Source organism: Actinocorallia libanotica, from assembly GCF_039525175.1.
Classification (GTDB): Bacteria; Actinomycetota; Actinomycetes; order Streptosporangiales; family Streptosporangiaceae; genus Actinocorallia; species Actinocorallia libanotica.
Window position 1 is genome coordinate 1 of the sequence record NZ_BAAAHH010000012.1, and the last position, 56,704, is coordinate 56,704.

Consider the following 56,704-nt stretch of genomic DNA (forward strand, 5'->3'; position numbering starts at 1 on the left):
CGCCGCGCCCTGGGCGCGGCCGCCGCGCGCCGCGTGCGCGCCCTCTACTCCTGGGAGCGCGTCGCCCAGGGGACCGAAGCCGTCCACGCCAAGGTGGCCGACCGCGCCGCCGTGCCGATGGGGGAGGCCAGCTCATGATCGACGACCACCTGACCCGCCTGGAGACCGCACTGGCCCGGGTGCGCGGGCAGAGCCCGCTGCTGCTGCGCTGGGGCCGCCTCCTGGCCGCCACCCTGCAGGACGGCGGCCGCCTGCTGGCCTGCGGCAACGGCGGCAGCGCCGCCCAGGCCCAGCACCTGACCGCCGAACTCGTCGGCCGCTACCAGGGCGAGCGCCGCCCGTTCTCGGCGCTGTCCCTGCACGCCGACACCTCCGCGGTCACCGCGATCGTCAACGACTACGGCGCCGAGGAGCTGTACGCCCGCCAGGTGCGCGCCCACGGCCGCCCCGGCGACGTCCTGCTGGCCCTGTCCACCAGCGGCACCAGCCGCAACATCGTGTGCGCCGCCCACACCGCCGCCCGCGCCGGGATGCGCACCTGGGCGCTGACCGGACCCGCGCCCAACCCGCTGGCCGCCGCCTGCGAGGAGGCGCTCGTGGTGGACGCGCCCTCGACCGCCACCGTCCAGGAGGCGCACCTGGCGATCGTGCACCTGCTGTGCGAGGTCGTCGACGAGCAGGTGCGCCGCCCGGCGCACCGGACGGTGGTGCGGGCATGAGGGCCGGACCGCTGGTCGTGGTGGGCGACACGCTGCTGGACGTCGACCTGCAGGGCACCTCCCAGCGCCTGGCGCCGGACGCGCCGGTGCCGGTGGTCGACCTCGCCGCCGAACGCCCCCGCCCCGGCGGCGCGGGACTGGCCGCGGTGCAGGCCGCGCGGCTGCGCACCAGCCGCGAGACGGTGCTGGTCACCCCGCTGGCCGACACCGACGACCCGGACGCGCTGAAGCTGCTGGAACTGCTGGAGGCGCAGGGCGTGCGGGTGGTGCGCCTGCCGCTGAGCGGCCGCACCGTCCGCAAGACCCGCCTCATCGCCCACGGCAGGCCCCTGGTGCGGGTGGACCGCGGCGACGGCCGCCTGCACGGCCGCACCGGCCTGCCCGACGCCGCCGCCGCAGCCGTCCGCGGCGCCGGCGCGGTCCTGGTCTCCGACTACGGGCGCGGCACCGCCGCCCACCCGGTCCTGCGGGCGCTGCTGGAGGAGCTGCCCGGCGAGGTGCCGCTGGTGTGGGACCCGCACCCGCGCGGCGCCGAACCCGTGCCCAGGGCGCGCCTGGTGACCCCCAACCGCGAGGAGGCGCGCACCCTGGCCGCCACCGCGCGCACCGCCCGCTCCGGCGGCTACGCCCAGGCCGCCACCGACGCCGCCGCGCTGCGCGCCCGCTGGCGCGCCACGGGCGTGAGCGTGACGATGGGCGAGCACGGCGCCCTGCTGTGCACCGGCGACCAGCCGCCCGTCCTGGTGCCCGCCCCGCCCGTCCCGGGCAGGCCCGACACCTGCGGGGCGGGTGACTGCCTGTCCGCCGCCGCGACCGGCGCGCTCGCCGAGGGCGCCCTGCTGACCGAGGCGCTGGAGCAGGGCGTCCACCACGCCTCGGTGTTCGTCGCCGGCGGCCCGGCCCCCCGCGGGAGCGACACCGCCGAGGCCGAGCCGTGGGACCTGGTGCGCCGCACCCGCCTGCAGGGCGGCACCGTCGTGGCGACCGGAGGCTGCTTCGACCTGCTGCACCCCGGCCACGTCAGCCTGCTGCACCAGGCCGCGCGGCTGGGCGACCTTCTGGTGGTGTGCCTGAACTCCGACGCCTCGGTACGCGCCCTCAAGGGCCCGGGACGGCCCGTCATGGGCCAGGCGGACCGGGCCAGGGTGCTGTCGGCGCTGGGCTGCGTCGACGCCGTCATGGTCTTCGACGAGGAGACGCCGACGGCCCTGCTGGAGCGGCTCCGCCCGGACCTGTGGGTCAAGGGCGGCGACTACGGCCCGCTGGAGCTGCCCGAGGCGTCGCTGGTCCGCGGGCACGGCGGCCAGGTGCTGCTGCTGCCCTACCTGGAGGGCCGCTCCACCACCCGCCTGGTCCAGCGCGCCCACAGCGAGGGAGGCGAAGAGCGATGAGCACCACCACCCGTGCGGTCGTCACCGGCGGAGCGGGCTTCCTGGGCTCGCACCTGTGCGAGCGGCTGCTGGAGCGCGACGTGTCGGTCATCTGCATGGACAACTTCCTCACCGGCACCCCGCACAACCTCATCCACCTGCTGGGACGGCCCGGCTTCCAGGTCGTGGAATGCGACCTGACCGACTTCGTGCACGTCTCCGGACCCGTCGACCTCGTCCTGCACTTCGCCTCGGCCGCCTCACCGGTGGACTACCTGAAGCTGCCGCTGGAGACGCTGAAGGTCGGCGCGATCGGCACCATGCACGCCCTGGGCCTGGCCAGGGAGAAGAACGCGCGGTTCGTCCTGGCCTCCACCAGCGAGGTCTACGGCGACCCGCTGCGCCACCCCCAGCGCGAGGACTACTGGGGCAACGTCAACCCCGTCGGGCCGCGCAGCGTCTACGACGAGGCCAAACGCTACGCCGAGGCGCTGACCACCGCCTACCGCCACAGCCGCGACGTCGACACCGCCATCGTGCGCATCTTCAACACCTACGGGCCCCGGATGCGCCCGCACGACGGCCGCGCCATCCCCACCTTCATCCGCCAGGCGCTGGCGGGCGAGCCGCTGACGGTCGCCGGGGACGGCACCCAGACCCGCTCGATCTGCTACGTCGACGACACCGTCGAGGGCGTGCTCGCCCTGGCCTTCAGCGAGCACGAGGGCCCGGTCAACATCGGCAACGGCAGCGAGACCACCATCTTGGACCTGGCCCGCACCATCCGCGGCCTGGCCGGCTCGCCGTCGTCGATCCAGTTCGTCCCGCGCCCCGTCGACGACCCCAGCGTGCGCTGCCCGGACGTGGGCCTGGCCCGCCGCCTGCTGGGGTGGGCGCCGCGCACGGCGCCCGAGGAGGGCCTGGCCCGCACCATCGCATGGTTCGCCGACCGCCTGGCCCGCGTGTGAGTGAGGGAGCACGAATGCGAGTCCTGGGAATCAACGCGGTCTTCCACGACCCCGCGGCGACGCTCGTCATCGACGGACGGCCCGTCGCCGCGGCCGAGGAGGAACGCTTCAGCCGCCGCAAGCACGGCAAGCGGCCGGTGCCTTTCTCGGCCTGGGAGCAGCCGGGCCAGGCCGCACGATGGTGCCTGGAACACGCCGGCCTGAGCGCGGCCGACCTGGACGCCGTCGCCTTCTCCTACGACCCCGCGCTGGTGCGCCCGGCCCGCGAGATGGGGATCGACGACCCCTACGACGACCTGCGCACCCGGTACGCGCGCATGGCGCCGCAGCTGCTGTCCGAGGAACTGCCCGGCCTGGACCCGGCCAAGGCCGTGTTCGTCCCCCACCACGTCGCGCACGCCGCCTCGGCCGGACTGGCCGCCCCGGCCCGCTCGTGCGCGGTGCTGGTCAACGACGGGCGCGGCGAGGACGGCTCGCACCTGGCCGGCCACTACCGCGACGGCGAGCTGCGGGTGCTGGCCACCCAGCCGCTGCCGCACTCCCTGGGCCTGTTCTATGAGGACCTCACCCAGCACCTGGGCTTCCTGCGCTCCAGCGACGAGTACAAGGTGATGGCGCTGGCCTCCTACGGCAAGCCCCGCCACCTGGACGCCCTGCGCGAGGCGGTGCGCCTCCATCCCGACGGGGGCTTTCGCACCGACCCGATCGACTGGGCGTCGCTGTGCCCGCCGCGCGCACCGGACGCGCCCTGCACCGACGCGCACGCCGACCTCGCGGCCAGCGCCCAGCGCCGCCTGGAGGAGGTCCTGCTCGAACAGGCGAGCCTGCTGCACGAGCAGACCGGTGAGCGGCTGCTGGCCATGGCCGGAGGCACCGCGCTGAACTGCGTGGCCAACACCGTGCTGGCCCGCCGCGGCCCGTTCGAGCAGGTGTGGGTGCAGCCCGCCGCGGGCGACGCCGGCACCTCCCTGGGCGCGGCCCTGCACCTGGGCGCGCGGACCGGTCGGGAGCGGTGGACGATGCGCGGCGCCGACCTGGGCCGCGGCTTCGACGACACCGAGATCGAGCAGGCGCTGCGCCGCGCCCGCGTGCCCTACGAGCGGCCGCGGGACGTCGCCGAGGCGGCCGCCGAGGCCCTGGCCGCCAACGGGATCGTTGCCTGGGTGCAGGGCCGCGCCGAGTTCGGGCCGCGGGCGCTGGGGCACCGCTCGCTGCTGGCCCACCCCGGGCACCGCGCCAACCTCGAGCGCCTCAACGACGTCAAGGGCCGCGAGCAGTTCCGGCCGGTGGCGCCGATGGTGGCCGCGGGCCGCGCCGCGGAGATCTTCCAGCGCGGCCCCCTGCCCAGCCCCTACATGCTGTTCGTCCACGACGTCGCGCCCGCCTGGCAGGACCGCATCCCCGCCGCGGTCCACGTGGACGGCACCGCACGCGTGCAGACGGTCGACGCGCACGACGATCCGCTGACGGCGCGCCTGCTGGCGGCCTTCGAGGAGCGCACCGGCCTGCCCGTCCTGGTCAACACCAGTCTCAACACCGCAGGAAGGCCCATCGTGGACGATATCCGCGACGCATTGGAATGCTTCGGCTCCACTCCCGTCGATCTGCTGGCCCTCGGATCCTTCGTGGTGCGGCGATGAACGGCTACAGCATCGTCATCCCGACCCTGGTGCGCCCGTCCCTGCGCGCCTGCCTGGGCTCCCTGGTCCGCGCGTGGGGGCCGCGCCCGGAGGAGATCGTGCTGGTCGACGACCGGCCCCGCGGCGGCCCGGTGGTGCGCGTGCCCGGTGAGCTGGCCTGCCTGGTGCGGGTGGCGGCCAGCCGCGGCCGCGGCCCGGCGGCGGCCCGCAACCTGGGCTGGCGCCGCACCAGCACCCCGTGGGTGGTGTTCCTGGACGACGACGTGGTGGTGGAGGAGGACTGGTACGCGGCGCTGGCCGCCGACCTGAAACGGGCGGACGAGCGGGTGGCGGGGGTGCAGGGCCTCATCACCGTGCCGCCGCCCGAGGGCCGCGCCCCCACCGACGGCGAACGCGTGACCGCGGGCCTGGCCCGCGCCCGCTGGATCACCGCGGACATGGCCTACCGCCGCACCGCGCTGGTGGAGTCCGGCGGTTTCGACGAGCGCTTCCCGCGCGCGTTCCGCGAGGACGCCGACCTGGCGCTGCGCCTGCAGGCCGACGGGTGGGAGCTGGCGCTCGGCGAGCGCGGCACCCTGCACCCGGCGCGTCCGGCACGGGCGTCGGCGAGCCTGCGCGCCCAGGCCGGCAACGCCGACGACGCGCTGATGCGCGCCCTGCACGGCCGCGACTGGCACCACCGGGCCGGGGAGCACGTGGGGCGCCGGCCCCGCCACCTGGCCATCACCGGGGCCGGCGTGCTGGCGGCGGACGCGGCCCTGGCCGGGCGCCGCCGCCTGGCGGGCTGGGCGGGCCTGGCGGCGCTGGCGGGGGTGGGCGACTTCGCGGCGGCCCGCATCCTGCCGGGCCCGCGCGATGTGCGGGAGATGGCGCTGATGCTGGGCACCAGCCTGCTCATCCCGCCCGCGGCCTCCTGGCACTGGTTCGGCGGCCTGGCCCGCTCGCGCGCCGCCCGTCCCTGGCCCGGCCAGGCCAGGGCGCTGCTGCTGGACCGCGACGGCACCCTGGTCCACGACGTCCCCTACAACGGCGACCCCGACCTGGTGGAGCCGCTGCCGGGGGTGCGCGAGGCGCTGGACCTGGCCCGCGAGCGGGGACTGCGGCTGGGGGTGGTCAGCAACCAGTCGGGGCTGGCGGCCGGGCGCTTCTCGGCGTCGGACATGGCGGCGGTCAACCGGCGGGTGCAGGAGCTGCTGGGGCCCTTCGAGGTGTGGAAGACCTGTCCGCACGGCCCCCAGGAGGGCTGCGCGTGCCGCAAGCCCGCGCCGGGGCTGGTCGTGCAGGCCGCGGCCGAGCTGGGCGTGAGCCCGGCCGAGTGCGTGGTCGTCGGCGACATCGGCTCGGACGTCCAGGCCGCGCGGGAGGCCGGGGCCCGCTCGGTGCTGGTGCCCACCGCCCAGACCCGCCGCCAGGAGCTGCGGGGCGCGCGGTGCGCGCCGGACCTGATGACGGCGGTGCGCTACGCGCTCGGCGAGGCCTCGGGGGGCAGGCTGTGGCGGTGAGCGGCGGCGCGCTGGTGGTGCGCCTGGACGGGGCCGGCGACGTCCTGCTGGCCGGCCCCTGCGTCCGGGCGGTGCGCACCGGCCACGAGCGGGTGGCGGTACTGGCGGGCCCGCAGGGCGAGCAGGCCGCGCGGCTGCTGCCGGGGGTGTCGCAGGTGCTGGTGTGGCGGTGCCCGTGGGTGGTGCGCGAACCGCCGCCGGTGGAGGCGGGCGAGGTCCACCGGATGGTGGAGGAGATCGCCGCGCGGTCCTTCGCCGAGGCGCTGATCCTGACGTCCTTCCACCAGTCGCCGCTGCCGATGGCGCTGCTGCTGCGCATGGCTGGCATCGGGCGCATCAGCGCGATCAGCACCGACTATCCCGGCAGCCTCCTGGACGTGCGCCACCGCCTGGAAGAGGACGTGCACGAGGCCGAACGCGGCCTGTCCCTGGCGCGCGCCGCCGGGTTCGCCCTCCCGCCGGGCGACGACGGGGCTCTGGCGGTGCGCGCCCCGCTGCCGCCCACCGCCCACCTGACCGGCCAGGAGCCCTACATCGCGGTGCATCCGGGCGCCACGGCGGACGCGCGGCGCTGGCCGCGGGAGCGGTGGGTCGACGCCGTCAAGGAGCTGGTGCGCCGCGGCCATCGCGTGGTGGTGACGGGCGCGCCGGACGAGAAGGAGCTGACCGCCCATGTGGCCGGCGCGCACGGGACGGACCTGGGCGGGCGCACCGGCCTGCACGAGCTGGCCGGGGTCCTGGCGCGCGCCCGCGTCGTGCTGGCGGCCAACACCGGGCCCGCCCACCTGGCCGCGGCCGTGGGCACGCCGATCGTGTCGCTGTTCGCGCCCGTCGTCCCGGCGGCGCGCTGGCGGCCCTGGCGGGTGCCGCACGCCCTGCTGGGCGACCAGGACGCGCCGTGCCGCGCCAGCCGGGCCGTGGACTGCCCGGTGCCCGGGCATCCGTGCCTGAACGGGGTGAGCGACCAGGACGCGGCCGACGCCGCCGAGACGCTGGTGGAGGAGACGGGGAGATGAACGTTCTCATCTGGCATGTGCACGGCTCGTGGACCACGGCCTTCCTGCAGGGCTGCCACACCTACCTGCTGCCGGTCACCCCCGACCGCGGTCCCGACGGCCGGGGCCGCGCCCGCACCTGGCAGTGGCCCGAGAGCGCGGTGGAGGTGCCGCTGGGGCGCCTGGCCGACCACGAGGTGGACGTGGCCGTGCTGCAGCGCCCGCACGAGGAGGAGCTGCTGCGCCGCTTCCTGGGCCGCGACGTCCCGCTGGTGTACCTGGAGCACGACGCGCCGTGGGGCGAGGTGCCGCTGTCCCGCCATCCCGCGGCCGACCGCAAGGACGTGCTGCTGGTGCACGTCACGCACTTCAACGACCTGTTCTGGGACAGCGGCTCCACCGAGCGGCGCGTCATCGAGCACGCCGTCCTGGACCCCGGGCCGCTGTGGAGCGGGGAGCTGCCGCGCGCGGGGGTGGTGGTCAACGAGCCGCTGCGGCGCGGCCGCTACACCGGTACCGACCTGCTGGCCGAGCTCAGCGGCGGGGTGCCGGTGGACGTGTTCGGGATGAAGGTCACCGACCTGCCCCAGACGCTGGGCCTGCCCGAGGCCCACACCTTCGAGGACCTGCCCCAGACGCAGATGCACGAGCTGCTGGCCCGGCGGCGCCTGTACCTGCACCCCTTCCGGTGGACGTCGCTGGGCCTGTCGCTGGTCGAGGCGATGTACCTGGGGATGCCGGTGGTGGCGCTGGCGGCCACCGAGGTCGTGGAGGCGGTTCCGCCCGGCGCCGGGATCATCTCCACCCGGCCCGACACCCTCGCCCAGGCGGTGCGCCGCCTGGTGTGCGATCCCGACGAGGCGGCGGCGCTGGGCAAGGCGGCGCGGGAGGCGGCGCTGGACCGCTACGGGCTGGGGCGCTTCCTGGCCGAGTGGGACCTGGTGCTGCGCGAGGCCGTGGCACGATGAGCGCCGTCCTGATCCTGCGCGCCCTGGGCCTGGGGGACTTCCTGACGGGCGTGCCGGCCTACCGGGCGCTGGCGGCCGCCCACCCGGGCCGGGAGATCGTGCTGGCGGCGCCGGGGGCGCTGGCGCCGCTGGCGGCGCTGCCCGGCGCGATCGACCGGATCCTGCCCACCGGGGAGCTGCAGCCGATCCCCTGGCAGGGGCCGCCGCCGCGCCTGGCGGTGGACCTGCACGGCAACGGCCCGGCCAGCCACCGCCTCATCGCCGGCACCGGCGCGCGCGGCCAGTGGATGTACGGGTCCCCGGCGGCGCCGGACGTGGCGGGCCCGTGGTGGCGGGAGGAGGAGCACGAGACGGCCCGCTGGTGCCGGCTGCTGCGCTGGCACTGCCTGCCCGCCGACCCTTCGGATCTGCTGCTGGCCCCGCCCGCGGTGCCCTCTCCTGCGCCGGGGGCGACCGTGGTCCATCCGGGTGCGGCCCACGCCGCGCGCCGCTGGCCTCCCGAGCGGTTCGCCGCGGTCATCGGGGCGCTGGAGGACGCCGGGCACCGGGTGGTGGTCACCGGCGGCGCCGGTGAGCGCGCGCTGGCCGAGCGGGTCGCGCGGCTGGCGGGCCTGCCCCGGAGCCGGGTGCTGGCCGGGCGCCTGGACCTGTCGATGCTGGCGGCGCTGGTGGCCGGCGCCCGCCTGGTCGTCAGCGGCGACACCGGGGTGGCGCATCTGGCCTTCGCCTACGCCCGCCCGTCGGTGACGCTGTACGGTCCGGTCTCCCCGCGCCTGTGGGGGCCGCCCGCCCGCGAACGCCACCAGGTGATCTGGCATGGGCGGGACGGCCGTCCGGGGGATGCCCACGGCAGGCGTCCCGACGCGCGGCTGCTGGCCATCGGGGTGCCGGAGGTGGTGGAGGCCGCCCTGATCGGCGCCCCGGTGGGGTGAGCCCCCCGGTTCAGCCGGTGGGGGCTGCGGTCAGCCCGGCGGTGAGGAACGCCACGACGGTGGCGGTGTCGGGCAGGGCCGCCTCGGCGGCGGGGCTGGGCGACAGGGCGCGGCCGTAGATCTCCAGCAGCAGAGTGAAGGCCAGCCACCAGCGCTGGGAGATCTCGCGGGGGGACAGGTGCGGCAGGGCGCGGCCGAGCATGACCTCGAACGGCGCGGAGCTGAACCACGGCGAGGGCGCGGGGATGTGGCCGGTGGGCAGGACCGAGCGGGCCAGCAGGTGGCAGAGCATGCGGCCCTTCTCGGTGCGGGCGAGCTCCTCGAAGGGCTGGACGATCGCGGCGACCAGCTCGCCGACCTCGAAGCGCTGCTCGCGGGGGGTGGAGGCGCTGTGGGCCAGGCCCTCCAGCCGTTCGGCCCACAGCGGCAGCAGCTCGCGTTCCAGCAGTGCGGCCACCAGGCCGTCGCGGGAGCCGAAGTGGTAGTGGACCGCGCCGGGGTTGAGCCCGGCCTCGGCGTTGATGGCCCGCACCGAGACCTGGTCGGGGTTCTTGAGCAGGAAGAGGCGCTCGGCGGCCGACAGCAGGCGGTCGCGGGTGGAGGTTTCATCGCCGGCCATGCCGATGATTCTAGTGGCTTCAACCACCGTCCAATCAGTGATTGAATCGGTGTCGGAATCCGAGCGGAAACCCCTCACCCCCCACCGGAGGAACCCGTGTCCGTCCCCGACGTCTTCGCCCCCGCCCGGCTGGGCCCCCTGACCCTGCGCAACCGCGTCATCAAGTCCGCCACCTTCGAGCACATGGCCCCGGGCGCGCTGGTCGGCGACGAGCTGATCGAGTTCCACCGCGCGCACGCCGCCGGCGGCGTGGGCATGACCACGGTGGCCTACTGCGCGGTGGCGCCCGAGGGCCGCACCGAGTTCGACCAGATCCTCATGCGGCCCGAGGCGCTGCCGGGCCTGCGCCGCCTGACCGAGGCCGTGCACGCCGAGGGCGCGGCGGTCTCCGCGCAGATCGGCCACGCCGGGCCGGTCGCCAACGGCAGGTCCAACGGGGTGCACGGGCTGGCCGCCTCGGCGTTCTTCAACCCCATGTCGATGCAGAAGATCCGCCCAGCCACCCATGCCGACATCGAGCGCATCACCCGGGCGCACGCCGACGCCGCGCTCCTGGCGGTCGAGGCGGGCTTCGACGCCGTGGAGATCCACATGGGCCACAACTACTTCGCCAGCTCCTTCCTCAGTCCCCGCCTCAACCGCCGCAAGGACGAGTACGGCGGCTCCCTGGCCAACCGGGCCAAGGTCGCGCTCGGCGCCGCCCGCGCCGTGCGCGAGGCCGTCGGCGACCGGATCGCGATCCTGGCCAAGCTCAACATGGACGACGGCGTCGGCGGCGGCCTGCGCCCCAAGGAGAGCGTGCAGGTGGCCTCCTGGCTGGAGCGCGACGGAAGCCTGGATGCCCTGGAGCTGACGGCGGGCAGCTCCCTGCTCAACCCCATGTACCTCTTCCGCGGCGACGCCCCCGTCAAGGAGTTCGCCGAGGTGTTCTCCCAGCCGCTGCGGGCGGGCATCAAGCTGGGCGGCAAGAAGTTCCTGCACGCCTACCCCTACCAGGAGGCGTTCCTGCTGGAGACCGCCCGCCTCTTCCGCAAGGAGTTGAGCCTGCCGCTGGTCCTGCTGGGCGGCATCACCGGCCGCGCCACCATGGACAAGGCGATGGCCGAGGGCTTCGAGTTCGTGGCGATGGCCCGCGCCCTGCTGCGCGAGCCCGACCTGCTGAACCGGCTGCAGAAGGACCCGGCCACCCCGTCCCTGTGCACCCACTGCAACCAGTGCATGCCGACCATCTTCACCAAGACCCGCTGCGTCCTGGCCTGAGCGCCGTTCGCGCAGGTGCGGCTGGTGGCGGCGCCGGGCGCGCTCACCGGTTCTCCAGCAGCCGTGCCTGGTCCTCCAGGTGCGCGGGCAGGGGGCGGCGTTCGCGCAGGGCGGCGGGCAGGCGGCGCAGCAGTCCGGCCAGGGCGGTGCGGGCCTCGGGGTCGTGCAGGGCGGCGGCGGCCAGGCGGGCGGTGCCGCGTGCGGCGGTGCGCAGGGGGCGGCGCAGCCAGGCGGTCAGCAGGGCGTTGCGCTGCTCCAGGGCGAGCCGGCCCCGGGAGGGCCGGCTCGTGGAGGGGTGGTGCAGGGCCCGCACGGACGGCACGTGGCACAGCTCCCAGCCGTGGGTCCTCAGGTCCAGGGCCAGCAGGGTCTCCTCCCCGGCGAAGAACAGCAGCGGGTGAAAGCCCCTGGCCTGCAAGAACGCCTCGCGCCGCACGATGGAGGCGCACGCCAGGAACCCCAGGACGGGCGTGCCGGGCAGTTCGGGGCGGGCGGGCAGGGGGGAGCCGGCCAGCACGGCGTTGAGGGGGTCGGGGTCGCGGCCGGGGCCCACGAGGGTGGCGGCGGAGATCAGGGCCAGGCGGGGGTGGGCGTCCAGGAGGTCCGCGGCGCGGCGCAGGGCGCCGGGCTCCCACCAGGAGTCGTCGTCGCTGAAGGCCACGTAGGGGGTGCGGGCGGCGCGCACGCCCAGGTTGCGGGCGGCCGAGCCGTGGTTGCGGCCCAGGCGGATGAGGTCCACGCCGGGGAAGCGGCGGGCGACGAGGTCGGCGGTGCCGTCGCGGGAGCCGTTGTCCACGACCGTCACGCGGGGCCGTTCGGGCAGGGCCAGGAGGTGTTCCAGGGTCCTGGCCAGTTCCCGGCGCCGGTCGCGGGTGGCGATCACGATCGTCGTCGGGTCCGCTGTCACATACGGCTCCGTACCCCTCTAGAAATCTCGCGAAAATACCCATACATCCCCATGGGTGTTTATTAGCCGGGAATTGCCGAAAGTCCCACCGACCTTTCCGAAAACCGACAACCCGGGGACCTTGGCCCCCTGTCACCTGCCCGCACCCTGCGCCACCGTGGGAGAAAAGCCCACACGCGCGACCCCGCCGGAAAAAGCGGAGCCGCGCCGGCAGAGGGAGAGCACGCCCATGACCCGCACCATCCCGCAGGTGAAGACCCAGGCCGGCGGAAACGTCCCGCAGGAACTGCTGGACCGGGCCAAGGAGAAGATCGAGAAGCTCAGCGGCCGCGCCCCCGAACCCGTCCTGGCCGCCCGCGTCCGCCTCACGATGGGCCCCGACCCCGAACGCCCCGCCCTCGCCCAGGCCAACCTCGACGTCAACGGCCGCATCATCCGCGTCCAGACCGCCGCCTCCACCATGAGCGAGGCCGTCGACATCCTCGAAGACCGCATGGCCGAACGCCTGCGCCGCGTCGCCCGCCACTGGGAGGCCGTGCGCGGCGGCCAGCCCCGCCCCCGCGAATGGCGCCACAACGCCGAGCCCACCCAGCGGCCCGCCTACTACCCCCGCCCCATGGAGGACCGCCAGGTCATCCGCCACAAGTCCTACGAACTGCCCTCGGCCACCCCCGACGAGGCCGCCTTCGACATGGAGGCCCTGGACTACGACTTCCACCTGTTCACCGACGTCGCCACCGGCCAGGACAGCGTGCTTTACCGCCACGCCGACGCCTACCGCATGGCCCAGACCGACCCCAAGCCCCGCCGCGAGAGCACGGCGATCGACCTGACCGTCAGCCCCCACCCCGCGCCCCGCATCACCGTCCGCGAGGCCATCGAACGCCTGGAGGCCACCGGCCTGCCCTTCACGTTCTTCGCCGACGCCGAGACCGGCCGCGGCAACGTCCTCTACCACCGCTACGACGGCCACTACGGCCTCATCACACCCGCCGGATGACACCATGACCTACACCGACCGCAGGGACGCGGGTCGGCGCCTGGCCCACCACCTGGACCACCTGCGCGCCCGCGACCCCCTCATCCTGGGCCTGCCGCGCGGCGGCGTCCCCGTCGCCTTCGAGGTCGCCCAGACGCTGCGCGCCCCGATGGACGTCATCGTGGTCCGCAAGCTCGGCACCCCCGGCCACTCGGAGCTGGCCATGGGCGCCATCGGCGAGGGCGGCGTGCGCGTCCTCAACCCCGAGGTCCTGCGCGGCGGCCGCGTCAGCGACATCCAGCTGAGCCGGGAGGAGGAGTACGAGCAGGCCGTCCTGGACGAGCGCGCCGCCCGCTTCCGCGGCGGCCGCCCGCCGGTGGACCTGCGCGGCCGCGACGTCGTCATCGTCGACGACGGCGCGGCCACCGGCTCCACCGCCCGCGCCGCCTGCCTGGTGGCCCGCGCCCGCCACGCCGGACACATCACCCTGGCCGTCCCCGTCGCCTCGCCCGAGGCCGCGCGGAGCCTGCGCGAGGTCGCCGACGAGGTCGTCTGCCCGCACACCCCGCACGACTTCTACGCCGTCGGCCAGTTCTACGACGACTTCGACCAGACCACCGACGACGAGGTCATCACCCTGCTCAAGCAGGCGCGCGAGCCGGCCGCGCCCGTGGTGGACCGGGAGGTGGCCATCTCCGCCGGGCCGGTGGAGCTGTCCGGGCACCTGGTGCTGCCGCCCCGCCCCGAGGGCATCGTGCTGTTCGCCCACGGCAGCGGCAGCAGCCGCCACAGCCCGCGCAACCACCAGGTCGCGCGGGCCCTGAACGGCGCGGGCCTGGGCACCTTGCTGTTCGACCTGCTCACCCGCCGCGAGGAGCACGACCGCGGCCACGTGTTCGACATCCCGCTGCTGGCCGAACGCCTGGCCGACACCACCGGCTGGCTCCTGGCCGAACCCGACGCCCGCGGCCTGCCCGTGGGCTACTTCGGCGCCAGCACCGGCGCCGCGGCGGCCCTGGCGGCCGCGGCCGAACCCGGCTCGCCGGTGCGCGCCGTGGTCTCCCGGGGCGGCCGCCCCGACCTGGCCATGGCGCTCCTGCCGCAGGTCCAGGCGCCCACCCTGCTCATCGTGGGCGGCGCCGACCTGCCCGTCCTGGACCTCAACGAGCAGGCGCTGGCCCGCCTGCGCTGCCCCAAGCACCTGGCCGTCGTCCCCGGCGCCACCCACCTGTTCGAGGAGCCGGGCGCCCTGGAGGAGGTCGGCGACCTGGCCTCGGCCTGGTTCACCGAGCACCTGCGCTAGAAGGCGCTGTGCTCCAGCCAGTGGCCCAGCAGCGCCTCATCGCCCGCCACCCGCACGCGCCCGGGTGAGGCGCGGCGGCTGAAGACCAGCAGCAGGTCCAGCGCGCCGCCGCGGACGGTGACGTCGGCGGGCGCGTCCTGGGCGCTCCAGGAGAGGGACTCGGGCGTGCGCCGCACCGTCCAGACGGCCGGGACGTCGTCGGCGGCGAACTTCAGCACGCCGCGGCCGCGCAGTTCGGCCAGGGCGGGGGACATGCCGCCGTTGACCGAGGCGGTGATCAGGTCCAGGCCCTCGCTCAGCGCGTCGGCCGCGGCCTTTGCCGGGGCGGTGAACTCCTCGCCCGCCGCCAGGGCGGCGTCCGCGCGGTGCACCAGCACGTCGTTGCGCATGCGCCTGCTCCAGAAGCGGGCGGGCCGCGGCCCCAGGAACGTCCACACCACGGCGTCGGGGTCCTCGCCGACCGCCTCGGCCACCAGCCGGGCGCTCTGGCGCAGCCACGGGCCGGGTTCGGCGGGCACGTCGCCCTCGGGCGGGGGCGGGGGAGTGCCGGTGCGCACGAGCTCGGCGGCCCACCGCTGCCCGTGGCCCACGTGGGCGGCCAGGTCGGCCAGCGTCCACTCGGGGCAGGTGGGGACGGGCAGCGCCGGGTCGGCGCGCTCCAGCAGGTCGGCCAGGGCCGCGGTCTGGTCCTTCAGGTCGAGGCAGGTGTCCATGCGCCCTCCGTTGATGATACCTGTGTACCAAATCTTTATGGTACCTATGTATCACGAAGTCACGAGGCGATCCACGCACCCCCGCAGCACCCGCAGCGCGGCCTCTCCGTCCCGCCGTCCGGTCAGCACGCTGATGCCCAGCCCGTTGGCGACCGCCAGCAGCTCCGCGGCCACCATCTGCGCGTCCAGCCCCGCCGCCGTGCGGCCCTCCCGCCCGGCCCGCTCCACGTACCCCGCCAGTAGCCCCTCCAGCGCCGCGGAGTCCACCGCCCCCTGCGGCGGGGGAGCGCCCCGCGAGAGCTCGTAGGCGTAGTAGGCGTGATAGGTGAGGATCACGCGCCGCCCCTCCTCGTCGTCGGGCAGCACCGCCGACAGCGCGCCCAGCAGCAGCCCCCGCACGTCCTCCACCCCCGCGGTGCGGGCGCGCACCCGCTCGCCCAGGCGCGCCGCCAGGTGCTCCAGCGCTCCCGCCAGCAGCTCGTCCTTGCTGTGGAAGTAGTACTGCACCAGCCGCAGCGACACCCCCGCCTCGGCCGCCACCTCCCGCATCGTGGCCGCGTGCAGCCCCCGCGCGCTCGCCACCGACAGCAGCGCCTCGGCGATCTGCCGCCGCCGCACCGCGTGATCGACCAGCTTGGGCACCGGTCCTCCCTCCTCGCGTCGGCGCCACCCTACGCCCGCCCCCGCGCGCGGACGGGCCGGCGCGTCCACCGATCGGCGCATAGCCCCCATACGGGACAGATCGCCAGGGCGCGGGGGAGTAGGTTAGGCTCACCTAACCCGTTATCGCTGGTGCCACCACGCCGGTTTTGGTGCACCCGAATCATCCGACCAAGGACCGCCCCATGCTCACCCTCCGCACCCTGCGCCGCCCCGCCCTCATGGCCACGGCCGCCACCACCCTGGCCCTCCTCCTGAGCGCCTGCAGCTCCAGCGACGACACCACCACCGGCGCCGAGGACAAGCCCGCCACCGCGGCCTTCCCCGTCACCATCACCAGCGCCCTGGGCGACGCCGTCATCAAGGAGCAGCCCGAGCGCGTCGTCACCCTCGGCCAGGGCTCCACCGAGACCGCCATCGCCCTGGGCAGCACCCCCGTCGGCATCGAGAGCTACCCGTGGGGCAGCGACAAGACCGGCTACCTGCCCTGGATCCACGAGGCAGTCACCGAAAAGGGCGCGGAGCTGCCCAAGCAGTTCACCGGCGGCGAGGAACTCGACATCGAGACCATCGTCGAACTCGACCCCGACGTCATCCTCGCCCCCTGGTCGGGCATCACCCAGGAGCAGTTCGACCTCCTCAACGACGTCGCCCCCACCGTCGCCTACCCCGACCTGCCCTGGAGCACCGACTGGGACCAGCAGATCACCACGGTCGCCAAGGCCCTCGGCAAGCCCGCCGACGGCGAGAAGCTCATCGGCGACATCAAGCAGCAGCTCGCCGACGCCGCCCAGAGCCGCCCCGACTACAAGAACGTCACCTTCTCCTACATCTACACCGACGGCCCCGGCACCCTCGGCGTCTTCCTGCCCACCGAGCAGCGCGCCGAGATGGTCGCCTCCCTGGGCCTCAAGCCCGACCCCGTCGTGAGCACCTTCAAGGAGACCGAGGGCACCGACTCCGCCGTCATCGGCCTGGAGAACGCCGACAAGCTCAAGGACACCGACGTCGTGTTCACCTTCTACACCGACGCCAAGACCCGCAAGGAGATCGAGGCGCAGCCCCTGTACGCCGCCATCCCCGCCATCAAGAACGGCGCCGTGGTGGCCAGCGACGACAACTCCTTCGTCACCGCCTCCTCCATGATCAACCCGCTGACCGTGCCCTGGAGCATCGAGCGCTTCCTCCCGCTCATCGACGAGGCCGTCGCCAAGGCCAAGTAGGGCACCGCCCCCCATGACCACCCGCACGACACACCCGTCGCGCGGCGCCGGGCCCCTGCGGCCCGGCGCCGCGCGTCCGGCGTTCGCCCTCCTCCTGGCCCTGCTCCTCCTGGCCGCCGCCACCCTGGCCAGCATCGCCCTGGGCAGCCTCGCCATCCCCCCGGGCGCCCTGTGGGACGTCCTGACCGGCCACGGCGACCCCCACCACACCGCCGTCGTCCACAGCCGCTACCCCCGCACCGCCCTGGGCATCCTCGCCGGCGCCTGCCTCGCCGTCGCCGGCACCCTCATGCAGGGCGTCACCCGCAACCCCCTGGCCGACCCCGGCATGCTCGGCATCAACGCCGGCGCCTCGGCCACCATCGTCCTGGCCACCGCCTACCTCGGCGCCTCCGGCCAGGCCGACATCCTGTGGTGGTCGCTGCCCGGCGCCCTGGCCGCAGGCCTCCTCGTCCACCTCATCGGCACCCGCCGCGGCGGCACCAGCACCGTCCGCCTCGTGCTGGCCGGAGCCGTCCTCGCCGCCGTCCTCAACGCCCTCATCCAGGCCGTCACCCTCAGCCGGCCCGAGGTCTTCGACAACTACCGCTTCTGGGTCGTGGGCTCCCTGGCCGGACGCGGCTTCGACACCCTCTGGACCGTCCTGCCCCTGGCCGCCGCGGGCCTCCTGGCCGCGCTCGCCCTCGGCCGCCCCCTCAACACCCTGGCCCTGGGCGACGACTCCGCCACCGCCCTGGGCGCCAGACCCGCCCGCACCAAGGCCGCGGGCCTGCTCACCGCCACCCTCCTGGCCGCCGCGGCCACCGCCGCCACCGGCCCCATCGCCTTCATCGGCCTGGCCGTGCCCCACCTCGTCCGCGCCCTCCTGGGCCCCGACCTGCGCCACCAGATCCTCTTCTCCCTCCTGCTGGGCCCCTCCCTCCTCCTGGCCGCCGACATCATCGGACGGCTCCTGCTGCGCCCCGAAGAGCTCATGGTCGGCATCGTCACCGCCTTCGTCGGCGCCCCCGCCCTCCTGATCGCCGTCCGCAAGATGAGGAAGGACGCATGACCGCCCGCGGAGCGTCCGCCCGCCACGCCGTGCGCCCCCGCACCCTGGCCACCGCCGCCGCCTTCCTCCTCCTGCTGGCCGCGGCCGCCACCGCCACCCTCACCCTGGGCCGCCTGGGCATCGCCCCCGCCGACCTGCCCGGCGCGCTCCTGGGCGGCGCCGAGGGCAAGGACGCCTTCGTCCTGGAACGCCTGCGCGGGCCCCGCCTGGTCGTCGCCCTGGGCGTCGGCGCCGCGTTCGGCCTGGCCGGCACCCTCTTCCAGTCCGTCACCCGCAACCCGCTGGGCAGCCCCGACGTCATCGGCATCGGCGCCGGGGCCGGGGCGGGCGCCGCCCTCGTCGCGCTCTTCCTGCCCGGCCTCGTCCCCGTCCCGCTGGGCGCCCTCACCGGCGCCGTCCTGGCCATGGCCGCGGTCTACCTCTCCACCGGCACCGGCTTCCGCAGCCCCGGGCGGTTCATCGTCGCCGGCATCGGCGTCACCGCCGTCGCCCAGGCGGTCATCCAGTACGCCGTCTACGCCATCGAACGCGACAAGGCCAGCGTCCTGACCGCCTACGTCAACGGCAGCCTCAACGCCCGCTCCTGGCAGGACGCCGCCACCATCTGGCTCGTCGTCGCCCTCACCGCGCCGCTCACCGCCCTCCTGGCCCGCGACCTGACGGTGGGGGAGATGGGCGACGACACCGCCACCGCCCTGGGCACCCGCCCCGCCCGGGTGCGCACCGCCGCCGTCGTCCTGTCGATCGTCCTGTCGGCCGCCGCCGTCAGCGCCGCGGGCCCCATCGCCTTCATCTCCCTGTGCGCCCCGCAGATCGCGCGCCGCTGCACCCGCGCCGCCGGCCCCAACCTGGCGATGTCGGCGCTGGTGGGCGCCTTCCTGCTGGCCCTGGCCGACCTGGCGGCCCAGCAGCTCCCGCTCTTCACCACCCTGCCCGTCGGCATCTACACCATGGCCCTGGGCGGCGGCTACCTCGGCTACCTCCTCATCCGCGAATGGCGCCGCGGCGTTCTGTGACCTGCGGGTGGCCTGCGGTCGGCCCGCGGGTCGCCCACGGGCCGCACCGACAACTTAATTTGTCTTGACAAATTTTATTGTCGGCAGAATCCTGGAACGGTGATCGACGTCGCCGTCATCGAAGAACCCGCCGCAGCCGCGGCCACCCTGGACCCCATCCGGTCCCGGATCCTGGCCGCCCTCACCGAACCCGGCTCCGCCGCCATGCTCGCCGGCCGCCTGGGACTGCCCCGACAGAAGATCAACTACCACCTCAAGGAGCTGGAACGGCACCAGCTGGTCGAACTCGCCGAGGAACGGCGCAAGGGCAACGTCACCGAACGCCTCTACCGCGCCACCGCCGCCTCCTACGTCATCTCGCCCAGCGTCCTGCCCGCCGTCAGCCCCGACCCCGCCCGCTCGCCCGACCAGCTCTCCGCCCGCTGGCTCCTGGCCCTGGGATCCCGCCTCGTCCAGGAGGTCGGATCCCTGCTGACCGGCGCCGCCCGCGCCCAGAAACGCATCGCCACCTTCGGCATCGACGCCGAGGTGCGGTTCGCCTCCGCGGCCGACCGGGCCGCCTTCACCCAGGAACTGGCCCAGGCCGTGACGGCCCTCGTCGGCCGCTACCACGACGAGAACGCACCGGCCGGCCGCACCCACCGAGTGGTCGTCGGCCTCCACCAGATCCCCACCGCACCCGGAGAGGACCCCCGATGACGCACCCGTTCGACATCGAACTGGAGACGATCCTGCCCGCGACCCCCGAACAGGTCTGGGAGGCGATCGCGACAGGACCGGGAACCGACTCCTGGTTCATGGGACGCAACGAGGTGGAGCCACGCGAAGGCGGCACCACCGTCATGGACACCGGCGGCCACCGCGAAGAAGCGGAGATCACCGCCTACGAGCCCGGCAAACGCTTCGCCACCCGCACCCCCACCGCCGAAGACGGCCGGTTCATGGCCCTGGAATACCTGATCGAAGGCCGAGACGGCGGCAGCACCGTCCTGCGCGTCGTCCACAGCGGCATGCTCGGCGACGACTGGCAGGACGAGTACGACGCCCTGCGCCGCGGCTGGCCCTTCCACCTCCACACCCTCCGTGAGTACCTGACCCACTTCCCGGGACGCACCGCGGCTCCCGTCTTCGCCGTCGTGGCACGCCCGGACGGCCCGCCGGCCCGGCAGATCCGGGCGGCGATCACCCGCGCCCTGTCGCTACCGACCCCGGTCACCGCGGGCGCACGGGCGCACGCCGCACCGGCGGGCCTGCCGCCACTGGAGGGCGAGGTCGTCTGGGCCGACGACGAACGCATCGGCATCCGCACCGCCGACGGGCTCTACACCTTCCACAACGCCGAAGGCCTCGCGCTGATGTTCCACCACCTGTTCGGACCCGACACCGACGGCGCCGAGGCCGCCTGGCAGAAATGGCTCGCCGAACTCCTCGGCTGACCCGCACCGACGTTCCCCTCACACCCGCACCCGATGACAAGGAGACCCTCATGCGCACCCTGATCAGCTCCGCCTTCGTCTCACTCGACGGAGTCATGGAGGCTCCCGGCGGCGAGCCCGGCTACCGCAACTCCGGATGGACCTTCAAGGACATCGAGTTCGTCCCCGAGGCCTACGAGATCAAGGCACGAGAGCAGCAGGAGTCCACCGCGATGCTGCTGGGCCGGGCCAGCTACCAGGCGTTCAGCCCGGTATGGCCGGACATGGAGGACTTCGCCGACTACAAGCTCATGCCGAAGTACGTCGTCTCCACCACCCTCACCGAAGACGACCTCGTCACCGACTGGGGCGAGACCACCATCCTGCGCTCACTCGACCAGGTCGCCGCCCTCAAGGAGACCGAAGGCGGCCCCATCATCGTCCACGGCAGCGCCACCCTGAACCGCGCCCTCTCCGACGCCGGCCTCATCGACCGCTACCACCTGCTCGTCTTCCCCCTCCTCCTCGGAGCCGGCAAGCGGCTGTTCAGCACCACCGACAAGGACACCCAGAAACTGAAGCTCATCGAGCACCAGACCTACTCCAACGGCATCCAGAAGTCCGTCTTCGACGTCATCCACTGACCCCGGACACCCACCGCCGGACCGCACCGGGGGAGTCCAGCCGCACCACGACCAGCCCCGGATGCCGCCCGATCCGCTCGAGCGTCTTCTCCCGCTTGCGCGCGTACTGGCTCCAGGCCCACCGGACGGGATGATCGGCCTCCAGCCACTGGGCGAAGGACTCGCGGTTGCCGTTCCACAACTCCCGCCGGGTGAGCGCACGGGACACCGAACGCCGCACCACGCGCCCCATCACCGTCCGGCGCGGCAGATCCAGCCAGACCAGGGTGTCGGCACGCCGCCACAGCAGGTCCTCCAGGACCGAGTGGTACTGGTCCTCGGTCACCCAGCGCGGCCCCGCCGAGAACGACTCGACATCGGCCTCGAACCGGGCGCGCCTGGTCCAGCCCGGACCGTGGTGCAGCGCGTCGAGTTCATGATGGGGCAGCCCCAGCCGGTCCTGCAGCCTGCGGGAGAGCGTGGTCTTGCCCGCCCCGCTGATGCCGGAGATGAGTATCCGCTCCATACGGCCGATACTCCCACGGTGGTGCCGCGGCCCCGGACGGCTCCGGGGCCGCGGCACGGGAAGCGGGCTCAGCCGGTGTCGGGTCGGCTGGGCCCGCGGGTCGCGGGTTCGCGGCGGGTCGTGGCCTGGTGCGGCCGTTCACTTTCGTCCTCGAGGTTTAGGCTGGGGTCCAGCGGCCTCCCTCCGCCCATGTCGGGTGGGCGGAGGGAGGACCGTCCGCCGGCGTGTCACCTTGCGAACCCTTTCTTCCCGGCGCGAATTCCAGAAGGAAACGTAGGCAGCCGTTACTGGCCAGTCAATGTCCGTCAGGAAGGAACGGCTGGCCGGTTCGAGACAGCCGTAACACGTGTGAAACCTCCCACGTCACACACGTCACATCACCGCCCCCGCACCCGCAGACGCAAGGCCTGCCTAGGCTGGACGGCATGGGGGAGATCCTGGTGGGGACCGCGTCCTGGACCGACAGAACGCTGCTGGCCTCGGGCTGGTATCCGCCCGAGGCCAAGACGGCCGAGGCACGGTTGCGGTTCTACGCCTCCCGGTTCCCGCTGGTGGAGGTCGACGCGACGTACTACGCGCCGCCGTCGGAACAGACGGCCTGCCAATGGCGCGACCGCACCCCCGACGGATTCGTCTTCAACGTCAAGGCGTTCTCCCTCCTCACCGGCCACCCCACACGCGTGGACCGCCTCTACAAGGACCTGCGGGAACGAGTCCCGGCACGCGACAAGGTCTACCTGCAAGACGTAACAGACGACGTGGCCGAAGAGGTGTGGCAGCGATTCCTGGGCGCCCTGCACCCACTGCACGAAGCGGGAAAGCTGGGCGCACTGCTGTTCCAGTTCCCCCCGTGGTTCACCGCCGGGAAACGCAGCCGGGAATACATCCTGCAGGTCAAGGAGCGATGCGCACCGGCACGGATCTGCGTGGAGTTCCGCCATGACACGTGGCTGTCACCGCGAAACCGCGCCGCGACACTGGAGTTCCTCCGCGACAACGACCTGGCCTACGTCGCAGTGGACATGCCGCAGGGACACCGCTCATCGGTACCCCCGGTGCTCGAGACCACATCGGACCTGGCGGTCGTACGCCTGCACGGCCACAGCGACAAGTGGAACAGCCCCAGCGTGTACGAGAAGTTCGCCTACCTCTACGACGAGGAGGAACTGGCCGCATGGGCGGAACGCATCCAGCGGCTGGCCGAACACACCAAGACCACCCACGTGGTCTTCAACAACTGCTGCGGCGACCACTCACAACGCAACGCGGCACGACTGGCGGATCTTCTCCTCCCACCGCAGGAGCACTATCCTCACTAACGTGGTGAAAGCTGTGCTGTGGGATGTAGACGACACCCTGTTCGACCACACAGGCGCCGACCGCAAGGCATTCCACCTGCACTTCACCGCAGAAGGACTGCCCAGCGACGACGCCGCGCTGGCGACATGGCGGGAACTCACCGAAGCCGCATACGCGCGCTTCACCGCAGGCGAACTGACCTTCCCCGGCCAACGACGCGAACGCGCCCGCGCCTACCTGGGCCCTGAGACCACCGACGACGAAGCGGACGCATGGTTCACCCGCTACATCGCGCACTTCGAAGCCTCCTGGACGGCATTCCCCGACGCGGCCCCGGCACTGGCCGAACTGCCCTACCGCCACGCGGTCCTGTCCAACAGCGTGAACACCGTCCAAGAACGCAAACTGACACACCTCGGACTACGCCACCACTTCGAACTCCTCCTGTGCTCAGACGACGTCGGCCACTCCAAACCCGACCCCAGGGCGTTCCACGCGGCATGCAAGGCCCTGGACCTGCCACCCGAACAGGTCGCCTACATCGGCGACCGCCTGGACCTGGACGCCCTCGGCGCCCACGCCGCAGGCCTGCACGGCATATGGCTGGACCGCACGGGCGACACCGACGCCCCACCCGGCATCCACCGCATCACCACATTGGCGACACTCCCGAAACTCCTGGCCGAACTGTGACAGGGAAACGTGAGCGCGGGGGAGTGGCACGGTCAGCGGTCGGCCTCCCGAAACGGCATCACGCCTCCGGCTCGGGCTCGGGGGGCTGGCGGGTGTCGCGCAGGTGGGCGAGGACGGGGGAGACCTTGGAGAGGTCCATGACGTCCTCGGCGGCGACGCGCGTGTAGATGCCGGTGGTCGCCATGTCCTCGTGACCCAGGAGGGCCTGGAGCTCGTTGATGCTGCCGCCGCCGCGGAGCACGCCGACGGCGAAGGTGTGGCGGAAGACGTGGGCGAGCTCGCCTTCGGGACGGCGGACCGCCGCGCGCAGGAACCACTGGTCGACCAGGTACTCGAGCATTCCCGTGGTCATCGGGCGGGCGACGGGCGGCTTGTCCTGCCGGATGCCCCACGCGTCGAAGGTCAGGAACAGGGGATCGCCGGGCTCGTACGGGCCGAGCAGCGCCTCGCGCTCGGCGAGGTAGTCGTCGATGCTGTCGACGACCAGGTCGTCGACAGGGACGTTCCTGTCCTTGTTGCCCTTGCCGTGCAGGAGCAGGAGAGCGCCGCCCTCCTCGCGCTTCACGTCCCGCACGGTGAGGCTGAGCCCCTCGGCGGCACGGGGGCCGGCGCCGGCGTAGACGGCGAGGAGCGCGCGGTCCCGGGAGATCCACTGGTTGCGGGCGCGCTCGTACGGGGTGGAGGCCGCCACGACGATCCGGCCGAGCTCCTCGTTGGTGAGCGCGACGGGGAGCCGGGCGGGGATCCGCGGGAACTCGAGCTCGACGCTCGGGTCGAAGGGAAGGCGGCGGGTCTTGGTGAGCCATTTGCAGATGCCGCGCAGGGCGCTGAGCCGGCCGGCGCGGGTGCGCTCGGAGTATCCCTGGCGCTGGAAGGCGGCGGCGCAGGCGATCAGCGCGTCCTCGTAGACGTGCTCGGGCGTGATCACCGACATCGGGTCTTCGTCGTCCGGTACGTCCAGATCGTGGAAGACGGCGAGCTCCTTGCACCAGGCCGCCAGGCCCTGCCGGTAGGCGGTCTCGGTGTTGTCGGACAGTCCCTTGCCGGCCCGTTTGACGTTGATCCACGCCGCGAAGAGCTGCGCCATGTTCTCGGTCTGATCCAGCTGCCCGGCCACCGGAAAACCACCCCAAGATCACCCAAAAACCCCGCCTGTTCGGGATAACCCATATTATCCCGAACAGATCCCAGGCGGGCGCACCTCCCCGCTCGGCGTCCGCGGCGTGGCGGCCCCCGCATGCCGTCCGGCGGTCTCGCGACGCGGACCGCCGGGCGGAGCGCCACCGAGTACAGCGGTGCTCCCCCGTTCCGCCGGGCGATGGCGTACGCGGGGAAGACCGGACCCGAAGTGACAAGTCCGGTTGGTCACGGTTTGCGGGCGACGCCGCAGTAGGCGGTGACCTCCGGGATCTCCTCGGGCGACGCGGTCTCGGGGCGCCAGCGCGACACCGACACCACGCCGGGCTCGAGCAGCTCCAGGCCGTGGAAGAACGCGGTGATCTGCTCGGGGGTGCGCAGCCGGTACGGGTCGCCGGCCTCGGCGCGGGTCTTCTCGGCTTCGGCGGCGGCGTCGGGGTCGACGGCGTTGGTGCCGTCCTCCAGCACCAGGTAGCTGCCGGGCGGCAGGGCCGCGACGAGCGTGTCGCGGACGGCCATCGCCTCGTCGTGGTCCCAGAGGTTGCCCAGGATGCCCAGCATCATCAGTCCGACGGGCCTGGTGAGGTCCAGGGTGGCGGCGGCCTGGCGCAGGATGTCCTCGGGGTCGCGGACATCGGCGTGGATGTAGGAGCAGTCGCCTTCCGGCGTGCTGGTGAGCAGGGCGCGGGCGTGGGTGAGGACGAGGGGGTCGTTGTCGACGTAGACGATGCGGCTGGCGGAGGTGATGCGCTGGGCGACCTCGTGGGTGTTGTCGGCGGTGGGGAGCCCGGTGCCGATGTCGAGGAACTGGGTGATGCCCTTCTCCCCCGCCAGGAGGCGGACGGCGCGGCCGAGGAAGGCGCGGGCGTGGCGGGCGACGTCGACGATGCCGGGGTAGACGTGGCGGACCTGTTCGCCGACTTCGCGGTCGGCGGGGAAGTTGTCCTTACCTCCGAGCCAGTAGTTCCAGACGCGTGCGGAGTGGGGGGTGGTGGTGTCGATTTCGGGGGCGGGTCCGGTCATGGCGGGCTCTTCTCGCTGGTCGGGAGGGCCGCCGGACGGGTGCGGCGGATGTGTTGATCTTCTCGGACGGCGGGGTGCTCGGGGGGCTGTCCGAGGATTTCTCCGGTAAACACCGGCTAGGCGTGGGTAGTGACGGATCGGACGCTTCGAGTGATAAGTGGTTGTCACAGCCTGTTCATCAGGCTCTGACAGCCGCGCAACGCTCGCGTTCGACACTGTGAACGGGAACGCTTCCGCCCCGTCGGTGATCGGGCATGGTGGAAACCGCGGTTCGCGGCCACTTACCGCACCGGACCAGGCTTGGCGGGGGTTCCGCGTCCGGCGCGGGACCCCCGTGGTTCCCTCCTCTCCCCCGGGTCTCAGCCGTCGGCGATGTCGTGTGCGATGCCGTCCAGGAGGCGGTCGAGGCCGTAGTCGAAGGTGCTGTCGCCGTATTCCTCGAAGGCTCCGGTCTCCCAGACGGCGTACAGGTGGGGGAAGCGCTGGCGGGTGATGAGGTCGGTGAGGTGGGTGGTGGCCTCGTTCCACCAGTGTTCGTAGTCGTCGGGGTCGGTGAAGCCGCCGTCACGGCCGGCGCGGGTGAGGTCGGCGCCGCTCCCCTGGCAGGCGCCGCGGACGTAGGCGTCGATGCTGTCGGCGATGGCGGCCTGCCGGGCGGCGGGAAGGTTCAGGGGTGACAGGGCGGCGTAGACGGCGTCGGCGCGGGTGGTGGTGTTGGGGCCCATCATCATGAGGCCCGGGGTGGCGACCGAGAGGGTCCAGGGGTGGTCGTGGTGGAGGTCGCGGCCGAGGTGGGCGTAGTGGCGCAGGGCCTGTCGCCAGGTGGCGCCTTCGGGTGGCGGCGGGGTGGGTCCGACGGCGCGGTCGTACATGAGGTGGAGGAGTTCGGCGCGGCCGGGCACGTAGGTGTAGAGGGACATGGTGCCGACGCCGAGGCGTTCGGCGACGCGGCGCATGGACAGGACGTCGAGTCCTTCGGCGTCGGCGATGTCGATGCCGGCGCGCACGATCTGCTCGAGGGTGACCTTGGGGCGGGGGCCGCGGCCGGGCGGTGGTGCGGGTGTCCCCCACAGGAGGGCCAGGACGCGGCCGGCGTCGGGCCTTTTGCGTTCGGCCATGTGATGCGCACCACACTTTCTTCGTAGACTGTACGGAATTAACTCCGTATGCCGTACGGTTCTGCTCGCCGGACAACTCCGTACACCATACCGAATAGTGGGGGGCGAGATCATGGAGATCCACGCACGGGGCCTGGTGAAGGGTTTCGGCGGCCAACGCGCCCTGGACGGCTTCGACTTGGCCGTCCCTGCGGGCGCCGTCCACGGCCTGCTGGGGCCCAACGGCGCGGGCAAGACCACCGCGGTGCGGGTGCTGACCACGCTGCTGCGCCCGGACGCGGGCACCGTCCGCGTCGCCGGGCACGACGCCGCCGCCGAGCCCGCGGCGGTGCGCGCCGCGATCGGGCTGCTGGGCCAGCACGCGGCGCTGGACGAGGTCCTGTCGGGACGCCAGAACCTCGAGCTGTTCGGGCGGCTGCACCACCTGGGGGTGAAGGAGGCGCGGCGGCGGGCCGGTGAGCTGCTGGAGCGCTTCGGCCTGGCCGAGGCGGCCTCCCGTCCGGTGTCGGGGTACTCCGGCGGGATGCGGCGGCGCCTGGACCTGGCGGTGTGCCTGATCCGCTCCCCCAGGGTGCTGTTCCTGGACGAGCCGACCACCGGCCTCGATCCGCGGGCGCGCGCCGAGGTGTGGGAGGCGGTGCGCTCCCTGGTCGGCGGGGGCGCGACGGTGCTGCTGACGACGCAGTACCTGGAGGAGGCCGACCGGCTCGCCGACCGCATCTCGGTGGTCGAGCGGGGCCGTGTCGTCGCCGAGGGCACGCCCGGGGAGCTGAAGGACCTCGTCGGAGGCGACCTGCTCGATCTGGTGGTGCGCGAGGCCGGCGAGGTGGAGCGCGCGGCGCGGGTCGTGGAGTCGGCGGTGGGCTCCTCCCCCGTCGCCGACTCCGGGGCGCGGCGCCTGGGGGTGCCGGTGACGGACCGGATCGGCGCGCTGACCTCGGTGCTGCGCGCTCTGGAGGAGGCGGGGGTGGCGGTGGAGGACGTGGCGGTGCGCCGCCCCACGCTGGACGAGGTGTTCCTGCATCTGACGAAGGAGAGGGCATGACGGGTATGGCGTGGGCGGTGGCCGACGGCTGGACGCTGACGCGGCGGGCGCTGCTGCACTGGGTGCGCCAGCCTGCGCAGGTCGTCGTGGGTTTGTTGTTCCCGGTGCTGATCGTGGTGATGTTCGTCTACCTCTTCGGTGGCGGCATGCAGGTGCCGGGCGGCGGTGAGTACCGGGAGTTCCTGCTGCCGGGGATGTTCGCGATGACGATGGTGTTCGGCATCGAGGGCACGTTCGCGGCGGTGGCCTCGGATGCGGCCAAGGGCGTCACCGACCGGTTTCGCACCCTGCCGATGACGCCGGGCGCGGTGCTGGTGGGGCGGGCGGCCGCCGATCTGCTGAACTCGGCGCTGGGCCTGGCGGTGATGATGGCGTGCGGGCTGGCGGTGGGCTGGCGCTGGCACGAGGGGCTCGGGCAGGTCGCGGTGGCGGTGGCGCTGCTGCTGTGGTTGCGGTTCGCGTTCCTGTGGCTCGGCATCTACCTGGGGGTGCGGTTCGCCTCGCCGGAGGCCGTGGTGGTGGTGCAGATCCTGGTGTGGCCGGTGGGGTTCTTGTCGAACGCCTTCGCTCCCTCGTCGGAGATGCCGGGGTGGCTGGGGTTCCTGGCGGAGGCCAATCCGATGTCGGCGACCATCACCGCGATCCGTGAGCTGTTCGGCAATCCGGGCGTGGTGGCCGGTTCGTGGACGGCGGAGTACGGGATGTGGCCGGCGGTCGTGTGGCCCGCGGTGCTCACGGCGGTGTTCCTGCCGCTGTCGGTACGCCGCTACCAGCGGCTGAGCGGATGAGAGCTGTGAAAGACGACAAGGAGACGATGGTGGAAGAGACTTTCGACGCCGGTGCGGAGTTCGACCGGCAGGTGCGCGTTCTGATCGAGCTGGGGTATCCGGCGGTGGCGCAGCTGAGCCGGGAGGATTTCGGTGAGCTCGTCGCGCCGCTGCGCGCCCAGGCGGTGGCGCACGGCGGCGGGATCGACCTGGAGGCGGGTCGGGTGCCGTTCGTGCTGGTGGTCGCGCGGGAGGTGGTTCCGATCGAGGCGGCGATGGAGCTGACCGTCCTGCACGGGGGCAAGAAGCCGGGTTTCGTGGACCGTTCTTTCGAGCCCGGTTCGCTCGAGCGGTTCGTCGCCGTCGAGGAGGCGCGGCCTCCCGGCCGGAAGGCCCACCTGCTGCTGGACGTCGAGCGCGGTGAGGAGTTCTGCAATGCCGTCCCCCAGGACGCTCTGGACGTCATCGCGCGGCGGGACCGCACCCCGTTGACGATCGAGGAGGGCGTCGCGCTGCTCACCTTGTTCCCGCAGGTGCTGGTGCAGAACAAGTGCTTCTCGCTGGGCGGGTCGCGCTGCGGGGACCGGCGGGTTCCGGCGATCTGGATCAGCCGGCGGGCGCCCAAGCTCGGGTGGTGCTGGGTGGGCAATCCGCACACGTGGCTGGGGATGGCCTCGGCCGGGGGCCGGACGGCCTAGGGCCCAGGTATGCGGGGCGGGTGAGGGGAAGGAGGAGGGAAGGGGGACGAGGGGGGTGCGGGGTGAAGATCCTGGTCACGGGTGCCAGCGGCTACATCGGGGGCAGGCTGGTGCCGCTCCTGCTGGAGGCGGGGCACGAGGTGCGGTGCGCCACGCGCAGGGAGGGGGGCCTGCGGGGCCATCCCTGGGCGGGCCGGGTGGAGACGGTCGTGGCCGACGTGCTGGACGGGGAGGCGATCGGGCGGGCGTTGCGGGGGGTGGACGTGGCCTACTACCTGGTGCACGGGATGGCCTCGGGTCCGGGGTTCGCGCAGCGGGACCGGCGGGCGGCGCGGACCTTCGCGCTGGCGGCGGCGCAGGAGGGGGTCGGTCGGATCGTGTATCTGGGCGGTCTCGCCTCCGGGGGGCGCCTTTCTCCTCATCTGCGCTCGCGTGCGGAGGTCGGGCGCATCCTGCTGGAGGGGCCGGTCCCGGCGATCGTGCTGCGGGCCGCGGTGATCATCGGGTCGGGGTCGGCGTCGTTTGAGATGTTGCGCTACCTGACGGAGCGGTTGCCGGTGATGGTGACGCCGCGCTGGGTGGACACGCGGATCCAGCCGATCGCGATCCGGGACGTGCTGCGCTATCTGGCGGCGTGCGCGTCCCTGCCGGGCCGGATCGACCGGGCCTTCGACATCGGGGGCCCGGACGTGCTGACCTACCGGCAGATGATGCGCCGGTACGCGGCGGTGGCGGGGTTGCCGCGCCGGGTGATCGTGTCGGTGCCGGTGCTGACTCCGAAGTTGTCGAGTTACTGGGTGGGGTTGGTGACGCCCGTTCCGTCGTCGATCGCGCGGCCGCTGGTGGAGTCGTTGCGGACGGAGGTGGTGTGCGCCGAGCACGACCTGTCCCGGCTGGTTCCCGATCCGCCGGGTGGTCTGCTGGGGTTCGACCGGGCGGTGGAGCTGGCGTTGCGGCGGGTGCGGGAGGCCGATGTGGCCACGCGCTGGTCGTCGGCGGCGGTGCCGGGGCGGCCCAGTGATCCGCTGCCGACGGATCCGGACTGGGCGGGGGGCAGCCTGTACGTCGATGAGCGTGTGGTGCGCACGGCCGCTCCGCGGGAGGCGGTGTGGCGGCTGGTGGAGGGTATCGGCGGGCAGAGCGGCTGGTATTCACTGCCGGTGGCGTGGCGGTTGCGTGGTGTGGTCGATCGGCTGATGGGGGGTGTGGGGCTGCGGCGGGGCCGGCGGGATCCGTACCGGTTGCGGCCGGGTGACTCGCTGGACTTCTGGCGGGTGGAGGAGGTCTCCCCCGCTGATGGGTTGCTGCGTCTTCGTGCGGAGATGCGGTTGCCGGGTCTGGCGTGGCTGGAGTGGACGGTCGGTGAGGAGGGCGGGCTGACGGTGCTGCGTCAGCGGGCGATCTTTCATCCGCATGGGCTGCTGGGGCATCTGTACTGGTGGTCGATCGCGCCTTTCCATGCGCTGGTGTTCGGCCGTATGCCCGGGAATCTCGCTGCGGCTGCGATGCGAGGGCGGGTAAGGCGGGTGTCTACGCGTGTGGGCGGCGGGGTGTAGGCGGTTTCGCTGATGCGGGGTGCCGCCTCCCATGATGAAACTTCTCCTATCTGAATAGTCGGGATATGGGGAGGAATCATGGGGTTCCAGCTGCTGGGTTCCGTGCGGATCGTGGACGCGACCGGGACGGCGCACACGGTGAGCGCGCCGAAGGTGGGGGCGCTGCTGGCGACGCTGCTCATCCGGGCCGGCGAGCCGGTCTCGACCGAGGAGCTGATGGAGGAGCTGTGGGGGTCGGGCCCGCCGCGGCGGGCCCGCGCGGCGCTGCACGTCTACATCTCCCAGCTGCGCAAGCACCTGCTGGAGGCGGGCGGGGACCAGGGGCGCATCGGCACGCGCGGCGCCGGCTACGTGATGGACGTCGACCCGGCCGCGATCGACGCCGCCCGCCTGCAGGAGCTGCACGCCCGGGGCCGCCGCGCCGCCTCCGCCGGGGATCCGGAGCGGGCGCTCGCCTGCTTCGAGGAGGCAGCCGCGCTGTTCCGCGGCCCGGTGCTGGCCCGCGAGGCCAACGGGCAGATCGTGGGGGCGTTCGCGCGCTGGGCCGAGGAGGTGCGCCTGGAGTGCCTGGAGGCCCTCGCCGACTGCTCACTGCGCACCGGCCGGGAGCGGGAGGTCATCGGGGACCTGCTGGTCTGGGTGCGCGAGCGCCCGCTCCACGAGACCTTCCGGGAGCAGCTGATGCTGGCGCTGTACCGCTCGGGGCGGCGGGCCGAGGCGCTGGAGGCCTACCGGGACGCCCGCCGGGTGTTCCGCGAGGAGCTGGGGCTGGATCCGCGCATCTCGATGCGCCAGTTGCAGAACGCGATCCTTCAGGGCGAGTCCCTGCACGCCCTGCCGCTGGCCGACGCGGTGTGAGCGCGGTGTGAGCCGAGACGCCGGGGCCGGGACGCATCACGCGTCCCGGCCCCGGCGTCCTTCACTGCTCCTGGGGTTCGGGTCGGGGTTCGGCGCGGCGCGCGCCGGGCCCGAACCAGAAGAGGAGCCCGATCACGATGGTCGCGGCGATGATGCCCGAGGACCAGGTGAACACCGCGGAGGTGGTCTCGGCCGGGTCCCCCGTCCCGGAGGTGAAGGGCAGGAGCAGGACGGCCAGGCCCAGCGAGCCGCCGATGGTGAGCGCGGTCTGCAGGACCCCGGCGGTCACGCCCGCGTACCGGGCGGGGACGGTGGTCAGGATGATCATGTTGAGCGGGATGATGGCGATGCCGACGCCCAGCCCCATGAGGACGAGCGGGCCGAGCACGCCGGAGGCGTAGCCGCTGCCGCCGTCCAGGCGGGTCAGCCACAGCACGCCGGCCAGGACCGGGACCAGGCCCGCGACCGCGCGCACCTTGAGGTCGACGCCGGAGACGAACCTGGTGAGCAGCTGGGTGGAGACCAGCAGCGCCAGCCCGAAGGGCAGGATGGCCAGTCCGCTGCCCAGCGCGTCCAGGTCCAGGACGGCCTGGAGGTACTGGACGAGGTAGATGAGGAAGCCGGTCAGGACCGAGGCGAGCAGCAGCAGGTTGAGCGCGGCGCCGGCGCGGGAGCGTTCGGCGAAGATCTCCCCCGGCAGGAGCGGGTCGGCGGCGCGGCCGTCGACGACGGCCAGGGCGGCGGCCAGGACGACGGCGGCGGCCAGCGCGATCAGGGTGACCGGGTCGCCCCAGCCGTCCTCGGCGGCGTTGACCAGCCCGTAGACCGCGGCCAGGATCGCGGCCGAGACCAGCAGGCTGGAGGCCAGGCCCAGGGGGCGGCGCCCGGCGGTCGCGCCGGTCGCTCCGGGGGCGTCGGGGGCGTCGGTCAGGCCCAGGGCGCGCACGGCGACGGCGATGATGAGCAGGCCGACGGGGACGTTGACCAGCAGGCTCCAGCGCCAGTCCCCCGCCCAGGTCAGCACGCCGCCCAGGACCATGCCGGCCGAGGCGCCCAGGCCGGTGACGGTGGAGTACAGGCCGAAGGAGCGCTGGAGGCGGTCGGAGGGGGAGATGAGCGGGATGAGGGCCAGGCCGGTGGGCCCGGCCAGGGCGGCGCCGGCTCCCTGCAGGACGCGGCCGAGCAGGAGGAGCTCCAGGTTGGGCGCCAGGCCGGCGATGAGGGAGGCGACGACGACCAGGGCGATGCCGCCCAGGAAGACGCGGCGGTGGCCCAGGACGTCGCCGAGCCGGCCGGCGAGCAGCAGCAGCCCGCCGAAGGCCAGGAGGAAGCCGTTGGGCACCCAGGAGGCCGCGGTGACGGGCAGGCCGAGGTCGGACTGCAGGGAGGGCAGTGCGACGTTCACGATGGTGCCGTCGAGCTGGAGCATGAACTCGGCTCCGACGATCGCGGTGAGCGCCAGCGCCCACCCCCGTCCCGGGGTGGCGGCCACCCCGGACACGGCTTGCGTACTCATCGAACCTCCCGGATCAGGGCGCGGATATACTGAGACAGCCTCAGGTTAAGGCGGGTCCAGTTAACCTGAGGCAGCCTCAGGTAGTCAAGGGAGCACCATGGCAGACGAGCCCTACATCGCCCGGCGGCCCAAGCGCGCCGACGGCCGCCGCAACTACGACGCGATCCTCGCCGCGGCCCGCAAGGCCTTCGAGACCGACGGGTCCGAGGCCTCCCTGGAGGACATCGCCGGGCAGGCGCAGGTGGCCATCGGCACGCTGTACCGCCACTTCCCCACCCGGGCGTCCCTGGTGGAGGCCGCCACGCGCGACGGCCTGGCCGACCTCATCGCCGAGGCCGACCGGCTGGCCGCCGAGGCCGACCCGCTGGAGGCGCTGGCGGCCTGGATGGGCCGCGCCGTGCGGCACTTCAGCACCTTCCGCGGCCTGGTCGGCATCCTGACCGCGAGCATGTACGACGAGGGCACCCCCTCCCACGCGGCATGCAGCGCGATGCACCAGGGCGGGGCGCGGCTGCTGGAGGCCGCCCAGGGCGCCGGCCGGGTGCGGGCCGACCTCACCGCCGACGAGCTGTTCGACCTGCTCAGCGGCGCGGCGTGGGTGCGCGAGAGCGGCCCGGCCGACCGCGACGGCAGCGAGCGCTTCCTGACGATGGTCCTGGAGGGGATCGTCACCCGGGAGGCGTGACCCGGATCACCCCGGCCGCGGGCGGTCGGGGCTCGCCTTAAAGCCAAACAAAACCTATCGTTTTAATAGGAAATGCCATCGGGACCGCCGGGAGCGATCATGGCGCTGAGTCCGTCCGAGGCGCTCGCCCGCCTGCTCGACCTCACCTACACCCCCGGCACCGAGGGACGGCTCATCGCGGTGCGCGGCGACCCCGGCTCCGGCAAGACCCACCTGCTGTCGGCGCTCGTCCAGGAGCGCCAGTGGACCGCGCTGCCCGCCACCTCCTACCGGTGCACGCGCGGCGAACGCGCCCGGACCGCCATCGACGCCGTCCGCGCGCTGCTGCGCCAGGCCCGCCGCCCCTGCGGCGAGGAGGGAGAGGAGGTCGTCGGCCTCGTGCGCGAGCGGCGCCGCCCCGACCGCGAGCTCGTCGTGCTCGAGGACGTCCACCTCGCCGACGAGCGCACCGTCAGCGAGCTCATCACCTTCTCCGGCGGCACCCCCGCCCCCCTGGTCGACCTCGTGGTCACCCTGCGGCCCCGCCAGACCCCGCCGGAGCTGGCCGAGGCGCTCGGCCTCACCGCCGCCTTCGGCCGCACCGAGCTCATCGACCTGGCCCCCCTCAGCGACCACGAGATGCTCACCGCCTTCGGCCCCTCGGCCTCCTACGAGCTGCGCCGCCGCAGCGGCGGCAACCCCTTCGCCCTGCGCGCCCTGCAGGCCCTGGAACAGGACGAGCGCGCCGGCGCCGACTCCCCCGCCACCCCCTTCGAGCTCGCCGTCTCCCAGGAGGTCCGCGACCTCACCCCGCACGAGCGGCACGTCCTGCACGCCGCGGCCGTCCTGCGCTCCCGCTTCGACGTCGAGCTGCTGGCCGAGGTCGCCGCGCTGGACGTCGTCGTGGCCTCCGCCGCCGTCCACAACCTCCTGCGCCGGGACCTGGTGCGCGCCGAGCAGCCCGTCGACACCCTCTTCTCCATCCGCGACGAGGTCTTCGGCACCCTGCTGCGCCGCGCCATCGACCCCGGCTGGGCCGCGCGCGCCCACCAGCGCGCCATCCGCCGCCTGTCGGCCCGCGGCCAGGGCGTGCAGCTGGGCTTCCACCTGGCCAGCTCCCCCTCGGGCACCCGCCAGGGCGAACTCACCCGCATCATCGCCGCCGCCCGGGAGCTCATGGAGAGCGACGTCTCGGAGTCCATCTACCTGCTGACCCCCCTGCTGGCCGAGACCCCGCACTCCAGCGAGGCGGGACTGCGCGTCCGGCTGGCCCTGTGCTCGGCGTTCGGGCGCGTCGGCCGCCTGGACGAGAGCCGCAACCTGCTGTTCGTCGTCCACGAGGCCGCCTCGCCGGACAAGCCGGGCCCCGATGCCGCCGAACGCGCCGAGGAGGTCGCCTTCGTCTCCGGCGTGGAGGCCGTGCTCAGCCAGGACCAGCAGACCGTCGACCTCCTGGAGGAGTACCTGGCGCTGCCCGAGCTGCGCGACACCCCCCTGTGGCCGCGCCTGGCGTTCGCCCGGGGTTTCCGCCAGACCATGCAGGGCCGCCCCGTGGAGCACGGCGAACTCGACGCCGCGCTGCAGGCCGGGCACGCCGGGCCCGCCCGCGCCGGACTGCTGGCCCTGCGGGCCCTGGCCGAACTCGCCGACGGCGGCCTCACCGCCGCCGACGAGGCGGCATGCCGGTCGGGCGAGCTGCTGGACCGCACGCCCGAGCACCAGCTCGCCCGCGGCCTGGACGCCCTGTGCGCCGTGGCGATCGCCCACATCTACCTGGGCCGCTTCACCGACGCCCGCCGCCACCTCCAGCGCGGCCTCGCCATCGCCCGGCGCCGCCGTCACACCTACCTGCTGCCCACCCTGCTGGTGCTGCTGAGCGAATCCGAACGCCACCTGGGCCTGCTGGAGAAAGCCCGCGCCTCGGCCGACGCCGCCATCATCGAGTCGAGCTCGGGCACCCCCCTGCGGCTGTCCCAGGCCGTGGCGCTCAAGGCCGCCGCCGAGCTGTGGGCCCAGCCGCCCGGCAGCGGCCGCGCCCGCGGGCTCGCCCGCCAGGCACTGGCCCAGCAGGCGCCCTCCCCCACCCGCGTCAACGGCAGCGCCGCCCAGGCCGCCCTCGTCCTGGCCCAGGACGCCTGGCTGGAAGGCGACCCCCGGCACTGCATCGCGCTCCTGCTCAACGAGGGCCGCGGCCGCCGCCTGGCCGCCATCCCCACCAACCAGCACAGCGCCGTCCGGGAGCTGCTGTGCGCCGCCGGCATGGACGCCGGGCTGCCCCTGGACGACTGGGCGCACCTCAGCCACGAGCACGCCCGGCGCCACGCCACCCCGCCCGACCGCGCCTACGACACCCTCATCCAGGGCCACCTGCACCGCTCCCAGGGCGCGCTCGTCGAGGCCGCCCGCCACTACCAGGACGCCACCGCGCTGTTCGCCGAGGCGGGCATGGCCGTCATCCAGGCCTACGCGCTGGGGCACGCCGCCCGCGTCCACGCCGAACTCGGCCGCGCCGAGCGCGCCCGCGGCCTGGCCGACCTGGCCGGGGAACTGGCACGCAGGGCCGGCGCCCAGACTCTGACCGCCTGGATCGACGGCCTGCTCGGCGCGTCCACCGGGCCCGCCGCCGGCATCGCCGAACTCGACGTCTTCGGCCAGCTGACCGCCCGCGAACGCGAGGTGGCCATGCTGCTGTGCTCGGGCATGAAGCGCAGCGAGATCGCCGAGCGGCTGGCCATCAGCGCCCGCACCGTGGACGTGCACCTCACCCGCGTCTACCGCAAGACCGGCGTGGCCTCCCGCGTCCAGCTGACCCTGGCGGTGCAGCGCGCCCTGCTTTAAGAACGGCTTGAGCGCCGGTCCGTAGCGTCGTTCTTCCCAGGGGCGCCCGGGCAGCGGGCGGCCCGGCGCGCCGAGGAGGCCGGCCCAATGACGGTGGACGCAACTTTCCTGCCGCCCGAGACGACCGACGCGAAGGTGGGAGGGCTGGCCCTGCCGGGCCGGTCGCTGATCCTGCGCGACCTCACCGAGAAGGTCGTGCGGTACGAGTCCACCAACCCCGACCCGACCGGCCGCACCCCCACCGTCGATGACTTCGCCACCGTCGACCTGGAGATCTTCGGCCCGGACGGCGGGCTGCTGGGCCGCACCTCCGGCGCGGGCCGCATGCTCTACCGCCAGGAGCACGACGGGCACTTCATCGCCTACTTCGGCGAGCGCATCGAGCTGCTGGACGGCAACGTCGTGCGCGCGGGCGGCCTGGTGGACGACGCGCGCCTGACCGAGGGCGAGTTCGCCACGTTCCCCGCCGCGGTCGTGGAGGGGCCGCTGGCCGGCGCGATCGGCTACCGGCAGTTCCGCCCGTCCGCGCAGGACGCGCACACCGTCTATGAGTCCGCGATCGTCCTCTACCTGGCCTGATCATGACGTTGACGAGACTGCCCACCCGCAAGATCGGCTCGCTGACCGTCGGCGCCCAGGGGCTCGGCTGCCTGGGCATGGCGGAGTTCTACGGGCCCACCGACGAGCAGGAGGCGCGGCGCACCCTCGCCCGCGCCCTGGACCTGGGGGTGTCCCTGCTGGACACCGCCGACGTCTACGGCCACGGCGCGGGCGAGGAGCTCCTGGGCCGCGCCGTGGCCGGACGGCGCGACGAGGCCGTCATCGCCACCAAGTTCGGGGTGGTGCGGCCCGGCCCCGGGGTCGGCTCGGGGATCCGCGGGGACGCCGCCCATGTGCGGGCCAGTTGCGAGGCCTCGCTGCGCAGGCTGGGCGTGGACCACATCGACCTGCTCTACCTGACCCGCGTCGACCCGCAGGTGGGCATCGAGGAGACCGTGGGCGCGCTGGCCGAGCTGGTGGCCCAGGGCAAGGTCCGGGAGATCGGGTTGTGCGAGGCCGGCGCGGCGACCCTGCGCCGGGCGGCGGCGGTCGCGCCGATCGCCGTGCTGCAGAGCGAGTGGTCGTTGTGGTCGCGCGACCTGGAGCGGGAGATCGTGCCGGTCTGCCGCGAGCTGGGCATCGCGATCGTCCCGTACGCTCCGCTGGGGCGCGGCTTCCTCAGCGGGGCCGTCCGCTCGGCCGACGGCCTGGAGGAGGGCGACTTCCGGCGGTTCGGGCTGCCGCGCTTCGCCCCCGACAACCTCGCCCGCAACCTGCCGCTGGCCGACGCGCTGGGCGCGCTCGCCGCCGAGCTGCGCCTGACCCCCGCCCAGCTCGCCCTGGCCTGGCTGCACCACCGGGGAGCCGACGTCGTCCCCATCCCGGGGACCCGCGGCAGGGGGCACCTGGAGGAGAACGCCGACGCGGCGTTCCTCGTCCTGTCCCCCGCCGAGCTCGCGGCGGTCGAGGAGGCCGTCCCGGCCGAGGCCGTCCACGGGGCGCGCTGGAACGAGCAGAGCATGGCCTACATCGAGAGCTGAGGGCCCGCACCCTCGACGACCGGCCCCGGCGCGCGAGCGTGCCGGGGCCGGTCGGCTTCTCATCCGTCCAGGAGCGCGCTGATCGCCCCGGAGGGGCACAGCCGCAGGGCCAGCAGGACCTCCTCCCGGTGCTCGGCCCCCGGTTCGGCGTCCACGACGGTCACCAGGCCGTCGTCGCCGTTGCCGAAGACGGCCGGGGCCGTCACGGCGCAGTGCCCGGCGGCCATGCAGCGGCTGCGGTCCGCGATCGCCTTCATCGTCCCTCTCCTGACCACTCCACGGGCAGCCGGTGCACGCCCTGCATCGTTCCGCCGCTGCGCACGGCCAGCTCCGCGTAGGGAACCGCCAGCCGCAGGTCGGGGATCCTCTCGAACAGCACCTGGAGGCCGACCTCCAGCTCCATGCGCGCCAGGTTCTGGCCCAGGCACTGGTGGATGCCGAACCCGAACGTCAGGTGCTGGCGGCCCGCCGCGGCGCTGCCTCCCCGGGTGCGGTGGATGTCGAAGGTGTAGGGGTCGTGGTAGACCGACGGGTCGCGGTTGGCGGCCGAGGAGGAGACCAGCACGCCCTCGCCTGCGCGGATGAGGTGACCGTCGACCTCGATGTCCTCCAGCGCCACGCGCACGCCCGACACGTCGGTGACCGAGACCATCCGCAGCAGCTCGTCGATGGCGGCGGGCAGCGCCCGGGGGTCGGCGCGCAGGGCGGCGAGCTGGTCGGGGTGCTCCAGCAGGGTGACGACGGCCAGGGCGAGCATCTGGGAGGTGGTGTCGTGGCCGCCCAGCAGCAGGGCCAGGGCGATGCGCACCAGGTCCTCGCGGGTGAGGTCGCGGCCGTCGATCAGCGGCACGAGCCGGCCGATGGTGCCGGCGCCGGTGGGGTGGCGTTCTTCGGAGGTGATCAGCTCGTCCAGGTAGTCCCACAGCGCCCGGCCCGCGGCCTCGGCGGCCTCGGCGCTGGCGGCCTGGAGCAGGTCGACGGTCTTCTGCTCGAAGAACTCGTGGTCGGCGTACGGGACGCCCAGGAGCTGGGAGGTGACCATGGAGGGGATGGGCAGGGCGTAGTCGGCGACCAGGTCGGCGGGCGGGCCCTTGCGGAGCATGCCGTCGGCCAGGCGGGCGGTCAGCTCCAGGGTCTCCCCGCGCAGCTCCCGTACCCGCTTGAGGCTGAAGTCGGGCGCGAGCATCCGCCGGTGGACGTCGTGGACGGGCGGGTCGAAGCCGATGATGGCGATCGGCTTGAAGACGGGGGCGTCCAGGCGGGGCAGCACCACGGGGAAGTCGTCGCGGGAGCGGTCGGCCGACATGCGCGGGTGGGCCAGGAGCTTGCGGCCCAGGGAGTGGCCGGTGACCATCCACAGCCAGCGGCCGTCGAAGAGGCCGACCCGGTGCAGGGGGCCCTCTTCGCTGAGCGTCTGGTAGCCGGGTGAGGGCTGGTAGGGGCAGGTACGGTCCTGCGGATAGGAGAAGAGCTGTTCGGTCGTCATCCCAGAGCCTCCTCAGGTTGGTTCGATGACGGGGGCCGGAGCGGGTGCGGGTGCGGGAGCGGGTGTGTCCGCGGCGGGTCGCGACCAGCGCCGCATGGCGGGGACCTCCACCAGCCGGTGCAGCCCCCACGACAGCAGGGTGGTCGCCCCGAACAGCGCGGCGATGATCACCGTGGCGGCGGGGGCGTCCCAGGAGCGGGCGGCGCCCAGCGGGATGTGGGCGAAGCTCAGCACCAGGAAGTGCACGAGATAGGAGGCGAAGGAGATCTCGCCCAGGAACCGCAGGGGCCCCGAGCGCAGGAGGGAGGGCGCTCCTCGCAGGTCGGCGGCGGCGATCGCCGTGATCACCAGCGCGACCGGGGCGACGATCGTGGCGGTCAGCCCGTACACCGTGGGCCACAGGGCGACCTGGGCGGCGAACCCGGCGGCCAGGAGACCCAGCGCGGCCGGGACGGGCAGGCCGATCCACCGGCCGGACAGCACGATGCGCGCGGCCAGGATGCCCAGGACGAAGTCCAGGGTCCGCACCGGCGGGAAGGACACCAGGAACCAGTTCTGGGTCAGCGACATCTCCTGGCCGGGCAGCTGCGGCGCACCGGGCACCCAGCAGGGCGGCGGCGGGCAGCAGGAGGATGACGGCGGTGACGGCGCCCGCGGCGTGCCACAGCCGGTGCTCGGGGATGCGCCGCAGCAGCGCGTACAGGAAGGGGAAGGCCAGGTAGAAGAACAGCTCGCACGCCAGCGACCAGGTGACGACGTTGACCGTCAGGATGAACTCGCCGCGCGGCAGCCAGGTGTGCACCAGGAACAGGCTCGGCAGCAGGTTCCCCAGGTCCACCGCGTGCCCGGCCCACACCGCCAGGCCGAGCGCGGCCAGCCAGGTCGCCACGTGGTTGGGGTAGACCTTGGCCAGGCGGCGGCGCCAGAAGGAGGTGGCCGCCCCGCCCTCGCGGAAGGACCAGGTGAGGACGAAGCCGCTGAGCACGAAGAAGAACTCCACGCCCAGCCAGCCCAGGCTGAAGGCCGCGTCGCTCAGCCGCGCCTGGGTGCCGGGGTGGAAGTAGCCGAGCACGAGGGCGTGGCAGACGAAGACCGCGAACGCGGCGAAGAACCGCGCGCCGGTCAGGGACGGCAGGCGGCCGTCCCGGGAGGCGGGGCGCCGCTCAGACATCGTCGCTCCTGATCTCGATGGCGCCCGCGGGGCACGAGTAGGCGGCTTTGCGCACGTGCGCGCGCTGCTCGCCGGCCGGTTCGGCCACGAGCACCAGGACCAGGCCGTCCTCGTCCTGGTCGAAGACCTCCGAGGTGGCCGCCATGCAGCGGCCCGCGCTGATGCACGACTCGCGGTCGGCGCTCACCCGCATCCCGCTCACCACTCCACCGGCAGTTCGAGGACCCGCTGGACGGTCCCGGCGCCCAGGATCGGCAGGTCGGCCACGTCCACGGCCAGGCGCATCCCGGGGATGCGGGTGAGCAGCTCGTGGAAGGCCACCTCCAGTTCGATGCGGGCCAGGTTCTGGCCCAGGCACTGGTGGATGCCGAACCCGAAGGTGACGTGGTGGGGGTTCTCCCGGCGCAGGTCCAGCACGTCGGCGCGGGTGTGGACGGCGCCGTCGCGGTTGGCCAGGGTGCCCGAGACCAGCACGCCCTCGCCTTCCTTGATGCGGTGCCCGGCGATGTCGATGTCGCCCTTGGCCACGCGGGTGGCCACCAGGTCGGTGGTGGCGATGAAGCGCAGCAGCTCCTCGATCGCGCCGGGCAGCAGCGAGGGGTCGGCGTGCAGGAGGGCGAGCTGGTCGGGGTGCTCCAGCAGGGTGATGATGCCCAGCGCCAGCGAGGAGGAGGTGGTCTCGTGCGCGGCGATCAGCAGCACCAGCGCGATGGACACCAGCTCGTCGTGGCCGATGTCGCCGGTCTGCACCCGCTCGCGCACCAGGGTGGCCAGCAGCCCCTCGGTGGGGTTCTTGACCTGGTCGGCCACGAGCCGGTCGATGTAGTCCACCAGGTCCTGGGCGGCCTTGGCCGACTCCTCCTCGGTGCCGAGCATGACCGCGCCGCTGGAGTCCTGGAAGAACTCGTGGTCGGCGTACGGGACGCCGAGGTGGCGGCAGATGACCAGGGACGGCAGCGGCACCGCCAGCGAGGCGACCAGGTCGGCGGGCGGGCCCTGCTCCAGGATGTCGTCGACGTAGCCGGAGACGATCCGCTCCAGCTCCGGGCGCATCCGCCGGACGGCCTTGAGGCTGAAGTGCGGGTTGAGGTAGCGCCGGTAGGTGTCGTGGACCGGGGGGTCCATGGCGATGAGCGCCAGGCTCCGGGCGATCTGCGAGCGGAAGCGGGGCGCGACGATGGGGAAGTTCGGATGGGTGCGCTGGGAGGAGAGGTTCGGATGGGTGAGGATCTCGCGGGACTCCCGGTAACCGGTGACCATCCAGGCCTCCCGCCCGTCGAAGAGCCTCACCTTGAGGACGGGTCCGCGCTCCCCGATCTCCTGGTATCCGGCGGGCGGCTCATAGGGGCAGGTGCGTTTCTGCGGGTAGGGGGGTGCCTCCGTCATTTCTTGCTCCTTTCGCGGGGGATGGCGGCGAGAAGCTCCTGGGTGTAGGGGTGGGCGGGACTGCGGAAGACCTGCTCGATCCCGCCTTCCTCCACGACGCGGCCCTCGCGCATGACCGCGACGCGGTCGCTGAGCCTGCGGATGACGCCCAGGTCGTGGGAGACGAAGACGTAGGCGACGCCGCGGCGGTCCTGGATGCCGGCGAGCAGCTCCAGGATCTGGGCCTGGATGGAGGCGTCGAGGGCCGAGACGGGCTCGTCGCAGACGATGACGTCGGGGTCGGGCGCCAGGGCGCGGGCGATGGCCAGGCGCTGGGCCTGCCCGCCGGACAGCTCGCGGGCACGGCGGGCCAGCACGTCCGCGGGCAGGCCGACCTGGTCCAGCAGGGCGGTCAGCGCCTTGTCGGTGACGGGCCGCCCGGTGGCGCGCAGCGGCTCCTCCAGGAGGGCGCGCACGGAGTAGCGGGGGTCGAACGAGCTCAGCGGGTGCTGGTAGATCAGCTGGACGCGGCGGCGGAACTCGCGCAGCTCGCGGCGGCCCAGGGCGTCCCAGCGGCGGCCGTCGATCTCCACGGTCCCGGCGTCGGGGCGGGTCAGGCCCGCGAGCATGCGGCCGACGGTGGTCTTGCCCGACCCGGACTCCCCCACGATGCCCAGCGTCTCCCCGGCCTTCAGGGTGAGGGAGACGCCGTCGACGGCGGGCACCGCCCGCCCGCCGGGCAGGGTGAAGCGCTTGGCCAGGCCGTCGGCGCGCAGCACGGTGCGGGCGTGCCCGCCGGGCCGGGAGCGGGCCAGGGGCGCGCCGGCGCCCACGAGGGCGCGGGTGTAGGCGTGCCGGGGGCACTCCAGGATCTGGTGGGCCGGGCCGTCCTCGACGAACACCCCGTCGCGCATGACGTGGACGTGGTCGGCGATCTCGGCGACCACGCCGAGGTCATGGGTGATCAGCAGGATCGCCACGCCCTCGGAGGCCCGCTCGCGCAGCAGCCGCAGCACCTGGCGCTGCACGGTGGCGTCCAGGGCGGTGGTCGGCTCGTCGGCGATGAGCAGGTCGGGGCGCGCGGCGAGCGCGGAGGCGATGAGGGCGCGCTGGCGCAGGCCGCCGGAGAGCTCGTGCGGGTACTGGCGGGCGCGCGTCTCGGCTCCGGGTATGCCCGCCTCGGTCAGCAGCCGCACGGTCTCCTCCCGGATCTGGCGGGAGGGCACGACGCGGTGTTCGCGCAGCGGTTCGGCGACCTCGGCGCCGACGCGGCGCAGCGGGTCGAGCGAGCCCAGGGCGTCCTGGAGGACGAACCCGATGCGCCTGCCGCGGAGGGCGCGCCAGGGCGGGCGGCCGGTGAGGTCGATGCCGTCGAAGTCCAGTGCGGCGGCGCGCACCTCGGCGCCGTCGCCGGGGAGGCCGACGAGGCTGCGGGCGGTGACGCTCTTGCCCGACCCGGACTCGCCCACGATCGCGGTGATGCGGCCGCGTTCGGCGGTGAAGGACACGCCCCGCACGGCCCGCACGCCGCGGCGCGGGAAGTCGACGGTCAGGTCGCGGACGTCCAGCAGCGGTTCGCTCACGCCGACCTCCCCTCGACGCGGCCGTGCAGTTCGCGGCCGAGCGCGGTGACGGCCAACACGGCCAGGGTGATGGCCACGCCGGGGAACACCGCGGGCCACCAGGCCACCGACAGGGTCTGGCGGCTGGAGGCGAGCATGGCCCCCCATTCGGCGGTCGGCGGCTGGGGGCCCAGGCCGACGAAGCTCAGCGAGGAGCTGGCCACGATCATCGCGCCGAGCGAGACGGTCGCCAGCGCCAGCACGGGCCCGAGCGTGTTGGGCAGGACGTGGCGCAGCACCACCTGGGCGCCGCTCCAGCCGAAGCCGCGGGCGGCCTCGACGAACGGCGCGGCGCGCAGCCGTATCGTCTCGGCGCGGGCGACGCGGGCGAAGCCGGGCAGCGAGGTGATGGCCAGGCCGATCACCGCGGGCCCGCTGCCGGGGCCGAGCGCGGCCACGACGAGGAACACCAGCAGCAGCCACGGCACCGACAGGACGATCTCCAGCGACCGGCTGATGACCTGGTCGGCCAGCCGCCCGAGCCGGGCCGAGGCCACGCCGACGGCGACGCCGCCCAGCAGCGCCAGCGCGACCGCGCCGATGCCGATGAGCAGCGAGGGGCGCGCGCCGTGGACGATGCGCGCGTACAGGTCGCGGCCGTTCTCGTCGGTGCCCAGCCAGTGGGCGCCGCCGGGCGGCGCGAAGGTGGCCTGGAGGTCGGCGGCGTCGGGGTCGGCCGCGGTGAACAGCGCCGGGAAGGCCGCCATCGCCACGAGGACCGCCACGAAGGCGGCCGAGCACCACAGACCGGGACGGATTCTCATGTGGCCTCCCTGGTCCGGGGGTCGATCAGCCAGTTCAGGACGTCGACGAGGATGTTGACCACGACGAACACCACCGCGGCCAGCAGCACGACGGCGGTCACCAGCGGCAGGTCCTTGTTCTGCACCGCCGAGAGCACGAGCCGTCCCACGCCCTGGCGGGAGAAGACGATCTCGACGATGACCGCGCCGCCGATGAGCGAGCCGGTGATCCAGCCCAGCAGCGGCACGGCCGGGGTGAGGCCGTGGCGCAGCACGTGCCGGAACCGCACCGCCGCCTCGCTGATGCCGCGGGTGCGCGCGGTCAGCACGAACGGCTCCTCCAGGGCGCGCAGCATGCCCTCGCGCAGCACCTGGGCCACGACCGCGACGGGCCCGGCGGCCAGCGCCAGGGCGGGCAGGAACAGGCCGCGCGGGGAGGAGTCGCCGATGGCCGGGAACCAGTGCAGGGTGAAGGAGAAGACGCTCAGCAGGATCAGGCCGAGCCAGAAGGGCGGCAGCGCCGCCATCAGCGACTCGGCGGATCCGAACACCGCGCGCATCCAGGGCCTGCGCCGCGCCCCGGCGACGGCCAGCAGGATCGCTCCGGCCACGGTCAGGGCCAGGGTCGCGGCGATGAGCACGAGCGTGTCGGGCAGCTGCGCGCCGATCACGTCGGCGACGGGCCTGCGCAGGGCGTAGGAGTCGCCGAGGTCGCCTCGGGCCAGGCGCCCCAGGTAGGTCAGGTACTGCGTCGGCAGCGGGTCGTCGAGCCGGTACTCGGCGATGAGCTGCGCCCGGATCTCCGGGGAGACGGTCGAGCGGGCCAGCAGGACGTCGGCGGTGCCGCCCGGCGCGGCCCGCACCACCAGGAAGGTCACGGTGACCGCGCCCCACAACACGGCGAGCGATCCGGCCAGGCGCACCGCCGCCAGCCGGGCGATCCGGCCGGTGCCGGCGGGGGCCTCGGCCCCCGCCGGCACCGTCTTCAGGATGCCAGCCATATGCCGGTCAGGTCCGTCGACCCGTCGGAGGTGAAGCCCACGCCCTCCACGCCGGAGCGGGCGGCCAGGCTGGAGAGCGGCGAGTAGACGGGGAACACCGCGGCGTCGTCGGTGATCTTCTTCTGGACGGTGGTGTAGACGCGGTGCTGCTCGGCCTGGTCGGCGGCCTTGAGCGCCTGCTCGAAGGCGCTCTCCACGCTCGGCTCGTCGTAGCGGGCCATGTTGTTGGCGATGCCGCGCTCGGGGGTGGGGATGTTGTCCTTGGAGAACAGCACGCGCAGGACGTCGGGGCCGGGTGCGGAGAAGTTGGTGTCGATCAGCTCGTAGTCGCCGGCCAGGAGCCGCTCCACGAAGGTGCCGCCGTCGAGGTTCTCCTCCACCAGTTCGACGCCGATCTCCTTGGCGGACGCCTGGATCTGGACGGCGAGCGTCTCCACCGACGGGTCGGACCACAGGTGGCGGACCTTCAGGCGCTTACCGTCCTTGGTGCGGTAGCCCTCGGAGTCGCGCTCCTTCCAGCCCGCCTCGTCCAGCAGCCGGCCGGCCTCGGCGGGGTCGTGGGCGTAGGCGGGGGCCAGGGAGGCGTCCTGGCCGGGGGTGGTGCGCGACAGGACGCCCTTGGCGGGTTCGTAGACGCCGAAGTAGACGTTCTTGACGACCTGCTCCCAGTTGATGCCCGCGCGCAGCGCCTTGCGGACGTTGACGTCGGCGAGGGTCCCGGAGGCGGTGTTGGGCCAGTAGCTGTAGTTCGCGCCGGGGAAGGGCGCCGAGGCGACGGTGAAGCCGGGCGTGTCCTTCAGTTCGCGCAGCCCGGTCGGGGCCAGGGCGGTGGCCGCGTCGACCTGGCCGCTGGTCAGCGCGCCCGAGCGGGCGGCGTCGTCGGGGACGATCCGCACGGAGATGGCGTCCAGGCGCGGCTTACGGGTCTCGGGTGCGCCTTCGGGGCCCCAGGCGTACGCCTTGTTGCGGGTGTACTCGATGCCCTTCTGCGGGGTGAAGCCGCCGTCGCTGCGGAACGGTCCGCTGCCGACGACCTTGGCGCACAGGGCGGCGGGGTCGCCCTTGAAGGTCGCGGGTGACTGGATGCCGAGGTTGGGGGTGGCCAGCGCGCCCAGGAAGCCGGAGTCGGGCTGTTCGAGCTTGACCTCCACGGTGTCGGCGGAGGTGGCCTTGGCCGAGTCGTAGGAGGCCAGGAGGCTGCCGGCCAGCAGCGACTTGGTCTCGGGGTCGACGACGCGGTCGAGGTTGGCCACGACGGCCGCGGCGTCGAGCTTGGTCCCGTCGGTGAAGGCGACGCCGTCGCGCAGCTGGAAGGTGTAGGTGCGCCGGTCCTCCGAGACGGTCCACTCGGCGGCCAGCCACGGGTGGATCGCGCCCTTGTCGTCCTGGTAGACGAGGGAGTCCACGAGGGGGCGGATGAGCAGTCGCGCCGCTTCGGTGGGGCTCTGGTGCGGGTCCAGGCACTCGGGTTCGCGGGCCACCGCCACCCGGAGCGTTCCGCCGTCCCGGGGCTGGACCTGTGCCGCGCTGGTGCCGCCGTCGCCCGGCGAGCAGGCGGACACCAGCGTCAGTGCCAGGAGCGTCGCCGCGGCCCCCACCGCGGGCTTGGTCGTCGTGAACCGTCTGCTCATCCTCGTCCTCACCGTTCAGGTCCGACTGTCGCCCCTCACGGTGCCGTGCGGCGCTAAAGCGGTACTGAACCGGTGGAACGGGGACTCAGAGCGAGGAGACGATCTTGGCGAGCAGTTCGTAGGAGCGCACCCGGGCGTCGTGGTCGGGCACCTGGGTGAGGACGAACAGCTCGTCGGCGCGGGTGTCGGCGAGCAGCCCGGCCAGGCGGGGGGCGATGCGGTCGGGCGTGCCGACGAACTGCGGGTCGATGCGCTGGTTCAGGAACGCCCGCTCGGCGGCGTTGAAGTGGTGGTCGGCCGCCTCGGCCTCGGTGGGCAGCACGGTGGCGGGGTCGACGGTGCGCATCAGGATCTGGCCGTAGACGAACGCGGTGGCCAGGCTGCGGGCGCGTTCGTCGCTGTCGGCGGCCACCACGATCGCGGCGACGCCCCCGTGGGGCTCGCTGGAGTGGGCCGAGGGCCGGAAGGCCTCGCGGTAGGCGGCGAGCGCCTCGGGTGCCCCGCCGGGGACGATGGCGTGTGCGTACACGTAGGGCAGGCCGAGCCGTCCGGCGGTGACGGCGCTGCCGGTGCTGGAGCCGACCAGCCAGAAGCGGGGCGGGGTCCGGGGTTCGGGCACGGCGCGCACGCCGCCGTCGCCGCCGGAGAAGTAGGCGGCGAGTTCGGCGAGCTGGGCGGGGAAGTCGCGGCGGCGCGGGTCGCCCAGGCGGGCGGCGGCCTGCGGGGAGCCGCCGGCGGCGCGGCCGATGCCGAGGTCGACGCGGCCCGGGTACAGGCTCGCCAGGACGCCGAACTGCTCGGCGACGGCCAGCGGCGCGTGGTTGGACAGCAGGACCGCGCCCGAGCCGACGCTCAGGGTGCGGGTGGCCTCCAGGATCGGTCCGGCCAGGACGGCGGGCGCGGAGGTCGCCAGCGCGGGGGTGTCGTGGTGCTCGGCCACCCAGTAGCGCCGGTACCCCAGCTCCTCCACCGCCTTGGCCAGCTCCACGCTGCGGCGCAGGGCGGCGCCGGGGGTGTCGCCGCGCCAGACCGGGACGGTGTCGTGAACCGAGATGTCGATTGAGAGGGCCACTTGCGCGCTCCATCCTGAGGTAGCCTCATTTTAGCGATATGCCCAGTCAAGTCGAGGCAGCCTCAGGTTGTCAACGGCGGCGGCACGAGCCCCTCCCCCGCGGTGAGGGACAGGTGGCCGGGCACCGCCACGACCGAGGCCAGATCATGGAAATGCACGGTGCCGTGCTCGCCCGGCTCGGCGGAGGTGAACCCGTAGTGCGGGTACAGGTCGCCGACCTTGGCGTTCTTGGCCGTAGGCCGGTACTCCCCGCGGACCGTCCGGTACCCGGCCGCGCGGGCGGCCTCCAGCACCGCCGACAGGCACGCCTGCTCGATGCCCCGCGCGAAGACACGGCAGCTCAGCAGCATGTTCTCCACCACCAAAACCGGCCCGGGACCGGCCCGCAGGAAGAGCGCCCCCACCACGCCGTTGCCGCCGAACCGGTCGGCCGAGGAGATCGCCAGCACCCGGCGCGCCGGATCGGCGGCCCTGGCCCGCACCTCCTCCACCGACAGGCGCTCGGTCGTCAGGTTGAACTGGTTGGTGCGCAGCGTCAGCTGGGCCAGCCGCGGCAGATCCGCCTCGCCGGCGGACGCCAGCGAGACCTCCACACCCAGCCCGGCCAGGAAGTCCGCGGCCGAGCCCGCCGCCGACAGGAACTCCGCCCGCGCCGACTCCTGCCGGTACAGCAGGGTCCGCCGCCGGTCCTCGGAGGTGATCCCGGTCGCGGTGAACCAGCCGTCGGCCAGCAGGGTCCGCACGTGCAGGGCCGGATCCCCCGCCAGGTGCAGCACCGTCACCTCCGGCAGCTCTGCTGCCACCGCCGCGCACTCGTGCGCGCTGTCGTCGGCGAACACCACCGCGTCCAGGCCCAGGTTCAGCTCGGCGGCCAGCGTCCGCAGGCTCTCGGCCTTGGGCTTCCACCCGGCCAGCACCGCCACGAAGTCCTCCTCGCGCAGCACCAGGTCCGGATGCCCGCGCAGCGCGGCCAGGACGGTCTCCGGGTCGTTCTTGCTGACCGCCGCCAGCAGCACGCCCTGCGACTGCAGCTGCTTGACCAGGGTCTGGAAGGCGCGGAAGGCCTCGCCCCTGGGGGTGTGCGCCACCTCCAGGCCCTCCACCCCGTCGTCGCCCAGCACCCCGCCCCACAGGGTGTGGTCCAGGTCGAGCGCCAGCACCTTCTTGCCGCGCCCGGCGCCCGCCCTGACCAGGTGGGCGAGTTCGGCCGCGTAGGCACCCAGCACGGCCTCCGACAGGTGGGTTCCGGCGTAGACCTCCAGCCTCGGGTCGTGGGGGCCCGGCGCGTCGAACAGCAGCGGGTCCAGGTCCAGCACGGTCACGCGCGGCTCGTCCTCGCCCAGCCGCAGGAGCCCGGCGTTGGCCTCGCGCCACAACGCGCCCAGCCGCGCCCGGGAGGGGTGGTCCAGCAGCCGGACCTGCCAGGCGCGCGGCAGCGGGATCGTGTTGAACACCAGCGTGCCGCCGCTCGTGCGGGCGAACACCGCGGCCAGGTCCCGCCACAGCGCCAGCTTCTCGCGCAGCACCCGCGCCACGTCCTCGGTGTCGAACGGCACGGGCACCTCGTCGAGGACCGCCGTGTGGTCGAGCACGCACACCGTCAGCTCCGCCCCGGCGGCGTACAGGGAGCTGCCGGGGTCGCCCAGCTCCGCCACGGACGTGCCGTAACCGGTCAGCTCGACCTCCGGCAGCAGGCCGTGGCGGGCCAGTTCGCCGGTGAGGGCGGTCCGCAGCGCCTCCAGGGTGCCGTGGCCGGTGACCACCGCCTTGACGCGCCGCAGCCCCGGGTGACGTCGCGCGACGGCCTCGGCGTCCACACCGGCCAGCAGCCGTGCCGAGCGGGCGCGCTCCTCGGGAGGCATCGCGGCCAGCAGGGCGGCGACCTCGTCGTAGTGCTCGGCCAGCAGCCCCGACCGGCGCAGCTCGCGCAAACGCTCCCGCCCGCTCACCGGGCCGCCGCCTCGGCGCGCGGGGCGACCAGCTCCTCCAGCACGCCGGCCAGGGCGTCGGCGCTCGGATGGTCCAGGGCGATCCCGGGCGGCAGGTCCACGCCCAGCACGGCCGAGAGCCGGGCGGCGATCTCCAGCGCGCCGAAGGAGGTGATGCCGATCTGGGTGAGGTCGGTGCCGGAGTCCAGGCCGCCCTCGGCATGGCCCAGCGCGTCGGCGACGGCCGACAGGACCAGGGAGACCAGCCACGCCCGCCGGTCCTCCTCCGGGAGGCCGGGCGGGGACGGCGGCGCGTCGGGCGCAGGACGGCCGGGTGGCGCGCCGCGCCAGCGGCGCAGGGCCGCCAGGACGGCCCGCACGCCTTCTTCGGGGAGGCCGGGGTCACCGACCAGCTCGGTGAACGCGCCGGGGTCGTCGGCCTCGACCGCCTCCCACAGGGTGCGGTCGGCCAGTGCGGCGGCGGGGGCGGCGTCCAGCCAGTAGCGGGTGTGCTCGAAGGCGTAGGTGGGCACCAGTGCGGGATCGGCCGCCGGACCCTCGCCGAGCACGGCCGTCCAGTCGACGTCCAGGCCGTGCGCGTGCGCCAGGCCCGCGGCGAGCGCGACCGAGGCCGCCTCCCTCCCGGCGTCCCTGACCAGCGGGACCAGCGCCGTCCCGGCCGCCTGCCCGGCCAGGCAGTCGGCCAGCAGGCCGCTGACGGTGGCGTCCGCGCCGATCTCCACGAACGTGTCGATCCCCTCCTCCAGCAGCGTCCGCACGCCGTCGTGGAAGCGGACGGGCGAGCGGACCTGGGACGGCCAGTAGTCCGGGGCGGCGAGGTCGGCGCGGGAGACGGCGCGGCCGGTGCGGTTGGACACCAGCAGGGCGGCGGGCTCGGCGACCGCGAGCGTTCCCGCGAGGCGCTCCAGCGCGGGCAGCGCGGCGTCCATGTGCGCCGAGTGGAAGGCGTGGCTGACCTTGAGCGGCCGGGTGCGCACCCCGCGCGCCCGCAGCCGGGAGGCCAGCGCCCGCACCGCACCGGCGTCACCGGAGACCACGGTGGAACGGGGACCGTTGACCGCCGCGATCGAGACACCACCGCCTGTTTCGCTTCCCGCCCCGCCGCCCGCCTCGCCGAGTGCGGCGGCGACCTCCGCCTCGGCGGCGCGCAGGGAGACCATCGCGCCGTCCTGACGGGCGTCCTGCATCGCACGGGCGCGCACGACGACGAGCCGGGCGGCGTCCTCCAGGGTGAGAGCGCCGACGGCGTGGGCGGCGCCGACCTCCCCGATGGAGTGGCCCAGCGCGGCCTCGGCCCGCAACCCGAAACTCTCGGCCAGCCGCAGCAGCGCCGTCTGGAAGGCGAACAGCGCGGGCTGCGCCCACTCGGTGCGGTCCACCTCGCCGCCGCCCAGCACCCGCTCCTTCAGCCCCGCGGCACCGGCCCGCTCCAACGCGGCGCAGGCCGCGTCGAAGGCCTCGGCGAACACCGGATACCGCGCGTACAGGTCGCCTCCCATGCCGGGACGCTGGGTGCCCTGCCCGCCGAACACGAACGCGACCCTGCGGCCCCGGCGGGCGGCCACGACCGGCGCCGCTCCCGCCAGCGCCTCCAGCGCGCGCACGTCCCCGCCGAGCACCGCGGCCCGGTGCCCGAACGCCGTGCGCGCGGCCACCAGGGCGCGCGCGACGGCCGCGTTGTCCAGGCCGGGCCGGGAGGCCGCCAGGTCCCGCAGCCGCGCGGCCTGCCCGCGCAGCGCCTGCGGGGTCCGCGCGGACAGCACCCACGGCACCGGCCGCTCCCCCGAGGCCTCCCGCTCCGGGGTTCGCTCCTGTTCCGGGGTGGCGGGCGCCTGTTCCAGGATGACGTGGGCGTTGGTGCCGCTGATGCCGAACGAGGAGACGCCCGCCCGCCGGGGGCGGCCCGTCCGGGGCCACCGCCGGGCCCGGTCCGCGATCTCCACGCCGCCGCCCGTCCAGTCCACCAGCTCCGAGTGGTGCTGCGCGTGCAGGGTGGCGGGCAGCACGCCGCGGCGCAGTGCCTCCACCATCTTGATGACGCCCGCGACGCCGGCGGCGGCCTGGGTGTGTCCGAGGTTGGACTTCACCGAGCCGACCAGCAGGGGCGGGGCGTCGCCGCGCGGCTCGCCGTAGGCGGCGATCAGCGCCCCGGCCTCGATGGGGTCGCCGAGCCGGGTCCCGGTGCCGTGCGCCTCCACGGCGTCCACGTCGGCGGGCCGCAGGCCGGCCGCGCGCAGCGCCGCCTCGATGACCTTGCGCTGGGCCGTGCCGCTGGGCGCGGTGAGCCCGTTGCTCGCGCCGTCCTGGTTGACGGCCGAGCCGCGCACCAGCGCCAGCACCGGATGCCCCTGCCGGACGGCGTCGCTCAGCCGCTCCAGGACCAGCAGGCCGGCGCCCTCGCCGAAACCGGTGCCGTCGGCGTCGGCGGAGAACGCCTTGCAGCGCCCGTCGGGGGCGAGGCCGCCCTGCAACGCGAACTCGGTGAACACCCGTGAGGTGGCCATGACGGTGACGCCGCCCGCCAGCGCCAGATCGCACTCGCGGCGGCGCAGCGACTCGGCGGCCAGGTGGACGGCCACCAGCGAGGAGGAGCAGGCGGTGTCGACGGTCAGCGCCGGGCCCTCGAAGCCCAGGGTGTAGGAGATGCGTCCCGAGGCGATGCTGGCGGCGTTGCCCGTCATCAGGTAGCCGTCCAGGCCCGGCGGGGCGGCGCCGACGGGCGGGGCGTAGTCCTGGTAGATGACACCGGCGAACACCCCGGTGCGGCTGCCGCGCAGCGACGCCGGGAGGATCCCGGCCCGCTCCAGCGCCTCCCAGGTCAGCTCCAGGAGCTGGCGGTGCTGGGGGTCCATCGCCTCGGCCTCGCGGGGCGAGACCCCGAAGAACGCCGCGTCGAAGTCCCCGGCGCCGGGCAGGAACCCGCCGGGCGCCGGATGGTCCCAGGGCCGGTCGGTGGGCGGGGCGCCGATCGCGTCGGCCTCTTCGGCGACGGCCCGCCACAGGTCCTCGGGCGAGCCGACGCCGCCGGGGAAGCGGCAGGCCGCCGACACGACCACGATGGGGTCGGGGTCGGTGAGCGCGGCGAGCTCCCGCTTGACCCGGGACAGCTCGTCGGTCGTCCAGCGGAGGTATTCGACCAGTTTCTTCTCGTCGGCCATGGCTTCCCTAAGGTCGTAGCTCTGAGTCGATGAAGGCGAAGAGCTCCTCGACGCCGCCGTCCTCCTCCTGCGGTTCCGCGGGGGCGAGGAGGCCGAGGAGGTGGTCGGCGAGGGCGTCCGGGGTGGGGTGGTCGAACACGACGGTCGCCGGGAGCCGCACCCCGGCCGCCCGGCCGAGGCGGTTGCGCAGCTCGACCGCGGTGAGGGAGTCCAGGCCCAGCTCCTTGAAGCTGCGTCCCGCCTCGACGGCCGTGCCCGGCGCGCGGCCCAGGACGGCCTGGAGGTACTGGGACACGGTGTCGGCGACCAGGCCGCGGCGCTGTTCGGGCGCGGCCTGCGCCAGCCGCTCGCCCAGCCCCTCCACCCGCTCCGCCGGGGCAGGGGCCGCGGCGGCCGCCCGTATCAGGGAGCGCAGCGGCGGCGCCGACCCGGCGCTCAACCGCCCGGGATCGAGCCGGACGGCCACGAGCGCCGGGTCGCCGGAGGTCAGGGCGGTGTCCAGCAGCGCCAGCCCCCGTTCCGCCGACAGGGGCAGCACGCCCGAGCGGGTCATGCGGGCCAGGTCCGTCCGGGACAGCGCGCCCGTCATCGCGCTGTCGGAGCGCCACAGGCCCCAGGCGACGGAGGTCGCCGCCAACCCGGCCCGGGACCGTACGGTCGCCAGCGCGTCGAGGTAGACGTTGGCGGCCGCGTACGCCGCCTGGCCGGGGTTGCCGACGAGCCCGGCGGCCGAGGAGAACAGCGCGAACGCCGCGAGGTCGGTGCCCGCGGTGAGCCGGTGCAGGTTCCACGCGCCGTCGACCTTCGGGCGCAGCACCGCCTCCAGCCGCTCGGGGGTGAGGTTGGCCAGTGTCGCGTCGTCCAGGACGCCCGCCGCGTGGAAGACGGCGGTCAGCGGCCGGGACAGGCCCGCCAGCACCCGCTCCAGCGCCGCCTCGTCGGCGACGTCCACGGCCGCGCCGGTGACCTCGGCGTCGAGCCCGCCCAGGTCGGGGACGTCCCCGCTGCGGCTGAGCGCCAGCAGGTGGCGGACGCCGTGCCGCTCCACCAGGTGCCGGGCGACCAGCCTGCCCACGCCGCCGGACGCGCCGGTCAGCAACACCGTCCCCTCGGGGTCCAGCGGCCGGGGCAGCCGCACGGCGACCTTCCCGGTGTGGCGGGCCAGCGACAGGTGCCGGAAGGCGCGCGGGGCGCGGGGCGCGTCCCAGGCGGTGACGTGCAAGGGGGTCAGGACGCCCGCGCGGAACAGGGCGGCCAGCTCGGCGAGGATGGCGCCGATCCGGTCGGGCCCGGCCTCGGCGAGGTCGAACGCGCGGTAGGCGACGCCTTCGGAGACGCGGATGTCGGTCTTGCCCATCTCGATGAAGCGCCCGCCCGGGACGAGCAGCTCCAGGGAGGCGTCCACGAACTCCCCGGCGAGGGAGTTGAGGACGATGTCGACGCCGCGCCCCCCTGTTGCGGCGCGCACGGCGTCCGGGAAGTCCAGAGTGCGGGAGCTCGCGAGCCGTTCGGCGGGCAGGTCCACGGCCGCCCATTTGGCGGGGCTCGCGGTGCCGAAGACCTCCAGCCCCCAGTGGTGGGCCAGCTGGACGGCCGCGCCGCCGACGCCTCCGGCCGCGGAGTGGACCAGCAGCCAGTCCCCCCGCCGGGCGTCGGCCAGGTCGTGCAGGGCGTACCAGGCGGTGAGGAAGACCGCGGGGACGGTCGCGGCCTGGGCGAAGGAGAGCCCGTCGGGGACGGGGGCCAGCAGCCGGTGGTCGGTGACGGCGACCGGGCCGATGCCTCCGGCGATGAGGCCCATGACGCGGTCACCGGGGGCGAGGCCCTCCACTCCGGGGCCGGTCTCCAGGACGACGCCCGCCCCCTCGGTGCCCAGGTCGGCCTCGCCCGGGTACATGCCCAGCACCAGCATCGCGTCACGGAAGTTCAGACCGGAGGCCCGGACGGCGACGCGGACCTGGCCCTCACTGAGCGACCCCTCCCGAGCCGCTCCCAGGCGCAGGTCGCCGTCGCGGGCCTCCAGCCGCCAGGGGCCGCCGGACGGCGGGACGAGGCCGCGTTCCCAGCGGGCCAGCCGGGGCACCAGCAGCCGCCCGTCGCGGACCGCGACCTGCTCCTCCCCGGAGGCGGCCGCGGTCAGGACGGGCGCGTCGCGGGCATCGGTGTCCACGAGCGTGATGCGGCCGGGCTCCTCGGACTGCAGGGAGCGCACCAGGCCCCACACGGCCGCGCCGGCGGTGGAGGGCCGCTCGCTCTCCACCGCCGCGACGGCACCGACGGTGTGCACGACGATCGGGTCGTCGCCCGCCAGTGCCTCCCTGATGGGGGCGAGCACAGAGTCCAGGGCGGCCCGGACGCTCTGCGGATCCTCTCCCTCCGGCGAGGGAACGCGGATGATCCGCACGTTCCCGGACGCGGGCGCGGCGGGCTGGTCCACGGCCTGCCAGGTCAGGGCATAGAGCAGGTGGTCGGCGCTCACGTCGGCGGCGCGCAGGGAGATCTCCTCCACGCGCGCCACGAGCCCGCCGCCTTGGCGCAGTTCGACCTCCACACCGCCATCGGTCGGGCGCAGACGGGCCAGGAGCGGCCCGGCCGCCGCCGCGCCGGAGCGCGTGAAACCGCGCCAGCTGAACGGCAGCCGCACCACCCCGTCGTCGGGGAACAGCCCGGCCAGGCCGATCCCGTGCAGTGCGGCGTCCAAGGTGGGCGGCGCGAGCGGGAACCCCTCGACGGCCGGGGCCGCGAGCTCGGCGTAGACGTCGGCCCCGGCCTTCCAGGCCCGCACGACACCCCGGTAGGACGGCCCGTAGTCATAGCCGCCCGCCGCCAGGGAGTCATAGAGGCCGGTGACGTCCAGGGCCTCGGCTCCGGCGGGCGGCCAGAACTGCGGGACGTCATCCGGCAGGGTTTGCGCTGAGGCTTCTGACGGGTTCTCCGCTGGGATATTCGCGGGGGTTCCCGGCGAGGTCCGGGCCGGGCCGAGGGTGCCGAGGGCGTGGGCGGTCCAGGGGGCGCCGAGGGGGCCTTCGCCGTCGGAGGGGCGGGCGTGGACGCCCACGGGGCGCAGTCCGTCGGGTTCCGGCGGGCCGACCGTCACCTGGATCTCGACGGTCTCCTGCGGCTCCAGCGGGAGCGGACGTTGGAGGGTCAGTTCCGCCACGCGCGGTGTTCCGGCCAGCTCGCCCGCGAAAGCGGCCAGTTCGGCGAACAGCGCGCCGGGGGCGATCGCGCCGCCTTCGATGATGTGCTCGGCCAGCCAGGAGTGTTCGGCGGGGTCGAGCCTGCCGAGCAGGAGCAGCCCGTCGTCGGCGGTCCGTACGGCGCT

Annotated in this window: 50 protein-coding genes and 1 pseudogene (1 of these 51 cut by a window edge); 28 read left to right on the forward strand and 23 right to left on the reverse strand. The window is 74.1% G+C overall.

What is annotated here, in order from left to right; translation table 11 throughout:
• The first annotated feature begins 137 nt into the window (after positions 1–137).
• The 8 genes from ABD140_RS16360 to ABD140_RS16395 are packed head-to-tail and all read left to right on the forward strand — an operon-like array spanning position 138 to position 9,094.
• A complete protein-coding gene (locus ABD140_RS16360; RefSeq protein WP_425544124.1) occupies positions 138–719 on the forward strand; it encodes a D-sedoheptulose-7-phosphate isomerase in 582 nt (193 codons plus the stop codon).
• Positions 716–2,110 (forward strand): D-glycero-beta-D-manno-heptose 1-phosphate adenylyltransferase, encoded by a 1,395-nt coding sequence (gene rfaE2, locus ABD140_RS16365; protein ID WP_344241635.1) that lies wholly within the window; start codon positions 716–718, stop codon positions 2,108–2,110. Before ABD140_RS16360 ends, rfaE2 begins: the two co-directional genes overlap by 4 nt.
• Positions 2,107–3,057 (forward strand): UDP-glucuronic acid decarboxylase family protein, encoded by a 951-nt coding sequence (locus tag ABD140_RS16370; protein ID WP_344241637.1) that lies wholly within the window; start codon positions 2,107–2,109, stop codon positions 3,055–3,057. Before rfaE2 ends, ABD140_RS16370 begins: the two co-directional genes overlap by 4 nt.
• Positions 3,058–3,071: 14 nt before the next feature.
• Positions 3,072–4,697, forward strand: a complete 1,626-nt coding sequence (locus tag ABD140_RS16375) for a carbamoyltransferase family protein (protein ID WP_344241639.1) — start codon at positions 3,072–3,074, stop codon at positions 4,695–4,697.
• On the forward strand, positions 4,694–6,199 hold the full coding sequence (locus ABD140_RS16380; RefSeq protein ID WP_344241641.1) for an HAD-IIIA family hydrolase: 1,506 nt from the start codon (positions 4,694–4,696) through the stop codon (positions 6,197–6,199). The genes ABD140_RS16375 and ABD140_RS16380 overlap by 4 nt, the downstream gene beginning before the upstream one ends.
• Positions 6,196–7,215, forward strand: a complete 1,020-nt coding sequence (locus ABD140_RS16385; RefSeq protein ID WP_344241643.1) for a glycosyltransferase family 9 protein — start codon at positions 6,196–6,198, stop codon at positions 7,213–7,215. Before ABD140_RS16380 ends, ABD140_RS16385 begins: the two co-directional genes overlap by 4 nt.
• Positions 7,212–8,162 (forward strand): glycosyltransferase, encoded by a 951-nt coding sequence (locus ABD140_RS16390; protein ID WP_344241645.1) that lies wholly within the window; start codon positions 7,212–7,214, stop codon positions 8,160–8,162. The genes ABD140_RS16385 and ABD140_RS16390 overlap by 4 nt, the downstream gene beginning before the upstream one ends.
• Complete coding sequence (locus ABD140_RS16395; RefSeq protein WP_344241647.1) at positions 8,159–9,094, forward strand: glycosyltransferase family 9 protein; 936 nt, start codon at positions 8,159–8,161, stop codon at positions 9,092–9,094. The genes ABD140_RS16390 and ABD140_RS16395 overlap by 4 nt, the downstream gene beginning before the upstream one ends.
• A gap of 10 nt (positions 9,095–9,104) precedes the next feature.
• Here ABD140_RS16395 and ABD140_RS16400 read toward each other — a convergent pair whose 3' ends face one another.
• The gene (locus tag ABD140_RS16400; RefSeq protein WP_344241649.1) at positions 9,105–9,713 is read right to left on the reverse strand and encodes a TetR/AcrR family transcriptional regulator; all 609 of its coding nucleotides are present in this window, start codon (positions 9,711–9,713) and stop codon (positions 9,105–9,107) included.
• Positions 9,714–9,809: 96 nt separating this feature from the next.
• Here ABD140_RS16400 and ABD140_RS16405 point away from each other — a divergent pair, with 96 nt between their 5' ends.
• A complete protein-coding gene (locus ABD140_RS16405) occupies positions 9,810–10,973 on the forward strand; it encodes an NADH:flavin oxidoreductase (RefSeq protein WP_344241651.1) in 1,164 nt (387 codons plus the stop codon).
• A 43-nt stretch (positions 10,974–11,016) separates the two neighbouring features.
• Here ABD140_RS16405 and ABD140_RS16410 read toward each other — a convergent pair whose 3' ends face one another.
• Positions 11,017–11,880 (reverse strand): glycosyltransferase family 2 protein, encoded by an 864-nt coding sequence (locus tag ABD140_RS16410; RefSeq protein ID WP_344241653.1) that lies wholly within the window; start codon positions 11,878–11,880, stop codon positions 11,017–11,019.
• Positions 11,881–12,109: 229 nt separating this feature from the next.
• On the opposite strand from ABD140_RS16410, the gene ABD140_RS16415 reads away from it, so the two are divergent.
• Positions 12,110–12,880: a ribosome hibernation promotion factor gene (locus ABD140_RS16415; RefSeq protein ID WP_344241654.1), complete on the forward strand. Its 771-nt coding sequence runs from the start codon at positions 12,110–12,112 to the stop codon at positions 12,878–12,880.
• 4 nt (positions 12,881–12,884) lie between these two features.
• The gene (locus ABD140_RS16420) at positions 12,885–14,162 is read left to right on the forward strand and encodes a phosphoribosyltransferase family protein (RefSeq protein ID WP_344241656.1); all 1,278 of its coding nucleotides are present in this window, start codon (positions 12,885–12,887) and stop codon (positions 14,160–14,162) included.
• On the opposite strand, the gene ABD140_RS16425 is transcribed toward ABD140_RS16420, so the two are convergent.
• A complete protein-coding gene (locus ABD140_RS16425) occupies positions 14,159–14,875 on the reverse strand; it encodes a maleylpyruvate isomerase family mycothiol-dependent enzyme (protein WP_344241658.1) in 717 nt (238 codons plus the stop codon). The two genes, ABD140_RS16420 and ABD140_RS16425, sit on opposite strands and share 4 nt — an antisense overlap.
• Before the next feature lie 51 nt (positions 14,876–14,926).
• Positions 14,927–15,517, reverse strand: a complete 591-nt coding sequence (locus tag ABD140_RS16430) for a TetR/AcrR family transcriptional regulator (RefSeq protein WP_344241660.1) — start codon at positions 15,515–15,517, stop codon at positions 14,927–14,929.
• Between the two features lie 203 nt (positions 15,518–15,720).
• Here ABD140_RS16430 and ABD140_RS16435 point away from each other — a divergent pair, with 203 nt between their 5' ends.
• The 6 genes from ABD140_RS16435 (at position 15,721) to ABD140_RS16460 (ending at position 20,884) form a co-directional block, all read left to right on the forward strand.
• Entirely contained in the window at positions 15,721–16,758 is a 1,038-nt protein-coding gene (locus tag ABD140_RS16435; RefSeq protein ID WP_344241662.1) for an iron-siderophore ABC transporter substrate-binding protein, read from the forward strand.
• A gap of 13 nt (positions 16,759–16,771) precedes the next feature.
• A complete protein-coding gene (locus ABD140_RS16440) occupies positions 16,772–17,809 on the forward strand; it encodes a FecCD family ABC transporter permease (RefSeq protein WP_344241664.1) in 1,038 nt (345 codons plus the stop codon).
• Positions 17,806–18,825 carry a FecCD family ABC transporter permease gene (locus ABD140_RS16445; protein WP_344241666.1) on the forward strand — a complete coding sequence of 340 codons (1,020 nt, stop codon included), beginning with the start codon at positions 17,806–17,808 and terminating at the stop codon, positions 18,823–18,825. The genes ABD140_RS16440 and ABD140_RS16445 overlap by 4 nt, the downstream gene beginning before the upstream one ends.
• 99 nt (positions 18,826–18,924) lie before the next feature.
• Complete coding sequence (locus ABD140_RS16450) at positions 18,925–19,524, forward strand: ArsR/SmtB family transcription factor (RefSeq protein WP_344241668.1); 600 nt, start codon at positions 18,925–18,927, stop codon at positions 19,522–19,524.
• On the forward strand, positions 19,521–20,261 hold the full coding sequence (locus ABD140_RS16455; RefSeq protein ID WP_344241670.1) for an SRPBCC family protein: 741 nt from the start codon (positions 19,521–19,523) through the stop codon (positions 20,259–20,261). The genes ABD140_RS16450 and ABD140_RS16455 overlap by 4 nt, the downstream gene beginning before the upstream one ends.
• A 50-nt stretch (positions 20,262–20,311) precedes the next feature.
• Positions 20,312–20,884: a dihydrofolate reductase family protein gene (locus tag ABD140_RS16460; protein WP_344241672.1), complete on the forward strand. Its 573-nt coding sequence runs from the start codon at positions 20,312–20,314 to the stop codon at positions 20,882–20,884.
• On the opposite strand, the gene ABD140_RS16465 is transcribed toward ABD140_RS16460, so the two are convergent.
• Complete coding sequence (locus ABD140_RS16465; RefSeq protein WP_344241674.1) at positions 20,874–21,389, reverse strand: P-loop NTPase family protein; 516 nt, start codon at positions 21,387–21,389, stop codon at positions 20,874–20,876. The two genes, ABD140_RS16460 and ABD140_RS16465, sit on opposite strands and share 11 nt — an antisense overlap.
• A gap of 425 nt (positions 21,390–21,814) precedes the next feature.
• On the opposite strand from ABD140_RS16465, the gene ABD140_RS16470 reads away from it, so the two are divergent.
• On the forward strand, positions 21,815–22,708 hold the full coding sequence (locus tag ABD140_RS16470; protein WP_344241676.1) for a DUF72 domain-containing protein: 894 nt from the start codon (positions 21,815–21,817) through the stop codon (positions 22,706–22,708).
• Between the two features lies 1 nt (position 22,709).
• Positions 22,710–23,381: an HAD family hydrolase gene (locus tag ABD140_RS16475; protein WP_344241678.1), complete on the forward strand. Its 672-nt coding sequence runs from the start codon at positions 22,710–22,712 to the stop codon at positions 23,379–23,381.
• A gap of 58 nt (positions 23,382–23,439) precedes the next feature.
• Here ABD140_RS16475 and ABD140_RS16480 read toward each other — a convergent pair whose 3' ends face one another.
• The 3 genes from ABD140_RS16480 to ABD140_RS16490 form a co-directional block, all read right to left on the reverse strand.
• Positions 23,440–24,498 (reverse strand): tyrosine-type recombinase/integrase, encoded by a 1,059-nt coding sequence (locus tag ABD140_RS16480; RefSeq protein WP_344241680.1) that lies wholly within the window; start codon positions 24,496–24,498, stop codon positions 23,440–23,442.
• A gap of 248 nt (positions 24,499–24,746) precedes the next feature.
• Positions 24,747–25,541, reverse strand: coding sequence for an SAM-dependent methyltransferase (locus ABD140_RS16485; protein WP_344241682.1), 795 nt, complete (start codon positions 25,539–25,541; stop codon positions 24,747–24,749).
• Positions 25,542–25,900: 359 nt separating this feature from the next.
• Complete coding sequence (locus ABD140_RS16490) at positions 25,901–26,659, reverse strand: TetR/AcrR family transcriptional regulator (protein WP_344241684.1); 759 nt, start codon at positions 26,657–26,659, stop codon at positions 25,901–25,903.
• A gap of 112 nt (positions 26,660–26,771) precedes the next feature.
• Between ABD140_RS16490 and ABD140_RS16495 the strand changes: the two genes are divergently transcribed.
• The 5 genes from ABD140_RS16495 to ABD140_RS16515 all read left to right on the forward strand — a co-directional run bounded on the left by ABD140_RS16495 (position 26,772) and on the right by ABD140_RS16515 (position 31,583).
• On the forward strand, positions 26,772–27,704 hold the full coding sequence (locus tag ABD140_RS16495; RefSeq protein WP_344241686.1) for an ATP-binding cassette domain-containing protein: 933 nt from the start codon (positions 26,772–26,774) through the stop codon (positions 27,702–27,704).
• Positions 27,701–28,492, forward strand: a complete 792-nt coding sequence (locus tag ABD140_RS16500; protein WP_344241688.1) for an ABC transporter permease — start codon at positions 27,701–27,703, stop codon at positions 28,490–28,492. Before ABD140_RS16495 ends, ABD140_RS16500 begins: the two co-directional genes overlap by 4 nt.
• Before the next feature lie 26 nt (positions 28,493–28,518).
• The gene (locus ABD140_RS16505; RefSeq protein ID WP_344241690.1) at positions 28,519–29,169 is read left to right on the forward strand and encodes a DUF5701 family protein; all 651 of its coding nucleotides are present in this window, start codon (positions 28,519–28,521) and stop codon (positions 29,167–29,169) included.
• Positions 29,170–29,231: 62 nt separating this feature from the next.
• Positions 29,232–30,725, forward strand: coding sequence for an SDR family oxidoreductase (locus tag ABD140_RS16510; RefSeq protein ID WP_344241692.1), 1,494 nt, complete (start codon positions 29,232–29,234; stop codon positions 30,723–30,725).
• Positions 30,726–30,803: 78 nt separating this feature from the next.
• Complete coding sequence (locus ABD140_RS16515) at positions 30,804–31,583, forward strand: AfsR/SARP family transcriptional regulator (RefSeq protein WP_344241694.1); 780 nt, start codon at positions 30,804–30,806, stop codon at positions 31,581–31,583.
• 61 nt (positions 31,584–31,644) lie between these two features.
• On the opposite strand, the gene ABD140_RS16520 is transcribed toward ABD140_RS16515, so the two are convergent.
• Positions 31,645–33,099, reverse strand: a complete 1,455-nt coding sequence (locus ABD140_RS16520; RefSeq protein ID WP_344241696.1) for an MFS transporter — start codon at positions 33,097–33,099, stop codon at positions 31,645–31,647.
• Between the two features lie 97 nt (positions 33,100–33,196).
• Between ABD140_RS16520 and ABD140_RS16525 the strand changes: the two genes are divergently transcribed.
• The 4 genes from ABD140_RS16525 (at position 33,197) to ABD140_RS16540 (ending at position 38,181) form a co-directional block, all read left to right on the forward strand.
• Complete coding sequence (locus ABD140_RS16525; RefSeq protein ID WP_344241698.1) at positions 33,197–33,784, forward strand: TetR/AcrR family transcriptional regulator; 588 nt, start codon at positions 33,197–33,199, stop codon at positions 33,782–33,784.
• Positions 33,785–33,883: 99 nt separating this feature from the next.
• Positions 33,884–36,601, forward strand: a complete 2,718-nt coding sequence (locus ABD140_RS16530; RefSeq protein ID WP_344241700.1) for a LuxR C-terminal-related transcriptional regulator — start codon at positions 33,884–33,886, stop codon at positions 36,599–36,601.
• A gap of 87 nt (positions 36,602–36,688) precedes the next feature.
• Positions 36,689–37,180 carry an allene oxide cyclase barrel-like domain-containing protein gene (locus ABD140_RS16535; RefSeq protein WP_344241702.1) on the forward strand — a complete coding sequence of 164 codons (492 nt, stop codon included), beginning with the start codon at positions 36,689–36,691 and terminating at the stop codon, positions 37,178–37,180.
• A 2-nt stretch (positions 37,181–37,182) separates the two neighbouring features.
• Complete coding sequence (locus ABD140_RS16540; protein ID WP_344241704.1) at positions 37,183–38,181, forward strand: aldo/keto reductase; 999 nt, start codon at positions 37,183–37,185, stop codon at positions 38,179–38,181.
• A gap of 59 nt (positions 38,182–38,240) precedes the next feature.
• Here ABD140_RS16540 and ABD140_RS16545 read toward each other — a convergent pair whose 3' ends face one another.
• The 14 genes and pseudogenes from ABD140_RS16545 to ABD140_RS16605 form a co-directional block, all read right to left on the reverse strand.
• Positions 38,241–38,438 carry a ferredoxin gene (locus tag ABD140_RS16545; RefSeq protein WP_344241706.1) on the reverse strand — a complete coding sequence of 66 codons (198 nt, stop codon included), beginning with the start codon at positions 38,436–38,438 and terminating at the stop codon, positions 38,241–38,243.
• Entirely contained in the window at positions 38,435–39,667 is a 1,233-nt protein-coding gene (locus ABD140_RS16550) for a cytochrome P450 (protein WP_344241708.1), read from the reverse strand. The genes ABD140_RS16545 and ABD140_RS16550 overlap by 4 nt, the downstream gene beginning before the upstream one ends.
• A gap of 12 nt (positions 39,668–39,679) precedes the next feature.
• Positions 39,680–40,237: an acyltransferase family protein gene (locus tag ABD140_RS16555; protein ID WP_344241711.1), complete on the reverse strand. Its 558-nt coding sequence runs from the start codon at positions 40,235–40,237 to the stop codon at positions 39,680–39,682.
• 103 nt (positions 40,238–40,340) lie between these two features.
• Positions 40,341–40,838, reverse strand: a pseudogene (locus ABD140_RS40135) (acyltransferase family protein); the annotation flags it as partial.
• Positions 40,831–41,031: a ferredoxin gene (locus ABD140_RS16560; RefSeq protein WP_344241713.1), complete on the reverse strand. Its 201-nt coding sequence runs from the start codon at positions 41,029–41,031 to the stop codon at positions 40,831–40,833. The gene ABD140_RS16560 and the pseudogene ABD140_RS40135, both read right to left, overlap by 8 nt.
• A 5-nt stretch (positions 41,032–41,036) precedes the next feature.
• Positions 41,037–42,224, reverse strand: coding sequence for a cytochrome P450 (locus ABD140_RS16565; protein WP_344241715.1), 1,188 nt, complete (start codon positions 42,222–42,224; stop codon positions 41,037–41,039).
• The gene (locus ABD140_RS16570; RefSeq protein ID WP_344241717.1) at positions 42,221–43,786 is read right to left on the reverse strand and encodes a dipeptide ABC transporter ATP-binding protein; all 1,566 of its coding nucleotides are present in this window, start codon (positions 43,784–43,786) and stop codon (positions 42,221–42,223) included. The genes ABD140_RS16565 and ABD140_RS16570 overlap by 4 nt, the downstream gene beginning before the upstream one ends.
• Positions 43,783–44,589, reverse strand: coding sequence for an ABC transporter permease (locus ABD140_RS16575; protein WP_344241719.1), 807 nt, complete (start codon positions 44,587–44,589; stop codon positions 43,783–43,785). The genes ABD140_RS16570 and ABD140_RS16575 overlap by 4 nt, the downstream gene beginning before the upstream one ends.
• Positions 44,586–45,569, reverse strand: a complete 984-nt coding sequence (locus ABD140_RS16580) for an ABC transporter permease (RefSeq protein ID WP_344241721.1) — start codon at positions 45,567–45,569, stop codon at positions 44,586–44,588. The genes ABD140_RS16575 and ABD140_RS16580 overlap by 4 nt, the downstream gene beginning before the upstream one ends.
• A complete protein-coding gene (locus ABD140_RS16585; protein WP_344241723.1) occupies positions 45,554–47,200 on the reverse strand; it encodes an ABC transporter substrate-binding protein in 1,647 nt (548 codons plus the stop codon). The genes ABD140_RS16580 and ABD140_RS16585 overlap by 16 nt, the downstream gene beginning before the upstream one ends.
• Positions 47,201–47,285: 85 nt before the next feature.
• Positions 47,286–48,272: an LLM class flavin-dependent oxidoreductase gene (locus ABD140_RS16590; protein ID WP_344241725.1), complete on the reverse strand. Its 987-nt coding sequence runs from the start codon at positions 48,270–48,272 to the stop codon at positions 47,286–47,288.
• Positions 48,273–48,334: 62 nt separating this feature from the next.
• Positions 48,335–50,221 (reverse strand): HAD-IIIC family phosphatase, encoded by a 1,887-nt coding sequence (locus ABD140_RS16595; RefSeq protein WP_344241727.1) that lies wholly within the window; start codon positions 50,219–50,221, stop codon positions 48,335–48,337.
• Complete coding sequence (locus ABD140_RS16600; protein WP_344241729.1) at positions 50,218–53,379, reverse strand: type I polyketide synthase; 3,162 nt, start codon at positions 53,377–53,379, stop codon at positions 50,218–50,220. The genes ABD140_RS16595 and ABD140_RS16600 overlap by 4 nt, the downstream gene beginning before the upstream one ends.
• A gap of 7 nt (positions 53,380–53,386) precedes the next feature.
• Positions 53,387–56,704: the final stretch of an SDR family NAD(P)-dependent oxidoreductase gene (locus ABD140_RS16605; protein WP_344241731.1), read on the reverse strand. Its footprint extends 6,528 nt past the window's final position; 3,318 of the gene's 9,846 nt are visible here — the last part of the coding sequence; the start codon falls outside the window, past its right edge; it ends in the stop codon at positions 53,387–53,389.

Coding starts and splice junctions, on each gene's coding strand:
- ABD140_RS16470 (WP_344241676.1), top strand. CDS start 21,815: ATGGGGGAGATCCTGGTGGGGACCGCGTCCTGGACCGACAGAACGCTG.
- ABD140_RS16460 (WP_344241672.1), top strand. CDS start 20,312: ATGCGCACCCTGATCAGCTCCGCCTTCGTCTCACTCGACGGAGTCATG.
- ABD140_RS16560 (WP_344241713.1), bottom strand. CDS start 41,031: ATGCGGGTGAGCGCCGACCGCGAGTCGTGCATCAGCGCGGGCCGCTGC.
- ABD140_RS16550 (WP_344241708.1), bottom strand. CDS start 39,667: ATGACGACCGAACAGCTCTTCTCCTATCCGCAGGACCGTACCTGCCCC.
- ABD140_RS16465 (WP_344241674.1), bottom strand. CDS start 21,389: ATGGAGCGGATACTCATCTCCGGCATCAGCGGGGCGGGCAAGACCACG.
- ABD140_RS16515 (WP_344241694.1), top strand. CDS start 30,804: ATGGGGTTCCAGCTGCTGGGTTCCGTGCGGATCGTGGACGCGACCGGG.
- ABD140_RS16400 (WP_344241649.1), bottom strand. CDS start 9,713: ATGGCCGGCGATGAAACCTCCACCCGCGACCGCCTGCTGTCGGCCGCC.
- ABD140_RS16455 (WP_344241670.1), top strand. CDS start 19,521: ATGACGCACCCGTTCGACATCGAACTGGAGACGATCCTGCCCGCGACC.
- ABD140_RS16545 (WP_344241706.1), bottom strand. CDS start 38,438: ATGAAGGCGATCGCGGACCGCAGCCGCTGCATGGCCGCCGGGCACTGC.
- ABD140_RS16440 (WP_344241664.1), top strand. CDS start 16,772: ATGACCACCCGCACGACACACCCGTCGCGCGGCGCCGGGCCCCTGCGG.
- ABD140_RS16395 (WP_344241647.1), top strand. CDS start 8,159: ATGAGCGCCGTCCTGATCCTGCGCGCCCTGGGCCTGGGGGACTTCCTG.
- ABD140_RS16585 (WP_344241723.1), bottom strand. CDS start 47,200: ATGAGCAGACGGTTCACGACGACCAAGCCCGCGGTGGGGGCCGCGGCG.
- ABD140_RS16380 (WP_344241641.1), top strand. CDS start 4,694: ATGAACGGCTACAGCATCGTCATCCCGACCCTGGTGCGCCCGTCCCTG.
- ABD140_RS16530 (WP_344241700.1), top strand. CDS start 33,884: ATGGCGCTGAGTCCGTCCGAGGCGCTCGCCCGCCTGCTCGACCTCACC.
- ABD140_RS16435 (WP_344241662.1), top strand. CDS start 15,721: ATGCTCACCCTCCGCACCCTGCGCCGCCCCGCCCTCATGGCCACGGCC.
- ABD140_RS16495 (WP_344241686.1), top strand. CDS start 26,772: ATGGAGATCCACGCACGGGGCCTGGTGAAGGGTTTCGGCGGCCAACGC.
- ABD140_RS16490 (WP_344241684.1), bottom strand. CDS start 26,659: ATGGCCGAACGCAAAAGGCCCGACGCCGGCCGCGTCCTGGCCCTCCTG.
- ABD140_RS16485 (WP_344241682.1), bottom strand. CDS start 25,541: ATGACCGGACCCGCCCCCGAAATCGACACCACCACCCCCCACTCCGCA.
- ABD140_RS16370 (WP_344241637.1), top strand. CDS start 2,107: ATGAGCACCACCACCCGTGCGGTCGTCACCGGCGGAGCGGGCTTCCTG.
- rfaE2 (WP_344241635.1), top strand. CDS start 716: ATGAGGGCCGGACCGCTGGTCGTGGTGGGCGACACGCTGCTGGACGTC.
- ABD140_RS16600 (WP_344241729.1), bottom strand. CDS start 53,379: ATGGCCGACGAGAAGAAACTGGTCGAATACCTCCGCTGGACGACCGAC.
- ABD140_RS16555 (WP_344241711.1), bottom strand. CDS start 40,237: ATGTCGCTGACCCAGAACTGGTTCCTGGTGTCCTTCCCGCCGGTGCGG.
- ABD140_RS16425 (WP_344241658.1), bottom strand. CDS start 14,875: ATGGACACCTGCCTCGACCTGAAGGACCAGACCGCGGCCCTGGCCGAC.
- ABD140_RS16525 (WP_344241698.1), top strand. CDS start 33,197: ATGGCAGACGAGCCCTACATCGCCCGGCGGCCCAAGCGCGCCGACGGC.
- ABD140_RS16535 (WP_344241702.1), top strand. CDS start 36,689: ATGACGGTGGACGCAACTTTCCTGCCGCCCGAGACGACCGACGCGAAG.
- ABD140_RS16505 (WP_344241690.1), top strand. CDS start 28,519: ATGGTGGAAGAGACTTTCGACGCCGGTGCGGAGTTCGACCGGCAGGTG.
- ABD140_RS16580 (WP_344241721.1), bottom strand. CDS start 45,569: ATGGCTGGCATCCTGAAGACGGTGCCGGCGGGGGCCGAGGCCCCCGCC.
- ABD140_RS16520 (WP_344241696.1), bottom strand. CDS start 33,099: ATGAGTACGCAAGCCGTGTCCGGGGTGGCCGCCACCCCGGGACGGGGG.
- ABD140_RS16420 (WP_344241656.1), top strand. CDS start 12,885: ATGACCTACACCGACCGCAGGGACGCGGGTCGGCGCCTGGCCCACCAC.
- ABD140_RS16565 (WP_344241715.1), bottom strand. CDS start 42,224: ATGACGGAGGCACCCCCCTACCCGCAGAAACGCACCTGCCCCTATGAG.
- ABD140_RS16575 (WP_344241719.1), bottom strand. CDS start 44,589: ATGAGAATCCGTCCCGGTCTGTGGTGCTCGGCCGCCTTCGTGGCGGTC.
- ABD140_RS16415 (WP_344241654.1), top strand. CDS start 12,110: ATGACCCGCACCATCCCGCAGGTGAAGACCCAGGCCGGCGGAAACGTC.
- ABD140_RS16445 (WP_344241666.1), top strand. CDS start 17,806: ATGACCGCCCGCGGAGCGTCCGCCCGCCACGCCGTGCGCCCCCGCACC.
- ABD140_RS16375 (WP_344241639.1), top strand. CDS start 3,072: ATGCGAGTCCTGGGAATCAACGCGGTCTTCCACGACCCCGCGGCGACG.
- ABD140_RS16540 (WP_344241704.1), top strand. CDS start 37,183: ATGACGTTGACGAGACTGCCCACCCGCAAGATCGGCTCGCTGACCGTC.
- ABD140_RS16390 (WP_344241645.1), top strand. CDS start 7,212: ATGAACGTTCTCATCTGGCATGTGCACGGCTCGTGGACCACGGCCTTC.
- ABD140_RS16500 (WP_344241688.1), top strand. CDS start 27,701: ATGACGGGTATGGCGTGGGCGGTGGCCGACGGCTGGACGCTGACGCGG.